Source organism: Tepidimonas charontis, assembly GCF_007556685.1.
Classification (GTDB): domain Bacteria; phylum Pseudomonadota; class Gammaproteobacteria; order Burkholderiales; family Burkholderiaceae_C; genus Tepidimonas; species Tepidimonas charontis.
Genome location: NZ_VJON01000005.1, coordinates 55,277 through 96,373 on the forward strand (window position 1 = coordinate 55,277; position 41,097 = coordinate 96,373).

The window sequence follows — 41,097 nt, forward strand, 5'->3', positions numbered from 1 at the left end:
TCCGTGGAGCAAAGAGGCACCGAGCAACCAGGCCGGCAACTGGGCGGCCACGGCCGACCGGTTCGCGCGCTACGTAGCCGATTCGACCGACGTCGCGGCAGCCGCCGAGCGGCAAGACGTGCAGCTGATGGACACGCGCTCGACCTCGATGTACCTAGGCATCTTCAAGCGTGACTATGTCTACGCCTACGGCCATATTCCCAACGCACGCAATGTACCGCTGGAGACGCTGTTCGTCACGCGCGGTGGCGTCATCCGGCTGCTGCAGCCCGACACCTACCGCGCGGTGCTGCAAGCGCAGGGCATCGATCCGGCCAAGCCGCTGATCACGTATTGCAACAGCGGCAACGACTCGTCGCTGCCCTGGTTCATCGCCTCGGAAATCCTGGGCAACCCAGCGGCGCGCAATTTCGACGGTTCGCTGCACCAGTGGACGCTGGAGAAGCGCGCCACCGTCGCGCGCGTACCCGCGGCCATGTAAAGAGGCGCACCGGACCCGGCGCTCGCGCTGACGTGTGGCGCGGCGCCGGGTGGATCGACGAACGCGGCGGCCGCGCGGGCGCCGGGGCGCCGCTGTTTTCAGTGTGACAGGATCTTGTCGAGAAAATCCTTGGTGCGCGGCTGACGCGCCTGCGGATTGCCAAAAAACTCCTCCTTCGGACAATCCTCCAGGATCCTGCCACCCACGTCCATGAAGATGACGCGGTCGCTGACCTTGCGCGCAAAGCCCATTTCGTGGGTGACGCACATCATCGTCATGCCCTCTTGCGCCAGACCCACCATCACCTCCAGCACTTCACCCACCATTTCCGGATCCAAGGCCGAAGTCGGCTCATCGAACAGCATCACGATGGGGTCCATCGACAACGCGCGTGCGATGGCCACGCGCTGCTGCTGACCGCCCGACAGCTGCCCCGGATATTTATCCTTGTGGGCCAGCAAGCCGACCCGCTCCAGGTATTTCAAGCCGTGTTTCTTGGCATCCTCGGGGTTGCGCCCCAGCACCTTCACCTGCGCCAGCGTCAGATTCTCGGTCACCGTCAGGTGCGGAAACAGCTCGAAATGCTGAAACACCATACCCACGTGACTGCGCAGCTTGGGCAGGTTGGTTTTGGGGTCATGAACCGGCTGGCCATTGACCCAGATTTCGCCCTGCTGGATCGGTTCCAGGGCATTGATGGTCTTGATCAGTGTGGACTTGCCGGAACCGGACGGGCCGCACACCACCACCACCTCACCCTTGGCGATGGTGGTGGAGCAGTCGCTGAGCACCTGCACCGGGCCGTACCACTTGGAGACGTGCTTGAGTTCGATCATCGGTCGTTCCATGACGACTTCCTCTGTAATGGGCGAAGATGACGCGCCTAGGCGCGCTTCAGCGAATGATGGCGATGCGCGCGTGCAGCCGCTTGACCAACGCCGACAGACTGAAACAAATGATGAAATAGACCACGGCGGCGGCCAGATAGGCTTCGATCGGTCGGCCGTAATTTTTGCCCGCCACCTCGAATCCCTTGAGCAGATCGTAGGCGCCGATGGCATACACCAGCGAGGTATCCTGAAACAGGATGATGGTCTGGGTCAAAAAGACCGGCAGCATGTTGCGAAACGCCTGCGGCAAAATCACATAGCGCATGTTTTGCCCATAGGTCAACCCCAGCGCGTGCCCCGCCATCACCTGCCCGCGGGGAATGGACTGAATGCCGGCGCGCACGATTTCGCTGAAGTAGGCTGCTTCGAACGCAATGAAGGTGATGATGGCCGACAGCTCCGCCCCGATCGGCCGCCCGATGACGAAAGGCACCAGCAGGAAAAACCACAGGATCACCATCACCAGCGGGATGCTGCGCATGCCGTTGACGTAGACGGTGGCCGGCAACGCCAACCACGTGCGCCCCGACAGGCGCATCAGCGCCAGCACCGTACCCAACGCCACGCCGCCCACGGTGGCCACCACCGTCAGCATCACGCTGAACTGCAGCCCCTTGAGCACGAAGCCGTTGATGACCTCCCAACTGTAGAAGGACCAGTCGAATTGCGTCAGCATCGTCAGTGCCCTCCCGCGCCGCCGGCGGCGATGAAGCCCGGCACGCGCGCGCGCCGCTCGATCCAGGCCATCAAGCGGTTGATGGCAAAGGCCGAGACGATATACAACCCCGTGACCGCCAGGTAGATCTCAATGCCGCGCGCAGTCTCCTCCTGCGCCTGCATGGCAAACATCGTCAGCTCGGCCACCGACACCGCAAACGCCACCGACGAATTCTTGAAAATGTTCATCGTCTCACTCGTCAGCGGTGGGATGATGATGCGAAACGCCATCGGCAGCAGCACATAGCGGTAGGTCTGGGCCGTGGTCAACCCCAGTGCCAGCGCGGCGTAGCGCTGCCCGCGCGGCAGCGACTGAATGCCGGACTTGACCTGCTCGGCAATGCGCGCCGAGGTGAACAGCCCCAGCGCAATGACCACCAACACGAAGCCGGGCACCGCTTTGAGCGGCGGCAACAGCGCCGGAATCACGTGGTACCAAAGAAAGATCTGCACCAACAGCGGAATGTTGCGAAACAGCTCCACCCAGGCATTGCCAAAACGCACCACCCAGGGGCTGTTGGGCAAGGTGCGCAGGGTGCCGATGACGCTGCCCACCAGCAGCGCCACCAGCAGCGCCAGCACCGACACCGACACCGTCCAGCCCCAAGCCGACAGCATCCACTCCAGGTAGGTGATATCGCCTTCGGGTCCAAAGCAGCGCGGCTGCACCTCACGCGTGATGGTGTCTTCGCAGAACACCTGCCAATCCCATTGCATCGGAATCGCTCCCGTCGAAAACAAAAGACCCCGGGTGCCCACGCCCCCGGGGTTCGGCGGTGTGAAACCCAGGCCTTACTTGGCCGCGTAGGCCTCCATCGGCCGGTCGTTCGGATTGGCGATGGCCGCTTTGAGCGCCTCGCTCATCGGCATGTTCATGCGCACGCCATTGGGCGGGGTGGGCTGCATGAACCACTTGTCGTAGATCTTGGCCAGCTCACCGGACTTCATCATCGCGATGATGCTGTCGTCCACCGCCTTCTTGAAGGCCGGGTCGTCCTTGCGGAACATGATGGCGATCGGCTCGACGCTGAGCACTTCACCGACGATCTTGAAGTCCGCCGGGTTCTTCGAACGCGCGATCAGCCCCGCCAGCAGCGAGCCGTCCATCACGAACGCATCGGCGCGGCCCGACTCCAACAGCAGGAAACTGTCCGCGTGGTCCTTGCCATACACTTCCTTGAAATCGACGCCGCCGGCGCGCTCGTGACGGCGCAGCGTCTGCACCGAGGTGGTGCCGGTGGTGGTGGCCACCGTCTTGCCGTTGAGGTCCTTGATCGAGTTGATGCCCGAGTTGGCCTTGACCGCCATGCGCACCTCTTCGATGAAGGTGGTGACGGCAAACGCCACGTCACGCTGGCGCGCCTGGTTGTTGGTGGTGGAGCCGCACTCGATATCGACGGTGCCGTTTTGCACCAACGGAATGCGGTTTTGCGAGGTCACCGGCTGATATTTGATGTCCAGCTTGGCCAGCCCGAGCTGCTTCTGGATGTCGGCCAGCACCCGCTGGCAGATCTCGACGTGGTAGCCCGTGTACTTGCCATCGCCCAGCGTGTAGGACAGCACGCCCGACGATTCGCGCACCCCCATCGTGACCGAGCCGGTGGACTTGATCTTGGCCAGGGTGTCGTTGGCCTGGGCATGGACGGCGGTGGCCGCCAGAGCCGTCAGGGCCAGAGCCAGCAGATGCTTTTTCATGCGAGCATTCCTTTCCGGATGAGAAAACGGTGACGCGAATCTTACTAGCATCCGACGTGCCAGCGGTAGCGGGTAAACCCAAGGCAGGGGCGTGCCGCGGCCCACGGCGGCTGCCCTCTCGACTCACGCCGGCAGCGCCGCGTGTAAACGCTGTACGTCGTCCCAAAAACGCTGCGCCACGGGTTTCAAGCGATCACCGCGCGCGCGGTACAGCCGAATGTCGAGCTCCCCCTGCCAACCTGGGTCCCCACTGGCCAGCACCAGGCGTCCGTCGGCCAGCGCCGGCTGCACGGCGCTGGCGGGCAAAAAGGCCACGCCGTGGCCCTCGATGGCCATGGCCTTGAGGCTTTCGGCCATGTCCGTCTCGTACACCCGCTCCAGGTGCACGGCACCCCCCCGTTGGCGCAGCACCCACTCCACCACCCGTCCCAGGTAGGCCCCTGGGGCATAGGCCAGATAGGGCACTGGCGCACGGGCGCTGCCGGGCAGCGCCATCAGCGGCCGGCCCTGCGCATCGGGGCGGCAAAAGGGGGCCAGCACCTCTCGCCCCAGCGGCAACATGTCGTAGCGCGCCGGATCGAGCTCAATCGGCTGCGAGGGGTGGTGGTATGCCAACAGCAGATCGCAGCCCCCCTCGGTCAGCCGCAGCACGGCATCGTGCACGTTGAGCGCCACCAGCCGGGTTTTGAGCGGGCCGAGCGCCGCGCGCAGGCGCGACAACCACGCCGGGACAAAGGTGAAGGCCAGCGTGTGCGGCACGGCAAACTCGATCGTATCCTTGGCCACCGCCGTGTGCTGGCGCAGCAGCGCGCGCGTGGTCTGCAAGGCTTGCAAAATCTCCAACGCCTGCGCGTACAGGGTTTTGCCGGCCTCGGTCAGGCGCGTCGGGTAGGAAGAGCGATCGACCAGATCGACGCCGGCCCAGGCTTCCAGCGACTGGATGCGGCGCGAAAACGCCGGCTGGGTGACATGGCGCAACTGCGCCGCGCGGCTGAAGCTGCGCGTCTGCGCCAGGCTGACGAAATCCTCAAGCCACTTGGTTTCCATCGTGATCTCCCGCTGCTGCAGCCACGGGCTCGGCGGCAGCGGCGGCGCTGTGCTGCAGCGCCCACAGCTGTGCGTAGCGTCCGCCGGCGGCCAGCAGCGCAGCGTGGGTGCCGCGTTCGATGACCTGGCCGTGCTCCAACACCACGATCTCATCCGCATCGACGATGGTGGAGAGGCGATGCGCGATCACCAGCGTGGTGCGGTTGCGTGCCAGCCGCCGCAGCTCGCCCTGGATGGCGCGTTCGCTGACCGAGTCCAGCGCCGACGTGGCCTCGTCCAGGATCAGGATCGGGGGGTCTTTGAGCAGCGTGCGCGCGATCGCCACCCGCTGCTTCTCGCCGCCGGAGAGTTTCAGGCCCCGCTCACCCACCACGGTCTGCCACCCCTGGGGCAGGCGCTCGATGAACGCCAGGATGTGCGCCGCGCGCGCGGCTTCGCGCACCGCATCGAAATCGGCCTCTGGCCGGCCGTAGCGAATGTTGTATTCGATGGTGTCGTTGAAGAGCACCGTATCCTGTGGCACCACCCCGATGGCGCGCCGCAGGCTGTCCAGCGTCAGCGTGCGCACATCCTGCCCATCGATCAGGATGCGCCCGGCACCGGCGCTGTCTCCGGGCCGGCCCACGTCGTAGAAGCGAAACAGCAGTCGCGCCAGCGTCGATTTGCCCGCCCCCGACGCGCCCACCACCGCCACCGTGCGCCCCGCCGGTATCGTGAAGCTGACGCCGCGCAAAATCACGCGCTCGCGCTCATAGGCGAAGTGCACATCCTCGAAGCGCACCTCGGGCGGGCCGCTCACGCGCAGTGGGCGGGCGTCGGGGGCATCGCGTACCTCCAGTGGCTGCTGCAGCAAATCGAACAACCGCGCCAGGTCGGTCAGGCTCTGGCGAATCTCGCGGTACAACACCCCCAGAAAGTTCAGTGGCATGGTCAGCTGCAGCAAAAAGGCGTTGACCATCACCAGGTCACCCAGGGTCATCGCGCCGGCCTGCACCGCCGCCACCGCATGCCACAGCAGCGCCACCAGCGCCACCGCGATGATGGCCTGCTGCCCGACGTTGAGCAGCGACAGCGACGCCTGGGTGCGCATACGCGCACGCCGCAGTCGCAGCAGGCTGTCGTCGTAGCGCTGGGCCTCCCAGCCCTCGTTGTTGAAATATTTGACCGTTTCGTAATTGAGCAGGGCGTCGATGGCGCGCCCGCTGCTGATCGACTCGGCCTCGTTCATCTGGCGCCGAATGCCGGTGCGCCACTGCGTCACCCGCACTGTGAAGGCCACGTACGCCACCAAGGCCGCTAACGTCACCGCCACATACCAGGCACCAAAGGCCGCCCCCAGCAAGGTCAGCACCAGCAGCACCTCCACCAGCGTGGGCAAGACGCTGTACAGCGAATACGACACCAACGACTGCACGGCGCGCGTGCCGCGCTCGATGTCGCGCGTCAGCACCCCCGTTTGGCGCTGCAGGTGAAAGCGCAAGCCCAACCCCATCAGGTGATCGAACGCCCGGCGCGCAATCGCCCTCGTCACCGACTCGGTCACCGGCAAAAACACCCACTCGCGCAGCTCGGTCAGCGCCGTCGCGCTCAGGCGCAGAGCGCCATAGGCCAGCACCAGCGCCACTGGCGCGGCCCACCAGGCTGCCGCTGCCGGCGCACCGGGGGTGAGCGCATCGACCAGCACCTTCAACAGCACCGGCACCCCCACCGTGGCCAGCTTGGCCGCCACCATCAGCGCCAGTGCGGCCGCCACCCGCAGCCGGTACGGCCAGACGTACGGCAGCAGGGCGCGCAGCACCGCGGCATCGGAGGTTTGCGGATGCCCCTCGCTCGCCGGCGCCGGCAAGGGCAGGCCACGCGCCAGGGTCGATCGACCACGCATGAACGACAATCTCCGCTATGGAATCGATGAAGCCAACAGACCCGATCGTACCCGCAAGCCCTGCTGCCCTGCCCACCGACAAAGAACTGGTGCTGCGCGTCATCCCGATGCCGGCCGACGTCAACGCCAACGGCGACATCTTTGGCGGCTGGGTGATGGCGCAGGTGGATCTGGCCGGATCGGTGATTCCGGCCCGCTATATGGGCGGGCGGTTCGCCACCGTCGCCGTCAATCAGTTTTTGTTCAAACAGCCGGTGAAGGTGGGCGACTTGCTGAGCTTTTACAGCACCTTGGTGCGCATCGGCCACACGTCGATCACGGTGCGGGTGGAGGTGTGGGCCGAACGCCAGCGCCCGCACTACCAATGCGTCAAGGTCACCGAGGCGACGCTGACCTATGTGGCCATCGACGAGCACGGCAAACCACGGCCGGTGCCACGCCCCGCCAGCGCATCTGCGCACCCCGCAAGCAATCAACCCACGGCTGCGCAGGACTGAGCCAAGCGGGCTTGCCTGCGACCGGCGGGCAAGGGCCGCATGACCGCCCACCCGCCGCGGACGACTGCCACAGGCTCGTGATCTCGGCAAAAAAAACCGGCCGCTGGGGCCGGTCAAGTCCATCAGGACGTCGTTGGGGTCAAGGTGCCGCACACCCACCCACGCCGGCTCATCCTTTGACCGGGCGCGACCGCCCCCCGGCGCCACGCCGAGGGGCTGCGCACCGCCTCCCTGCCTTGTTTGTTGTACGGACAACGGCCAAGCCTTGGACCCAGGTTGCCCTGGTCGATGTGACAGCTTGATCAGATTATCGAGGGAAAAAGCGCCCCCCCGACCTCCCCTGTTTGGGGGAGGCTGGCCGGACATCATCCGCGTGCCGGCGCTTGCGTGGGCAGCCGCCGCCCGGCCCAGGTCACCAATCCCAACACCGGCAGTCCCAACAACGTCGTCAACACGAAAAAGCCCGGGTAGCCCAAGGCATCCACCAGCGTGCCGGCGTAACCGCCCAAGGTCTTGGGCAGCAGCGTCATCAGCGAACTGAAAATGGCGTACTGCACCGCCGTAAAGCGCACCTGCGTCAAACTGGACAGAAAAGCCACGAAGGCGGCACTGGCAAAGCCGGCGGCCAGGTTGTCGGCTGCAACGACCGCGTACAGAAGAAAGCGCTGTGGTCCAGCCAGGGCCAAGCCGATGAAGGCCAGATTGGTCAGTGCCGACAGCAGCGCCCCCCACCACAGAGCGCGCAGCACGCCCAAGCCGCCCGCCAGCAGCCCCCCCAAAAAGCCACCCGCAATGCTGACGACGACCCCAAAGGTCTTCACCGCGGCGGCGATATCCGGCTTGGAAAACCCCACATCCTGATAAAAGACGTTGCTGATGACGCCGAGCACGATGTCGGACATCCGATACAACCCCACGATGGCCAGCAGCAGCACCGCGTCGGCCCAGCCGTGGCGCACGAAAAACGCCCGCACCGGCTCCACCCAGGTGGCGCGCACCGCCGCCGGCGGCGCCACCCCCAGGCGCACCAGCGTCAACCCCGTCAGCGCGGCGCCGGCCAGCGCCACCGCCAGCCGCGCCGCCTCCCACAGAAAAGCACCCAACGGCCCCCACGACACGGGGCCCCAGGCCACCCCCCAGCCCCAAAACAGCGCCACGAACGCCACTACCGCCGCCACAAATACCGCCAGCAGGCGCGCGTGCTGGACGGCTGGGCGCGGTGCCACGTCGGCGTCCACCGGCGGCTCGGGCACCAGCAGTGTGGTCAGCACCCCTACCCCCATGGCCAGTGCGGCGCAGGCGTAGGCCGCCGCCCAGGCGCCATACACGTACTGGCCTTTGGCCGAGCCCCAGGCCGCGGCCAGATACAGCACCCCGGCGCCCGCCACCACCATGCCCATCCGATAGCCGGCGATGTAGGCCGACGACAACACGCCCTGGCGGCGTGCGCTGGCGATTTCGATGCGGTAAGCGTCGATCACGATGTCTTGCGTGGCCGACATGAAGCCCAATAGCACCGCGAATGCAGCCATCCGCACCAAGGCCGTCCCGCCGGCGGCGGGGTCGGTGCTGGCCATACCCAGAATCGCTGCCACCACACCCAACTGCGCCAGCAGCAGCCAGGCACGCCGCCGCCCCAGGCGCGCGGTCAGCCCCGGCAGGGGCAAGCGGTCCACCAGCGGCGCCCAAACGAACTTGAAGGAATACGCCAGCGCCGCCCAACTGAAAAACGTCACCGCGCGGCGCTCCACGCCCGCCTCACCCAGCCACAGCGACAGCGACGAAAAAATCAGCAACAGCGGCAAGCCCGCCGAGAAGCCCAGCGCCGCCAACGCCAGCACGCGCCGGTCCCACAACAGCGCCCGGCTGCGCCGCGCCCAGCGCCGCAGAGGCCAGCGTCTGGCAGGCGCACGTGCCAAGTGGAGCGACGATGTGGATGACACGACGGACACAGACCCCACAGCTCAAGCGACCCACGACGCGCCGCGCGTCGCACCACGAGCGGGCAGTCGGCACCCCCCACGCCATCCCGAGACAACCCGTGACGCCGAGCCGGCGCGGCGATGCCACCCGCACAGAGCGCATCATACGTCCTGCCCTCGGCACCCGCGGGCATCACGGCACGCAGGGCACGGGCCACGGTGGCGCCCGTCGCCCTCCAACCCCGCCATGGCCTATCATCGGCCCATGTGCTGGATGTGCCTGGCCCGCTCTTGTCTGCCGCGCCGCGGCTTTCTGACCTCATTGGCCGCCGGCGGCGCCGGGCTGGCGCTGGCTCCGGCCGCCGGCCTGGCCCAGGTCGATGTGGGGCCGCCGTCGTCGATGCGCAAGCTGGTCAGCGCCGAGCAACTGGAAAGCGCCGCCGCGCAACAGTACCAGCAGCTGCTGGCGCAAGCGCGCACCAAAGGCGCGCTGGCGCCCGACGACCACCCGCAGCTGCGGCGGCTGCGCGCCACGGCGCGGCGGCTGCTGCCGCACACCCCCGCGTGGAATCCGCGCGCCAGCCGCTGGCAGTGGGAGGTCCACCTCATCGGCAGCCGGCAGATCAACGCCTTTTGTATGCCCGGCGGCAAGATCGCGTTTTTCACCGGCATTCTCGACCAGTTGGCGCTGACCGATGATGAAGCCGCGATGGTGATGGGCCACGAAATGGCGCACGCCCTGCGCGAGCACGCGCGCGAGCGTATCGCCAAGACCCAGGCCACCGGCCTCGGCCTGTCGCTGGGCGCGCAGCTGTTGGGGCTGGGCGATGTCGGACGGCTGGCCGCCGACCTGGGCACCCAGTTGCTGAGTCTGAAGTTCAGCCGCGAGGACGAAACCGAGGCCGACCTGGTGGGGCTGGAACTGGCCGCCCGCGGCGCGTACGATCCGCGCGCCAGCGTCTCGCTGTGGCGTAAGATGGCCGCCGTCACTGGCAACAATGGGCTGGAGTTTCTATCCACCCACCCCAGCGGACCCAACCGCATCCGCGACCTGGAGGCCAACATCCCCAAAGTCGAAGGCTTGTACGAGCAGGCGCGGCGCGCCGGTTGACCGCCGGTGCTGCCCCGCGCCCGACCGCGTGCGCCCCCTGCCCGGGGAGGCCGGGCGGCTGTGGCGCCTCGTTTGCAGCCCCGTCTGGGTCAGGTGCCGCCGACGAAGGGATTGCTGCGGCGCTCGCGGCCAAAGGTACTCTCGGGGCCATGGCCGGGAATGAAGACCGTATCGTCGCCCATCGGCCACAGACGCTGCGTGATGCTGGCGATGAGCTGGTCGTGATCCCCGCCGGGGAAGTCGGTGCGGCCGATGCTGCCGGCAAACAGCACGTCGCCGACGAACGCGCGCTTGGCTTGGGCGCTATGAAACACCACATGCCCCGGCGTGTGCCCTGGGCAATGGCGCACCTGCAAGGTGCACTCGCCCACCGAGACGGTATCGCCGTCATAGAGCCAGCGTGTCGGTGTAAACGCCCGCGCGGGCGGAAAACCGAACATTTGGCTTTGCTGCGGCAGGGCGTCGATCCAGAATTGGTCGCCTGGGTGCGGGCCGACGATGGGCAATCCCAGCCGCTCGGCCAGCTCGCCGGCACCGCCGGCGTGGTCGATGTGCGCGTGCGTCAGCCAGATCTGGCCCAACGCCAGCCCCAGGCGATCGCTTTCGGCCAGCACGGTGTCGATGTCGCCCCCGGGGTCGATCACCGCCGCCTGCCGCGTGGCCTCGCACCACAGCAGCGAGCAGTTCTGGGCAAACGGTGTGACCGGGATCGTCAGATAGCGCAGCATGGCCGCCATTGTAGGCAGTGCGCCGTCACACATTGGTGGCGGCGATGACCTCGGACAAATCGGTCAGACCCGCCAATACCTTTTCGATGCCATCCTGGCGCAAGGTGTGCATGCCCGCCGCCAGCGCCGCGGCGCGGATATCGCCAGCCGGCGAGCGATGCCGGATATGGTGCCGAATCGCATCGTCGCACAGCATCAACTCATAGATGCCCAGGCGACCTTTGTACCCCCGGCCCTCGCAGACTTCACAGCCGCGCTTGACATAGGCGCGCACGACGCGCCGAGCGCCGACGTCCACGCCGTAAGCCGCACGCCAGCGCTCGATCTGCCCCGCCACATCCAGCGATGCGCCCGGCTCGGCACTGGAGCTCAGGTAGTGCGTAGCCAGTGCTTCGAGCTCGTCGTCGGTGGCCGGGCGGCTTTGCACACAATGCTTGCACAGGCGACGCACCAAGCGCTGCGCCAGAATGGCCAGCAGCGAATCGGAAAAATTGAACGGATCAATGCCGATCTCCAGCAGTCGCGTGATACTCTCGGGCGCGCTGTTGGTGTGCAGTGTGGACAACACCAAGTGCCCGGTCAGCGACGCCTCCACGGCGATGCGCGCGGTCTCCTCGTCACGCATCTCGCCGATCATGATCACGTCCGGGTCGGCGCGCAAGAAGGTGCGCATCGCAGCAGCAAACGTCCAGCCGATGCGCGCATTGATCTGCACCTGGCGCAGCCCAGCCTGCGTGATCTCGATCGGGTCTTCGGCGGTCCAGATTTTGCGGTCTTCGGTGTTGATGTCAGCAATCAGGGAGTGCAGCGTGGTGGTCTTGCCGCTGCCGGTGGGCCCGCACACCAAAATCAGGCCGTAGGGCTTGAGCGCCATGCGGCGCAGATCGGCCAAGTCGCGCTCGGACAGCCCGATGCCATCCAAGGGCATCGGCTTGGAAGCCGCCAACAGCCGCAGCACCACGTCTTCCAGACCAGCGGTGGTCGGCACCGTGACCACGCGCAGCTCGGTCTTGATGCCACCGAAGCGCGCAAAGTCGATCTTGCCGTCCTGCGGCTTGCGGTGCTCCGAAATGTCCATGCCGGCCATGATCTTGATGCGCGCCACCAGGGCATAGCGAAAGCGCGCATCGATTTCCATGTAGCGCTTGAGCTCGCCGTCGATGCGCAGCCGCACGCGCACCGGCTTCGGCGGCGGCTCGGTCTCGATGTGAATATCGGAGGCCTTCTGCGCGATCGCTTCCTCGATCAGGCTGTTGATCAGGCGCACCAGGGTGTTGTCGGCCTCACTGACGACATCGGTCTGCTGCTCCGCGCCCACCTCGGCGGCCTGCTGCAAATCGGCCAGCCAATCGTGCGCCGTCAGACGCCGGCGGTTCGCCTCTGCACCGACGTGCTCGCCGTGGCGTGCGGGCTGCAGTCCAGACAGTGCCGGGGTCGTCTCGTAGGCCCGGGCCAAAGCCGCTGGCAGCGTACCCGGTGCGGCCAGCACCGGCCGCAGGCGGCGCTGCGTGAGGAATCGCAGCTCCTCCAGCAGCCGTTGGTCGAGCGGATCGGCCATCAGCACCGCCAGTTCGTCGCCGCGCAGCGCCAGCGGCACCACCGATTCGCGCTGCGCCAGCGCCTGCGGTACCAGCGCCACGGCCTCGCGGTCGAAGGCAAAGTGCGTGGGATCGACGGTGTGGTTGCCCAACCACGTGGCGATGGCTTGATGCAACTGTGTCTCCGACACCAAGCCGCGCTCGATCAACCAGTCCCCCACCTGGCGGTCCACCCCCAGGTGGCGCTGCTCGTGCTGCGTCACCAGCACCTCGCGCAGCTGCTGCTCGCTCAGAAAACCCATTTGCACCAGCGCTTCACCCAGGTGGCGTGCAGTGAGCGCACGCGTCTGGGGTCGGTCCAACAGCGCCCACAACTCGGCCGCGGTGCGCGGCTGCAGGGGCGAAGCCGGAGCCGGCGCGGCTGGGCACGGTGCGGAATCGTTGTCAGAGTCGACGCTCATGGCGTCAAGCATCGCGCGAGACCGATTGCCCCGAGCGGCACCGGGCGCTGGCCGATCGGCACCCCCTCACCGCCGGCGGTCACGTCTGGCGCGGTGTTTGCGCAGTGGCGCGCCCGTGCGCGACAATGCAGCCATGGACACACGCCCCCGTATCGCCGTCGTCACCGGCGCTGGCAGCGGCATCGGCCGCGCCTGCGCCCTGGCCCTGCTGCAAGAGGGTTGGACGGTTTGGCTGCTGGGCCGACGTGCCGACGCACTGCACGCCACCGCAGCCGCCGCCAGTCCCGCAGCGGCGACGCGTGCGCATCCGTTCGTGGCCGACGTCAGCGATCCGGCCGACGTACAACGCGCGTTTGACGCCGTGCACGCCACCCACGGCCGGCTCGATTTGCTCTTCAACAACGCCGGCGTTTTCACCCCGGCCGCGCTGCCCGACGAGGTAACGCTCGACGACTGGCAGCGCGCCGTCGCCACCAACCTCGACGGGGCTTTTTACTGTCTGCGCGCCGCCTTTGCGCTGATGCGCGCCCAAACCCCGCGTGGCGGGCGCATCATCAACAACGGCTCGATCTCGGCGCACACGCCGCGCCCGGGCTCCATCGCCTACACCGCCACCAAGCACGCCATCACCGGGCTGACCAAAGCCGCGGCGCTGGATGGGCGCGCCTTCGACATCGCCGTCGGCCAAATCGACATCGGCAACGTCGCCAGCGACATGACGGCCGCGATGGCTGCCGGCGTGCCGCAGGCCGACGGCAGCATTCGCCCCGAAGCGCGCATGGACATGGACGCCGTGGTGCAAACCTTCATGACCATGGTGCGCCTGCCGCTGCAGGCCAACGTCCTGTTCCTGACCGTCATGGCCACCCAGATGCCGTTCGTCGGCCGCGGCTAACCGGCGCGCGCGGTGCAGGGCTCCCGAGCGGCGAGCGCACATCACAGCGGCAGTGCGCTGGTGCACTTGATTTCGTCCAGGCACACGCTCGAGCGCACACCATTGACGCCGGGCAACTGGGCCAGCGTTCCCAGCAAAAAATCGGACAGCGCCTTCAGATCACGCGCCACCACCTTCAGAACGTAGTCGAAGTCGCCCGTGACGGCGTAGCACTCCTGCACTTGGGCCATGGCGCGCACCTGGTCGCGAAATTTTTCCACCTCGCGGATGTGGCCGCGCTCCATCGTCACGTGGACGAAGGCCGTTACCCCCAGCCCCAGGCGCGCGGCGTCCAAGCGCGCCTCGTAGCGGCGGATGAAGCCGCGCTCCTCCAGCCGGCGGTGGCGGCGGTTGCACTGCGCCGGGGACAGATGCACGGCTTCGGCCAAGGCCTGGTTGGTGATGCGCCCGTCCTCCTGCAAACGGGCCAGGATGCGGCGGTCCACCGCGTCGATGGAAGGGCTGGGCGTCATGGGGCTCTCCTGGGTCAGAACAGTGCGGGTTTTACCCGAAACACGCAACGATTTTTCATGATTGCGGGTTTTCCGGTCGTCGAAACGCAAGCCCATTGCGTCGACACGGACATATGCTTCCGGCTTTCAATTTCAGTGCAGGAGTCGTGACCGTGGCCGACCTCTTCGACAACCCCATGGGGCTGTGCGGATTCGAGTTCGTCGAATTTGCCGCGCCCACCCCCAACGTGCTGGAGCCGCTGTTTCAGGCGCTGGGCTTCACCCGCATCGCGCGCCACCGTTCCAAGGATGTGGAGCTATGGCGCCAGGGGCAGATCAACTTCATCATCAACCGCGAGCCCCGCAGCCTGGCCGATTACTTTGCGCAGGAGCACGGGCCCAGCGCCTGCGGGCTGGCGTTTCGCGTGCGCGACGCGCACCGCGCCTACTACCGCGCGCTGGAGCTGGGCGCGCAACCCATCGACATCCCCACTGGCCCGATGGAGCTGCGCCTGCCGGCCATCAAAGGTATCGGCGGCGCGCCGCTGTATCTGATCGACCGCTACGAAGACGGCAAGAGCATCTACGACATCGACTTCGAATTTCTGCCCGAGTTCGAAGACCCCGCGCGACGCCACCTGGTCGGGCACGGCTTCAAAATCATCGACCACCTCACGCACAACGTCTATCGCGGACGCATGGCCTACTGGGCGCAGTGGTACGAGCGCCTGTTCAACTTCCGTGAAATCCGCTACTTCGACATTCAAGGCGAATACACGGGCCTCAAGAGCCGCGCGATGACCGCCCCCGACGGCCTCATCCGCATCCCGCTCAACGAAGAGGGCGGCTCCGGCGGCAACGGCCAGATCGAAGAGTTCCTGATGCAATTCAACGGCGAAGGCATCCAGCACATCGCGCTGCTCACCGACGACCTCATCCGCAGCGTGGACGCCCTACAGCTGGCCGGCGTGCCGCTGATGACGGCCCCCAACGACATCTACTACCAAATGCTGGACGAACGCCTGCCCGGCCACGGCGAGCCGGTCGGCGAGCTGCAGGCGCGTGGCATTTTGCTCGACGGCAGCACCACGCACGGGGACAAGCGATTGCTGCTGCAGATCTTCAGCCAGCCCGTGCTGGGCCCGGTGTTTTTCGAATTCATCCAGCGCAAAAACGACGAAGGCTTCGGCGAAGGCAACTTCAAGGCCCTGTTCGAAAGCCTGGAGCGCGATCAAATCCGCCGCGGCACCCTCAAAGTCGAAGCCGCGGCCGCCTGACCCCACCCGAAGGACCCCTGCCATGACCAAACTCGAAGGCGCTGCGCTGACATCCGCCCTGGCCCAGGTGCCTGCCTGGACCTTCGACGCCAAACGCCACGCCATTCAGCGCACGTTGCGCTTTGCGGACTTCAACGCCGCCTTCGGGTTCATGACGCGCGTGGCCCTTCAGGCCGAGCGCCGCAACCACCACCCGGAATGGTTCAACGTGTACGACCGGGTGGACATCGTCTTGACCACCCACGACGCCGGCGGCCTGACCGAGCGCGACATTGCCCTTGCGCGCTGGATCGATGCCGCCGCAGCGGCCCTGGGCGCGCGCGACGCCTGAAGCGCCCCGTCCGCTGCAGCCCAGGGCATTGCCCTGCCGAGGAGACCATCATGGACACCACCGCCACCGCCCTGCACGGCTGGGCGGCCGGTGAGGCTGGCCGCCCAGCCAGCCCCGACTGGACCATCCCACAAAACTGGGCCGCCTACACCCCGCAGGAACACGCCACCTGGGCCACGCTCTACCGCCGCCAGATGGCCTTGCTGCCCGGGCGCGCCTGCGACGCCTTCGTCGACGGCATGCGCCGCCTGCCCATCGAGCCCGACCGCATCCCGGACTTCGAGCGCCTGTCCGAGGTGCTGATGCGCCACACCGGCTGGCAGGTGGTCGCCGTGCCGGGGCTGGTGCCGGACGACGTCTTTTTCGAGCACCTGGCCCACCGGCGCTTTCCCGCCGGGCAGTTCATCCGCCGCGCCGACCAGTTGGACTATCTCCAGGAGCCCGACGTCTTCCACGACGTGTTTGGCCATGTGCCGATGCTGATGCACCCGGTCATGGCCGACTTCATCCAGGCCTACGGGCACGGCGGCCTGCGGGCGCAGCGCCTAGGGGCGCTGGAGATGCTGGCGCGCGTGTACTGGTACACGGTGGAGTTTGGCCTGGTGCGCGAGGCCGGCGCGCTGCGCATCTACGGCGCAGGCATCGTGTCCTCCGCATCCGAAAGCCGCTTTTGCCTGGAATCCCCCTCACCCCACCGCCTGGGCTTCGATCTGGCGCGGGTGATGCGCACCCGCTACCGCATCGACGACTTTCAGCAAACCTACTTCGTGCTCGACCGGCTGGAGGACCTGCTGCGCCTGGCCGAGATCGACTTCGCGCCGCTGTACGAACAGGTGGGCCGGCTGGACACCCTGCCGGCCGACGCGGTGCTGCCCACCGACGCGGTGATCAGCCGGGGGGATGGCAGATACCACCAGCAGCGGGTTTGACACTTACGTCTTTCTGGCACGCGCCCCCCCCCGCGAGGCGCGTATTTCCAGCGCACATGCAAAAAAGCCGCCAGAAAATTCTGGCGGCTGGATGCTCTGACGGGGTCAGCGGCCTGACGGCCGCACGAATCAGAACGTGTGCTTCAGGCCGATGCCAAAGCGGCTGTCCGGCGCACCGGCGCGGCCGTTGACGGCAGCGGCGTTGGCGTCAAAGAAGCCGGCGTACGCCGTGGTCCGCTTGGACAGAGCGTAGGCAGCCGCCACGCTCCAGCCACGCTCGGCCTTGCCGCCGTCTTTCTTGCTCTGCGCGTAGCCAACCGACACGACCAGGTTGGTCGCGACCGGCACGTCGGCGCCGACCGACCACTCATCCACATCCTCGTTCTTGACGCGGCCGTAGGTGCCCAGCAGCTTGGCCACGCCCAGGTCGTAGGACGCGCCGATGCGGGTGTACTTCTCGTTGTTCGGCTCGTCATCCTGATAACCCAGCGCGACGAACAGCGGGCCACCTTCGTACTTGACGTGGAAGGCCGAGACACGGCTGTTGGCCTTACCTTCGCGCAGGTTGGTGCTGACCGCACCGCTGAAACCGCCAAACGACGGCGTGGCATAGTAAATGCCGTTGTTGGGGTTATAGGTGTAGCCGTACTGGCTTTGGAAAATCAACCACACCGGACTCAAAACGATGGCGTTGAACGCCGCGTCGGTGGCGCCACTGATGTCGTCGTACGCCGTCCAGATCTTGCCCAGCTTGATCTCGCCGAAGCCACCCGACAGGCTCAGGTAGGTTTGACGGTCAAAGCCAGGGCCGGCAGCGCCGTTGTCGAGGGCAATCGCTTGCTCGTACAGGAAGCCGGCCTTCAGACCGCCACCCAGATCTTCCTCGCCCTTGATGCCCCAATGGCTGAAGGAAACACCGTCGCTCTTCAGCTTGGTGGGTTGGCCCTTGTCTTTGTGAATCACCATGTCAGCCACGCCATACAGCGTTACCGACGATTGGGCCATGGCAGCCCCCGAGGCGGCCAGGACGGCCAGCGCAATCAGCGTCTTTTTCATGAGGTTCACCTTTCGACGGGTTGAGGGTGTTCGCCGCTTTCCGCGAGGACTGCGGCACACGAGCCAATGGTAGTGGCATTTTCTTGACGATCAGGGTTTTCCCCCATTTTGGGCACCCCAATCGTTGCAGATGCGCAACACGCCCGGTCCTCAGACACCCCACCTCACGCCCCGCTCCAACAAAAAACCCGCTGCCGAAGCAGCGGGTTTCTCAGCCGTCAGACGACCGTCGATCAGAAGTTGTGGCGGATGCCCAGACCGAAGCCGCCAACATCCTTGCGGGCCGTGGCCGCTTTAAAGGCGCCATCCTTCTTCTTGCCGTCACGCAGGTAAGCGGCGTAAGCGAAGGTGCGCTTGGACAGCGGGTACTTGGCTTCCAACACGAAGTCGGTGTCCTTGGCCTTCGTGTCGCGGACGAAGTCAGCCGTCAGCGTGACCGTACCGACGGTGGTGCTGCCACCGATCGCAAAGCCCTTCGCAGCACCCGCTGGATCGATCCACGCACCGGCCAGCTTGAAGCCGCCGAAGTCGTAGCTCGCACCCAGGTGCTTGTTGTTGCCCGTGCGGCCGGCGTTGTTGTTGTAGTTGAAGGCCACAGACAGCGGGCCTTGCGCGTAGCGCAGCGACAGGTCGTTGCTGGCCTTGGTGCCATTATCACCCTTCAAGCGGTGACCGAACTGGGCCACGAAGCCGCTCATGTTGGGCGACGTGTACATGATCATGTCGCTGGTGCGGACGCCAGCCAGCACGGCGCCAAACTGGCTCGACACGGCCGAGTAGTTGGCCGCGCCGGTCAGTTCCCAAGCCGCGGCGGTGTGGAACGCCGGGTTCAGACGACGACCCAGGCTCAGCTCGCCGAAGCCGCCAGACAGCGTCATGTAAGCAGCGCGGTCGAAGTAATTTCCATTTTTAGGATTAGGAGGATTATTAGGAACAGTGCTTTCTTTGACCGCACCGTCGTCCAGCCACACCTGCGCCTCAAAGTTGAAACCGGCCTTCAGGCCGCCACCCAGATCTTCCGTGCCACGAATGCCCCAACGGGAACCGGTGTTGTTCATCGTGCCTGAGCTGTCCAGCTTCAGCTTGGTACCCGTGGCATTGGTGTCAGTGATGCCGATGTCTGCAACACCGTACAGGGTGACGGACGATTGGGCCATGGCCGCACCGGTGGCCGCAACGGCGGCCAGGGCGATCAACGTCTTTTTCATTCGATCTCTCCAAGAGTTGTCCAGAGTGGGAAACGGGGGCCGGGGTCTGCCCGACCGGCCTCCGCGTGGAGGCTAGACCGTATTTCACCAGATACGGAGCGGGTTTCGGCTAGGGTTGCCCCCAATGCCGACCAAACTGTCGCTTTCGCGCAACAAGCAGGCCTCACAACCCCATTTCGTAGCGGACGGTCAAGGGCGCGTGGTCGCTGAAGCGCTGCGCCTTGTACACCGACGCGCTGCGCGCCACCGCCGCCAGCGCCGGGGTGGCGAGCTGGTAGTCGATGCGCCAGCCCACATTTTTGGCCCACGCCTGGCCGCGCTGGCTCCACCAAGTGTACCCGTCCCCCTCGGCGTCCGGGTACAGGCGGCGGTACACGTCCACCCACGCGCCGCCTCCGAGCAGTTGGGTCATCCAGGCGCGCTCCTCGGGCAAAAAGCCGCTGTTCCTCTGGTTGCTGCGCCAGTTTTTCAGATCTTTTTCGGTGTGGGCGATGTTGATGTCGCCGCAGACCAGGCATTCACGCTCGGCCGCCAGGCGCGCCAGCTGTGGCGTGATCTCATCCAAAAAACGAAACTTGGCCTGCTGGCGCTCGTCGCTCGACGATCCACTGGGGAAATAGACACTGACGACGCTCAAGCGCCGCGCGGGGGTGTCGAAGCGCAGCTCCAGGTAGCGACCCTCGGCGTCGAACTCGGGCACGCCGATGCCGATGACGACGTCGCTGGGTTCGTACCGGCTATAGATTCCAACGCCCGAGTAGCCTTTCTTGACGGCGCAGTGAAAATACCCTCGCAGACCCGCCAGGGTGTCGAAACGGCCGGCCATGTCGGGGGGCTGGGCCTTGAGCTCCTGCACGCACAGCAGGTCCGGCGCCGTGGCGGCGACCCAGTCCTCCAGCCCCTTGCTGGCGGCAGAGCGGATTCCGTTGAGGTTGAGGGTGGTGACGGTCAGCATGGGCGCGATGGCGTGCAACGAGGGCCGGTCTGAATTTTTGTGTGCGAGGCGGTTTTCTGAATCAGCCTTTGTGCCGCTCAGCGCGGCGTGAGGATGAAGCGGTCTCCGTACAGTATCGCAAACTGGTTCATTGCCGATTTCCACTCCCTGCTCGAGCGCTTCCAGTCGGCGGTGATATTGCGCAGGGCCAGCCAGATCAGCTTGGTGGCGGCCTCGTCGCTCGGGAAATGCCCGCGGCTCTTGATGATCTTGCGCAGCCGCGAATGCACGCTCTCGATGGCGTTGGTGGTGTAGATGATCCGCCGCACCTCGGGCGGAAAGGCGAAGAACGGGATCACCCGGCCCCAGGCCCGCCGCCAGGCCGCCACGACGGTCGGGAAGTGCTGGCCCCAAGGGCCTGCCTCGAACGCGTCCAGCTCAGCTTCCGCAGCCTCCGCGCTGGGCGCGGTGTAGACGGGCTTGATGGCCGCCGCCAGCGCCTTGCGGTCCTTCCAGCTCGCGTAATCGAGACTGTTGCGGATCAGGTGCACGATGCAGGTCTGCAGCGTCGTGGCCGGAAACACCGCCTCCAGTGCCTCCGGCAGGCCCTTCAGGCCGTCGGCCACGCCGATCAGGATGTCCTGCGTGCCGTCGGGCAGCACGCCCAAGGCCAGGTACACCGCCTTGTTGCGCACCACGCCGTCCTCGCGGATCTTCACCCGCAGGGGGTCGAAGAACACCACCGGGTACATCGGCTCCAGCGGCCGCGCCTGCCAAGCGCCCACCTCGGCCATCACCGCGTCGGTGACGGCGCTGATGAACTCCGGTGACACCTCGATGGCGTACATCTCGGCCAGATGGCCCTGAATCTCGCGCACCGACATGCCGCGGGCATACATCGAGATGATCCGGTCGTCGAAGCCGGCGAAACGCCGCTCGTGCTTCGGGATCAGCTGCGGTTCGAAGCTGCCGGCCCGGTCGCGGGGCACCTCGATCCGCAGCGGCCCGTCGTCGGTCAGCACGGTCTTGCCGCTGCGGCCGTTGCGATGGTTCCCGCGGCCGCCCTCGGGGCTGGCCAGGTGCATGCCGAGCTCGGCGCCCAGGGCACGCTCGATCACAACCTTCTTCAACTTCTGGAACACGGCCTCGACGCCGGCAGCGTCCATCGGGCCGGGGATCAGCTTCTCAAGAAGCTCGTCGGGGAGGATGGCGTCCGGCTTCGCGACAGCGGGGTTCTTCTTGCGTGGTGTGGGGGCTCCTGGAAGTCGTCATGGTAGGCCCCCCACACAAAAATCCTGACACCCTCGCCACCGCAGGAGCACGCTGTAGCCCCGCTGCACACGGACTCACTGGATTGCGGCGTCATCGTTGGGCCAATGCCTCGACAGATCCCTGCTGTCGTGAAGTAGGCGCAGCACCTCGATGACTCGCCCCGGAGCAACTCGGAACATGACGAAGTGACGGCCCTTTCTGCCCTGCCGCGCCACATGCAGGGTGCGAATGCCGGGCCCGATGTCGTCCCTCGCTTTGGCCCCCCAGGATGTCGGGTCCCTCGTGCAAGGCCTCGATGGCTTGTGTCACGGTCTCGATGTAGAACGCGGCCTGCGGGGAACCGAAGTGCTCCGTCGTCCACGCTGCAATGTCGAGCAGATCGGCCTCAGCAATGGCGGCCAGGCGAACGCGCCACGGCTCGCTCATGCTTGGACGAGCGTTTGGGCTGTCAAAGCCTTCAGGTGAGCGCGCAAGGATTCCCGGGTATCGAACGTCTTGTAGCGACCCGCCTCGACATCGGCGATGCCCGCCTTGGCGGCGGTGCGCAGCGCTTCGAGGCGGCTGGCGTCCTCGGCCTCGCGTTGTTCGACGAGACGCAAGCCCTCGCGCAGCACTTCGCTGGCATTCTGGTAGCGGCCGCAGGCGACCAAATGCTCTACCAGCGCGGCCTGGTGATCGGTAAGGACAACATTGCGCGTCGGCAAGGCGATCTTCATACAGGAAAGATTGGCATAGTATGCCAATACCCTGCTTGGAGCGCAATCTGGAGTCTTGTCCAACGAGGTATGAGTAACCGTCTTCCGAGTCAAGCGCCGTGAAGCGCGTTATCCCAAGGTTTGTTGGTTCTGACCATGGCATTGAGCACGGTCAGCAGCTTGCGCATGCAAGCGACCAAGGCGACTTTGGGGCATTTGCCGGCGGCGATCAGGCGTTCGTAGAAGGCCTTGATGACGGGGTTGCGGCGGCTGGCGGTCAGTGCGGCCATGTACAGCACACGGCGCACGTCGAAGCGGCCGCCCTGGATGCGTCGCCGGCCACGGCTTGCGCCGGAGTCGTTGGCCATCGGTGCGATGCCCACCAGCGCAGCGATCTCGCGCCGGTTGAGCCGGCCGAGTTCGGGCAACTCGGCGATCAGCGTGGCGCTGGCCACCGGGCCGATGCCGCTGGCCGATTGCAGCAATCGGTCGAGCTCGGCGAAGTGCGTGCGCACGTGGCCGACCATCCGGACCTCGATGTCGTCGAGCTGGGCCTGGATGGCTGCGATGATGGCCTCGATGCTCGGATGCAGCGCCTTGGGCGTGATCTGCAGCCGCTGCCGCTCGGCCAGCAGCATCGCCAGCAGCTGCCGCCGACGTGTGACCAGCGCGGCCAGCCACTGCTGTTGTGGGTCGGCCAACGGGCACAGGAAGCGGGCGAGGTCTTCGCGGCGCAGCAGCACCGCGGCGAACTCGGCCAGCACCCGCGCGTCTGCCGCGTCGGTCTTGGCCAGACGGCCCATCGACTTGGCGAAGTCGCGCGCCTGGCGCGGGTTGACCACCGCCGCGGGCAGGCCGGCCGCTTGCAGCGCGCAGGCCAACTCTGTCTCGTAGCCGCCGGTGGCCTCCATCACCACCAGCGCCACGTCCAGCGGCTTCAGGGCCGCTATCAACGCCGAGTGGCCCTCGGCCTGGTTGTCGAACCGCTGGGCATCGAACTGGGCGACTTCAGGACACCGGGTGGCCACGGCGTGGCACACGCAGATCGGCCCGCAGCCCCGCGTGGTGTGGCGGAACCCGGAAACGAAAGCGAAGCTTCGCCCAAAGCAAAACGCCCAACCGATGAGGGTTGGGCGTTGAATGGTGGTGGCCTGGGGCGGAATCGAACCACCGACACGCGGATTTTCAGTCCGCTGCTCTACCAACTGAGCTACCGGGCCAACAGGCATGCATTATAACCAGATATTGGCCGCCCGTCGCGGGCGGCGCAGGAACCCAGGCAGGGCCGGGTACACGCCGCTGATGACGTCTGACGCCGCCGACACCCGCGGGCGTGAAGCGCGCGTACCGCAAGCCGCGTGTGCCCTGCGCGCCCTAGGCCGCATTGCGCTTCAGGCGCGACAGATCAACGCCGAGCTGCTTGAGCTTACGGTACAGGTGGGTGCGCTCCAGCCCGCTTTTTTCCGCCACCCGCGTCATCGAGCCCTGCTCCTTGGCCAGGTGGAACTCGAAGTAGGCTTTCTCGAAGGCATCGCGCGCCTCGCGCAAGGGGGCATCGAGGTCGAGCACGTGCCAGCCGGCTGCACCCGCCACCGCCGCGACATGGCCGACGTGCGCGCCCGCACCGTCTGGACTGCCCGAAGCCGCGGCAGCAGCTCCGTTGACTGCCACCAGCCGCGGCACGGTGCCCTGGGCCTGGTTCGAGCCGGGTTCGCCAGCCGTCGCCTGGCTGGCTGCGGCGTTGGACCCTGCCGGGTTGTTGGCCACGGTGCGCAACGTGCCGCGCGCCAGCCCTTTGTCCACCGCCTGCAGCAGTTTTTGCAGCGTGATGGGCTTTTCCAGAAACGCCATGGCACCGATGCGGGTGGCCTCGACTGCGGTGTCGATGGTGGCGTGGCCGCTCATCATGATGACCGGCATGGTCAGCAAGCCATTGGCGGCCCACTCTTTGAGCAGGGTGACACCGTCCATGTCGGGCATCCAGATGTCGAGCAGCACCAAGTCGGGCGCAGCGCGCAGCCGTGCGGCGCGCGCCTGCGCGGCGTTTTCGGCCAGTTCGACGCTGTGTCCTTCGTCATCGAGGATTTCGAACAGCAGCTCGCGAATGCCCAGCTCGTCATCGACGACCAGTATGTTTGCCATCGTGTCCTCTCACCCGTTTGCGGGGACCCCCTGCAAGGTTTGTTGCGTATTTGCAACTCGTAATGATAGCGAGACTTGCGCGCCGTTGATCTGGTCGCCCTCGCGCCGGTTGGCGAGCTCGATGCGGCCAGCGTGCTCGTCGATGATTTTTTTGACCACGGCCAGCCCCAGGCCCGTGCCTTTGGCTTTGGTGGTGACGTAGGGCTCGAAGGCACGTTGCAGGATGGCCTCGGCAAAGCCGGGGCCGTCGTCGAGCACCTGCACGCGCACCCAGGGACTGCCGGCACGGTGGCGGGTTTGCAGCGTCACCTTACCGCCACCGTCGGCAGGCGTGGCGTCTTGCGCGTTTTGCACCAGGTTGTGGATGACTTGGCGTATTTGGTGGGCGTCGGCCAGCACGGGCGGGCAGTCGGGCTGCAGGTCCAGCACCAGCGGCACGGGCGCGGCTTCGTACAGAGCGGCCACTTCGCGCAGCAGCACGTTGAGGTCGAGCGGGGCGAGTCGCGCCGGCGGCAGGCGGGCGTAGTCGCGAAATTCGTTGACCAGACGCTTCATCGCCTCGACCTGCTCGACGATGGTGCGCACGGCCTTGTGCAGCATCGCCAAGTCGGCGCCTTGCAGGCGCGGCTGCAGCTTCATGGCCAGCCGCTCGGCCGAGAGTTGAATGGGGGTGAGCGGATTTTTGATCTCGTGCGCCAAGCGCCGCGCCACCTCACCCCAGGCCTGCGCGCGCTGCGCCGAAATGAGATCGCTGACGTCGTCCAGCACCAGCAGGCGGTCGCCACCGGGCAACCCAGCGCCGCGCACCACCAGGGTGCGCATGTGCGCGCCATCGGGGCCACCCGCCGACGCCCCCGGCAGGCGCCATTCGTAGGGCTGTTGCCAATGCGCGCCTTCTTCGGCCTCCCCCGAATCGGCGCCAAAGCGGGCAAATTGCTCCTGCACCCAGGCCGCAAAGGCGCGCAAGCCGTCGATGTCGGCCAGCACTTGGCCCACATGGTCGATCAAGGGCACGCGCAGCATGCGCGCCGCACCGGGGTTGGCACTGCGCAGCCGCCCGTCGGGTGTGAGCACGATGACCCCTGCCGTCAGGTTGTCCAGCAAGGTTTGCAAGCTGGCCCGCGCGGCATCGACCTGCTGCATCGAGGCCTGCACCGCTTGACGCGCATCAGCCAATTCTTGTGTCATCTGTGCGAAGGTGCGCGTCAGGCCAGCGAGTTCGTCGCGTGCCGGCAGCGCCATTTTGGGCCCCAGGTCGCCACGCGCCACGTCGCGCATACCCTCGGCCAGCAACAGCAGCGGCCGCGCCAGTTGGTTGCCCAGCAGCACCGCCAACAACACGGCGCCAAAGACGGCCAAAAACAGCGCCAGCGTCAGTGTGCCCACATACATCTGGCGCAAGGCGTCGCGCACCAACGCGCGCTCCTGGTATTCGCGGTTGGCCACCTGCACCGCCAGCGCGTTGACCACGAGGGCGGTGGGCAGCGGCGCCGTCACCTGGACGTAACGCACTTCGTCGGCGCCGAAGCCGGCGCCCAGGGCAGGCACCAGCGCCAGCGCCTGCACGCGCGGCAGTGCCGCAGTCGGCAGCGCGCCGACCTCGCGCGGATCGCGCAGGGTTTCGAGCTCCTCCAGGCCTTCGATCCACGTGACGACCCGCTCGCTGCGCGCACGCTGCAACAAGGTGGGTGCCGGACGCTGCGGCGCCAAGCGAAAGCGCGACGCCCCCACACTGACCACGGCCCGCCCCTGTGCACTCCACAGCACCACGTCGGTGGCACCCATTTGCTCGCGCCAGTTCTCCAGCTGCACCGCAGCGGCGCCGTCGCCGGCGCTGGCCAGGGTGCTGGCCAGCGCGCGCGTCTTGGCCGCCCAGTCGGCGCTGACGGTATCCAGCGCCGTGCGCCCCAGCTCCAGGCCGGCGCGCAGCGCCGTCTCCACACGGGCGTCGAACCAGGTTTCGATGGCGCGGTTGACGAATTGCACCGAAACGCCATAGATGAGCACCCCCGGCACCACCCCGACCAGGCCAAAAATCGCCGCCAATTTGAACAACAGCACACTGCCGAAACGCCGGCGGCGCAGGCGGATGGCCAAAAGAACGGCCAACCACACCAACACCGCGGCCAGCACCACGGCCACCGCGGCGTTGAGCACGATCAGGCGCGTGTAGGTGACAGGCTCCAGCGCCCGGTGATCGGTGGACAGAGCCAGCAAATAAAACAGCACCAGCCCAACGGCCAGGATGAACACCAGGCCCAACGCCAAAAACCAGCGCAGGTTGCGCGCCCGAATGGCGTCACGCGCGCGCGCATCGCTCATGGATCGCGCTCCCCGGGTTCGATGCTCATCTGGGCTGGCGTGTCTGCACTGGGCACACGCAACACGATACGCCACGCGGGCAGGTCATCCGCAGCACCGTGACCGGGCAGCCACTGTAGCGGGCGCGGCAGACGTCCGGTGTCGATGCGATATTCGACGCTGACGCGCTCGTCGCCGCGCAGGCCGACGGCGCTGGCCACCCGCCAACGCTGCACCGAGCGGGCCAGTGCCAAGGCTTCTTCCAGTGTATCCAACGCGCGGTGCAGCGTCGCCTGGCCATCATTCACTGCCGAGCCGTCGTGCACGCTCAGCCGCCAGCGACCGGTCAACGGTTGAAAGACCACGCGCACCGTGCGGCTGGCCTGCCCCAGCAAGCGGTCGGTCCAGTACCAGCGGGGGCGCCACACTTCGACGTGCCAGACGAAATGCAGCGGCACACCGCGCTGCAGCGCGTCAGCCAAAGGCGGCGGCAGGCGCAGCGGCACGCGCGCGCTCAGGTACAGGCCGTCGGCGTCGCGCTCGAGCCGCCATTGCGCCGCGCCGTCGGTTGCGGTGGCCTGGGCGGCGGCCGTGCGCCACGTCAGCCCGCTGCCCAGCGCCAGCGGCGCGCCCAGCAGCGCGCCAACGGCGGCGCGCCGTTGCCGCCACATCGGTTCAGGCTTTGCGCAACCGCGCGTAGAAAAATCCGTCCATGCCACGCCGCGCATTGTCACCGATGGCGCCCGGCCGCGTACCGGTTGTCGTTGCGTCCGTATCATCGGCGCTGGCGGGCGCCGCTCGCCCCCCGGGTGCATCCGCCGCCAGCCCTTCCGGCAGCAGGTGCCCGGGAGCCGGCAGACGCTGCGTGTCGGGCCGTTGCTGGCAAAACGTCTCGATCACCGCCTGGCCCTCGGCGCGAAAGACCGAGCAGGTGGCGTACAGCAGGCAGCCGCCCGGACGCAGCAGCGGCCACAGCGCTTGCAGCAGGCGCTGCTGCTGTGCGGCCAGCGCCGCCACGTCGCTGTCACGGCGCAGCCAGCGCACATCCGGGTGCCGCCGCACGATGCCCGAGGCCGTGCACGGTGCGTCGAGGACGATGGCGTCGAAGGGGCGGCGGTCCCACCACGCCGCAGGATCGGCCGCGTCCGCCGTCAGCACCTGGGCACGGCTACCCGCCGCGGGCAAGCGCAGCCGCTGCAAGGTCTCGCGGATGCGCTCGCTGCGCGCCGCGTCCACGTCCAGCGCCCACAACGCGATGTCGGCGCGCTCGAGCAGATGCGCCGTCTTGCCGCCCGGGGCGGCGCAGGCGTCCAGCACACGCGCCCCGGGGGGCAAACCGGTCTGCAGCAGCAAGGGGGCGGCGAGCTGGGCGGCCCCGTCTTGCACCGAAACGGCACCGTCGGCCCAGCCGGGCAGTTGCGCCACCGGCACCGCTTGGGCCAGCACCAGCCCATCCTCACCGAGCGGCTCGCACGCCCAGCCCAGCGCCGCCAAGCGCGCCTGGTACGCATCACGCGTCCCTTGGCGCCGATTGACGCGCAGCACCATCGGCGCGGGGCGATCGTCGGCCTCCAGCACCGCCTGCCAGTGGCGGGGGTGGTCGCGCTGCAGGCGCTGCACCCACCAGGCGGGGTGGTTCCAGCGCGCCTCGACGTCTTCTTGCACGCGCGCCAGCAACGCGGTGCGCTCGCGCAAAAAGCGCCGCAGGCAGGCGTTGACGAAGCCGCTGAGCGCGCCGGCGCGCAGCGCGGGCAAGGCCCGCACCGACTGGTCAACGACGGCATAGGGCGGATAGCCCGCTCCTTCGATCAACAGCGCCAGCGCCGCTTCCAGCAACGCGGCCACGCGCGCCGCAGGCGGCCGGTGCGTCAGGCACGCCAGCAACGCGCGCGTCTGGCCGGCACGGCGCATGGCCAAAAAAGTCAGCGCCTGCACCCCAGGGCGCAGGCGCTGCGGCACGGTGGGCAGTACCTCGGCCAGCGAGCGACCCTGGCGCACCGCCGCCACGGCGCGCGCCACCTCGGGCAGCTGCTCAGCCAGCGCGATCGGGCTCGGCATGGACGGCGCAGCCACCCGGTGTCGCCGCAGCGGTCAGCACCGCTCAGCCCTCGTCGCCTTCGGTGCTGGCCAGCGACATCGCGTCGGCCTCGGCGATGGCGCGGCGCTCCTCCTCGTCCATGCGCTCCTTGGCGCGGCGCGCCTCGTGGAACGCCATGCCGGTGCCGGCCGGGATCAGGCGTCCGACGATGACGTTTTCCTTGAGGCCACGCAGCTCGTCGCGCTTGCCCATGATGGCCGCTTCGGTGAGCACGCGCGTGGTCTCTTGGAACGAGGCCGCCGAGATGAAGGAGTCGGTGGACAGCGACGCCTTGGTGATACCCAGCAACAGGTTGCGGAACGTCGCCGGCGTCTTGCCAGCGGCGCGCAGGGCATCGTTGGTGTTGAGGATTTCGGAGCGCTCGACCTGCTCGCCCGCGATGTAGTGGCTGTCGCCGGGGTTTTCGACCTCGACGCGGCGCAACATCTGGCGCACGATCACTTCGATGTGCTTGTCGTTGATCTTGACCCCTTGCAGGCGGTACACGTCCTGCACTTCGTCAACGATGTAGCGCGCCAACTCCTCGATACCCAGCAGGCGCAGGATGTCCTGCGGATCGGCCGGACCATCGACGATGAGTTCGCCCTTGTTGACCACCTGGCCCTCGTGCACCAGGATGCTCTTTTCCTTCGGTACCAGCTCCTCCCAGACCTTGCCGTCCGGGTCGGTGATTTGCAGCCGCACTTTGCCCTTGGTTTCCTTGCCGAAGGACACCGTGCCGGTGATTTCGGCCAGGATGCCCTTGTCTTTGGGCGAGCGCGCCTCGAACAGCTCGGCCACGCGCGGCAGACCGCCGGTGATGTCGCGCGTCTTCTGCCCTTCGACCGGGATGCGCGCCAGCACCTCGCCGGGGTGGATCGCCTGGCCGTCGCGCACCTGGATCAACGCGCCGACGGGGAAGGTCACGGTCACCGCGTGGTCGGTGCCCGGGATCTTGACTTCCTTGCCCTCGGCGTCGATGAGCTTGACCTGTGGCCGCACCACCTTGGTGGCGCCGCGACGCTTCGGGTCGATGACGACCAGCGTGGACAAGCCGGTGACCTCGTCCACCTGCTTGGCCACCGTCAGGCCTTCTTCGACGTTTTCGAACTTCACCACGCCGGCGAATTCGGTGATGATCGGGCGCGTCAGCGGATCCCAGTTGGCCAGCACCGTGCCGGCGCTGACGCGCTGGTCGGCCTTGACCAGCAGCGTGGCGCCGTAGGGCACCTTGTGGCGCTCGCGCTCGCGGCCATTGTCGTCGTGGATGACGATCTCGCCCGAGCGCGCGATGACCACCTGTTCGCCCTTGGCGTTGGTGACGTAGCGCATCGTGCTGTTGAAGCCGATGATGCCGTTGGATTTGGCCTCGACGCTGGAGGCCACCGCCGCGCGCGAAGCCGCCCCCCCGATGTGGAAGGTGCGCATGGTCAGCTGCGTGCCGGGCTCACCGATCGACTGCGCGGCGATCACCCCGATGGCCTCGCCGACGTTGACCAGACCGCCACGGCCCAGGTCGCGCCCGTAGCAGCGCGCGCACACGCCGTAGCGCGTCTCGCAGGTCAGCACGGTGCGCACGCGCACCTCGTCGATGCCGGCCTGCTCGATCAGATCGACCGCGTCTTCGTCGAGCATTTGGCCGACCGGCACCAGTACGCGCTGGGTCTCGGGATCGATCACGTCCTCGGCCGCGGTGCGGCCCAGGATGCGCTCACGCAGGCTCTCGATCACCTCGCCGCCTTCGACGATGGCGCGCATCAGCGTGCCGTTGCTGGTGCCGCAGTCTTCTTCGGTGACCACCAGGTCCTGCGTCACGTCCACCAGACGGCGCGTGAGATAACCGGAGTTGGCGGTCTTGAGCGCCGTATCCGCCAGCCCCTTGCGTGCGCCGTGCGTCGAGATGAAGTACTGCAACACGTTCAACCCCTCACGGAAATTGGCCGTGATGGGCGTCTCGATGATCGAGCCGTCGGGCTTGGCCATGAGGCCGCGCATGCCGGCGAGCTGGCGGATCTGGGCGGCGGAGCCGCGCGCGCCGGAGTCGGCCATCATGTAGATCGAGTTGAACGATTCTTGCTCGACCTCGTTGCCGTGGCGGTCGATCACCTTCTCCTTCTTCAGGTGCTCCATCATCACCTTGGAGATCTCGTCGCCCGCCTTGCCCCAGATATCGACCACCTTGTTGTAGCGCTCGCCCGCGGTCACCAGACCCGAGGCGTACTGCTGCGCGATTTCCTTGACCTCGGCTTCGGCACGCTCGATGATGGCTGGCTTTTCGGCCGGCACCAGCATATCGTCGATACAGATCGAAATGCCGGCTTGCGTGGCCAGACGGAAGCCGTTTTGCATCAGCTGGTCGGCAAAGACCACGGTGTCCTTGAGGCCACAGCGCCTGAAGGACGCATTGATGAGCTTGGAGATTTCCTTCTTCTTCAGCGGCTTGTCGATCAGCTCGAACGGCAGCCCCTTGGGCAGGATGCGCGACAGCAGCGCACGCCCAACGGTGGTGTCGCGCAGCTTGGTCACCGGCTCCAACGCGCCCGTTTCCTTGTTCTTCAGCCACTCGGTCAGGCGCACGCTCACGCGGCTGGTGAGCTCGACGACACCGGCGGCCAGCGCGCGCTCGACCTCATCGACGTCGGCAAAGACCATGCCCTCGCCCTTGCCGTTGATGCGCTCGCGCGTGGCGTAGTACAGGCCCAGCACCACGTCCTGCGACGGCACGATGGAGGGCTCGCCGTTGGCCGGGAACAGCACGTTGTTGGACGACAGCATCAGCACGCGCGCTTCCATCTGCGCCTCGATGGACAGCGGCACGTGCACGGCCATCTGGTCGCCGTCGAAGTCGGCGTTGAACGCCGCACACACCAACGGATGCAGCTGGATCGCCTTGCCCTCGATGAGCACCGGCTCGAAGGCCTGGATGCCCAGTCGGTGCAGCGTGGGCGCGCGGTTGAGCAGCACCGGGTGTTCCTTGATGACATCTTCCAGGATGTCCCACACCACCGGCGTGCCGGCTTCCACTTCCTTCTTCGCCGCCTTGATGGTGGTGGCGATCCCCATCTGCTCCAGACGAGCGAAGATGAAGGGCTTGAACAATTCGAGCGCCATCAGCTTGGGCAGACCGCACTGGTGCAGCTTCAGGGTCGGGCCCACCACGATCACCGAGCGGCCCGAGTAGTCGACGCGCTTGCCCAGCAGGTTCTGACGGAAGCGCCCGCTCTTGCCCTTGATCATGTCGGCCAGCGACTTCAGCGCACGCTTGTTGGCGCCGGTCATCGCCTTGCCGCGGCGGCCGTTGTCCAGCAGGCTGTCCACGGCTTCCTGCAGCATGCGCATCTCGTTGCGCGCGATGATCTCGGGCGCCTTGAGCTCCAACAAGCGCTTCAAGCGGTTGTTGCGGTTGATGACGCGCCGGTACAGGTCGTTGAGATCAGACGTGGCGAAGCGCCCGCCGTCCAGCGGCACCAGCGGACGCAGGTCCGGCGGCAGAACCGGCAGCACCTCCAGGATCATCCACTCCGGCTTGATGCCGCTCTTCTTGAACGCCTCCAGCACCTTCAGGCGCTTGGCGTTTTTCTTCACCTTCGCTTCCGAGCCGGTGAGGTCGTTGCGCAGGCGCTCGATCTCGGCGTCCAGGTCGATGCTTTGCAGCAGCTCCTTGATGCCCTCGGCCCCCATCTTGGCGACGAACTCATCGCCGTACTCGCGCCGCTTGGCGTCGTAGTCGTCCTCGGACATGATGCTGAACTTCTTCAGCGGCGTCATGCCCGGGTCCACCACCACGTAGGCTTCGAAGTACAGCACGCGCTCGATGTCGCGCAACGTCATGTCCAGCACCAGCCCCAGGCGGCTGGGCAGCGACTTCAGGAACCAGATGTGCGCGCACGGCGCGGCCAGCTCGATGTGGCCCATGCGCTCGCGCCGCACCTTGGTCTGCGTCACCTCCACACCGCACTTCTCGCAGATGACGCCGCGGTGCTTCAAGCGCTTGTACTTGCCGCACAGGCACTCGTAGTCCTTGATGGGACCGAAGATCTTGGCGCAGAACAGACCATCGCGCTCGGGCTTGAAGGTACGGTAGTTGATGGTCTCGGGCTTCTTGACCTCGCCAAACGACCACGACCGGATCTTCTCCGGCGAGGCCAGGCCGATCTTGATGGCGTCGAAGTGCTCGTCGGGCGTGAACTGCTTGAACAGGTCGAGCAAGGATTTCATGGCTTCGTCCTCGATTTAGCGCTTCAGTTGCGTTCCAGCTCGATGTCGATACCGAGCGAGCGGATTTCCTTGACCAGCACGTTGAACGACTCCGGCATACCGGCGTCGATGGCGTGCTCGCCCTTGACGATGCTCTCGTACACCTTGGTGCGGCCCTGCACGTCGTCGGACTTGACGGTGAGCATCTCCTGCAGCACATAGGAGGCTCCGTAGGCCTCCAGCGCCCACACTTCCATCTCGCCGAAGCGCTGGCCGCCGAACTGCGCCTTGCCGCCCAGCGGCTGCTGCGTCACCAGCGAGTACGGGCCGGTGGAGCGCGCGTGCATCTTGTCGTCCACCAGGTGGTGCAGCTTCAGGTAGTGCATGTAGCCCACCGTGGTCTTGCGCTCCAGCGGATCGCCGGTGCGCCCGTCGTAGAGCTGCGCCTGGGTGCGGCTTTCGGTCAGGCCCTTGGCCTTGGCCACCTCGTCCGGGTAGGCGAGTTTGAGCATGGCGCGAATCTGCTCCTCGCTGGCGCCGTCGAACACGGGCGAAGCAAAGGGCACGCCCTTGGTCAATTCGCGCGCCATCGCCACGATTTCCTCATCCGACAGCTCGTCCAGGTTTTCCTTGCGGCCGGTGGAGTTGTAGATCTTGTCCAGGAAGGCGCGGATCTCGGCCACCGCCGCCTGGCGCTCAAGCAGCTCGCCGATGCGCTCGCCCAGCCCCTTGGCCGCCCAGCCCAGGTGCACCTCCAGCACCTGGCCGATGTTCATGCGCGAGGGCACGCCCAGCGGGTTGAGCACGATGTCCACCGGCGTGCCGTCGGCCATGTAGGGCATGTCTTCCACCGGCACGATCTTCGACACCACCCCCTTGTTGCCGTGGCGGCCGGCCATCTTGTCGCCGGGCTGCAGGCGGCGCTTGACGGCCAGGTAAACCTTGACCATCTTCAGCACCCCTGCGGGCAGCTCGTCGCCCTGGGTGAGCTTGCGGCGCTTCTCTTCAAAGGCCTGGTCGAAGCCGTGGCGCGTGGCCTCCAGCGCGTTCTTGATCGACTCCATCTGCGCGGCCACGTCGTCGTCGGCCACGCGGATGTCGAACCAGTGGTGTTTGTCGACCTCGGCCAGGTATTCGCGCGTGATCACCGCGCCCTTGGCCAGCCTCTTCGGGCCGCCGTTGGCCTTTTTGCCCACCAGCAGTTTTTCCAGCCGGTCATAGGCGTCGGCCTCGACGATGCGCAGCTGGTCGTTCAGGTCCAGCCGGTAGCGCTTGAGTTCGTCGTCGATGATCTGCTGCGCCCGCTTGTCGCGCTGGATGCCCTCGCGGGTGAACACCTGCACGTCGATCACCGTGCCTTGGCTGCCCTGCTCCACGCGCAGCGAAGTGTCCTTGACGTCGCTGGCCTTCTCGCCGAAGATCGCGCGCAGCAGCTTTTCCTCCGGCGTCAGCGTGGTCTCGCCCTTGGGCGTGACCTTGCCCACCAGCACGTCGCCTGGCTGCACCTCGGCGCCCACATAGATGATGCCGGACTCGTCCAGCCGGTTGAGCTGCTGCTCCGACAGGTTCGGAATGTCGCGCGTGATTTCCTCCGGACCCAGCTTGGTGTCGCGCGCCATCACCACCAGCTCCTCGATGTGGATGCTGGTGTAGCGCTCCTCGGCCACCACCTTCTCGGAAATCAGGATCGAGTCCTCGAAGTTGTAGCCGTTCCACGGCATGAAGGCGATCAGCATGTTCTGGCCGATCGAGATCTCGCCCAGGTCGGTGGAGGCACCATCGGCGATCACCGCGCCTTTATGGATGCGCTCGCCCTTCTTGACGATCGGGCGCTGGTGGATGTTGGTGTTCTGGTTGGAGCGCTGGTACTTGATCAGGTTGTAGATGTCCACGCCCACTTCGCCGGCCACCGCCTCGTCGTCGTTGACACGGATCACGATGCGGTTGGCGTCCACGTAGTCCACCACGCCGCCGCGCTTGGCCACCACCACGGTGCCGGAGTCGATCGCGGCCACGCGCTCGATGCCGGTGCCCACCAGCGGTTTTTCCGGCCGCAGCACCGGCACCGCCTGGCGCGACATGTTGGCGCCCATCAGCGCGCGGTTGGCGTCGTCGTGCTCCAGGAACGGCACCAGCGACGCCGCCACCGAGACGATCTGCGCGGGCGACACATCCATGTACTGCACGCGGTCGGGCGTGGTCAGCACCGACTCGCCCTTCTCGCGCGCCGACACCAGCTCGCCGACCAGCCGGCCTTCCTCGTCCAGCTCGGCGTTGGCCTGCGCAATGATGTACTTGCTTTCCTCGATGGCCGACAGGTAGTCGATCTGGTTGGTCACCTTGCCGTCCACCACACGGCGGTACGGCGTCTCGATGAAGCCGTACTCGTTCAGGCGGGCGTACAGCGCCAGCGAGTTGATCAGGCCGATGTTGGGGCCTTCGGGCGTCTCGATCGGGCACACGCGCCCGTAGTGCGTGACGTGCACGTCGCGCACCTCGAAGCCAGCGCGCTCGCGCGTCAAGCCGCCCGGGCCCAGCGCCGAGACGCGGCGCTTGTGCGTGATTTCGGCCAGCGGGTTGGTCTGGTCCATGAACTGGCTGAGCTGGCTGGCGCCGAAAAACTCCTTCAGTGCCGCCGAAATCGGCTTGGAGTTGATCAGGTCGTGCGGCATCAGCGGCTCTTGCTCGGCCTGGCCCAGGCGCTCCTTGACCGCCTTTTCGATGCGCGCCAGGCCGGTGCGGAACTGGTTTTCGGCCAGTTCACCCACGCAGCGCACGCGCCGGTTGCCCAGGTGGTCGATGTCGTCCACCTCGCCCTTGCCGTTGCGCAGATCCACCAGGATCTTGACCACGGCCATGATGTCCTCGTTGGTCAGCACCATCGGGCCATCGGGCGAGTCGCGCCCGACGCGGGCGTTGAACTTCATGCGCCCCACGCGCGACAGGTCGTAGGTTTCCGGGTTGTAGAACAAGCGATGGAACAGCGCCTGCACCGCGTCCTCGGTGGGCGGCTCGCCCGGGCGCATCATGCGGTAGATCGCCACGCGGGCGGCGAACTCGTCGATGGTGTCGTCGATGCGCAGCGTCTGGCTGATGTAGGGCCCCTGATCGAGCTCGTTGGTGTAGATGCAGGGCAGCTCCTGCACGCCAGCGGCGCGCAGCTTCTTCAGCAGCGTCTCGGTCAGCTCATCGTTGGCCTTGGCGATGATCTCGCCGGTGTCCGGGTCGATGATGTTCTTCGCCACCACGCGCCCGATCAGATAATCCTCTGGCACGCTGATGTGGGTGGTGCCGGCCTGCTCGAGCTCGCGCACATGGCGCGCCGTGATGCGTTTGTCCTTGGCCACCACCACCTTGCCGCTGGGGTCGGTGATGTCGAAGCGCGCCACTTCGCCCTTGAGCCGCTCCGGCACGAACGCCATCAGCGCGCCACTGTCCATCAGGCGGAAGTGATCGTTGACGTAGAAGTTGGCCAGGATCGCCTCGGGCGTCAGGCCGATGGCCTTGAGCAGAATGGTCACCGGCATCTTGCGGCGACGGTCGACGCGGAAGTACAGCAGGTCCTTCGGGTCGAACTCGAAGTCCAGCCACGAGCCGCGGTAGGGAATGATGCGCGCCGAAAACAGCAGCTTGCCCGAGCTGTGCGTCTTGCCCTTGTCGTGCTCGAAAAACACCCCGGGCGAGCGGTGCAGCTGCGACACGATCACCCGCTCGGTGCCGTTGATGATGAAGGAGCCCTTGTCGGTCATCAGGGGCACTTCGCCCATATAGACCTCCTGCTCCTTGACCTCCTTGACCACCTTGGACTGCGGCGTGGAGGCTTCGCGGTCGTAGATGATGAGCTGCACGCGCGCGCGCACCGCCGAGGCGTAGGTCAGACCGCGCGTCTGGCACTCCCGCACGTCGAACACCGGCTTGCCCAGCGTGTACTCGACGAACTTCATCTCGACGAAGCCGTTGTGCGACACGATCGGGAAGGCGGACTCGAACGCCGCCTGCAAGCCGACCGATTTGCGCTGCCGCGGCGGCACGTCGGCTTGCAGGAACGCGGTGTAGGCGTCCTTTTGCATCTGCAGCAGGTAGGGGATTTCCAACACGCTGTCGCGGCTGCCAAAGCTCTTGCGGATGCGCTTGCGTTCGGTGTAGGAATACTGGGCCATGAGATCTCCGGACATGAGGTCTGCGGCGACTGGGTGGCGCGCATCGGCGGCGCGCCGCGCTGGCTATCTTGGCGACCGGCCCCCACCGGTCTGTCGGCTGACGGCCCACGCCTTGCACGCGGGCCCGTACCAAGCGGTCTTGCTGCAGTCGGAATCAGAAGACACGGCAAAGCGGTCGTACCCAACCGTTTTGCCGTGCGCTCTGCAAGCGGCAAAGGCTGGAGGCCTCGATGCGGCGCTCCAGCCCTTGCGCACGGGGCCGATTACTTGAGCTCGGCCTTGGCGCCGGCTTCTTCCAGCTTCTTCTTGGCGGCTTCGGCGTCGGCCTTGGGCATCGCCTCCTTGACGGTCTTGGGCGCGCCATCGACCAGATCCTTGGCTTCCTTCAGGCCCAGGCCAGTGATTTCGCGCACCGCCTTGATGACCGACACCTTGTTCGCACCGGCCTCCTTGAGGATGAGGTCGAACTCGGTCTTTTCCTCGGCGGCGGGGGCCGCGGCGGCGCCGGCCGCAGCGGGAGCGGCCATCGCCGCGGCGCTGACGCCGAACTTCTCTTCGATCGCCTTGACCAGATCGTTGAGCTCCATCACCGTCATGGTGTCCAGAGCGGCCAGGAATGCGTCTTTATCGAATGCCATGATGTTTTCCTAAAAACGGGACGAATCGGATACGGAAAGCGGCTCAAGCGGGCTGCGCCTCGCCCTTTTTCTCGGCCAGGGCTGCGACGACCCGCGCCAAGCGCGACATTGGCGACTGCATGAGCCCCAACAATTGCGACAACAGCACTTCCTTGGACGGAATGCTGGCCAGCGATTTGACGCCATCGACATCCAGCGCCTTGCCGGCATAGACACCGCCGCGCAAGACCATCTTGTCGTTGGTCTTGGCGAATTCGGCCACCACCTTGGCGGCGGCCACGGCGTCTTCCGAGAAGCCGTAGATGAGCGGACCGGTCATCTGCCCGGCGGCGACCTCGAACGGCGTGCCGGCGACCGCGCGCCGCACCAGGGTGTTTTTCAGCACGGCGACTGACACCCCAGCCTTGCGGGCTTCGACACGCAGCTTCGTCAGGTCCGCCACCGTGATGCCCCGATACTCGGCCATCACCAGCGTCTGCGCTTTGGCGGCAAGGGCCGCCACCTCGTCGATGACGGCTTGCTTCTCACTGCGGTTCAGACTCAAGGTTGACTCCTTAAAAACACGGCGCCAGCGGACACCGTGCAGCGGTTGCAGCGATCAACCGTTTCTGGAAACCGCCCCGGGAACGCATCCCGGCATTCGATTCCATCCGCGGCGGGATCGCCATCTGCGCTGGCTGCCGCCCCGTGGAGCGACATTTAGGCGGGCACACCCGCACCAGCGGTCTTGGATGGCTCTGCCACAGCGGCATCACCGCCGCGACAGACCCACCAGCCGAGGCGACGCCAGCACGCCGGCGCCACCTCGAATACTCCGTTCTCAGGACGCGCTGCCGATCGACTGCGGATCGACCCGCACGCCCACCCCCATGGTGGACGACACCGCGACCTTGCGCAGGTACTGCCCCTTGGAGGCCGCCGGCTTGGCCTTGTTCAGGGCCTCGATCAGCGCCACCAGGTTGCCCTGCAACTTTTCAGCGTCGAACGAGCGGCGCCCGATCGTGGTGTGCACGATACCGGCCTTGTCGACGCGGAACTGCACTTGACCAGCCTTGGCGTTGCGCACCGCCGCCGCCACGTCCGGCGTCACGGTGCCGACCTTCGGGTTCGGCATCAGGCCGCGCGGACCCAGGATCTGACCGAGCGCACCGACCACCCGCATCGCATCCGGCGCCGCGATCACGACGTCGAAGTCGATATTGCCTGCCTTGACCTGCGCCGCCAGATCGTCGAAACCGACGATATCGGCGCCGGCCGCCTTGGCTTCTTCGGCCTTCGCGCCCTGGGCGAACACGGCCACGCGCTTGGTCTTGCCGGTGCCATTGGGCAGCACCACCGCCCCGCGCACCACCTGGTCCGACTTGCGCGGATCGACGCCGAGCTGCACCGCCACGTCGATCGATTCATCGAACTTGGCGGTGGCGCACTCCTTGACGATGGCCAGCGCCTCGGGTAGCGGATACAGCTTGGTCGGATCGACCTTGCCCTGCAGGGCTTTTTGCTTTTTGGTCAGCTTCGCCATCTCACACCCCCTCCACGATGACGCCCATCGAGCGCGCCGAGCCGGCGATGGTGCGCACCGCCGCATCCAAGTCGGCCGCGGTCATGTCCTTCATCTTGGTCTTGGCGATTTCTTCGAGCTGGGCACGCGTGATCTTGCCGACCTTCTGCGCGTGCGGCTTCGACGAACCCTTGTCGAGCTTGATCGCCTTCTTGATCAGCGTGGTCGCCGGCGGGGTCTTGATGATGAAGGTGAAGCTCTTGTCGGCGTAGGCGGTGATCACCACCGGCAGCGGCAGCCCAGGCTCCATACCCTGGGTCTGCGCGTTGAACGCCTTGCAGAACTCCATGATGTTCAGACCGCGCTGACCCAGCGCCGGACCGATGGGGGGAGAGGGATTGGCCTTACCCGCTGGCACTTGCAGCTTGATAAAGCCGACGATTTTCTTGGCCATTGTGCGTTTCTCCTGCGAGTTCCGACGGCCACCCCCGGCGGGCGGCCTCCTCGCACCTAAGACCTGGATCTTCGCGTCACGCGTGACCGCCGCTGCCACCAGGCCGACACCGGCAGCGGAAAAGCTCGCACCTGCCGGCGCGAGCCGAAGAACCTTAGATTATAGCGAACTTTCAGCGCTTGCGCTGACGGCGCGCAAACGGACCCAGGCCGGCGCGGCCCAGCCGGCTCACACCTTCTCGACTTGGTTGAAGTCGAGCTCGACCGGCGTCGCCCGCCCGAAAATGGTGACCGATACGCGCAACTTGCTCTTTTCGTAGTTCACCTCTTCGACGGCGCCGTTGAAGTCGGCAAACGGCCCCTCCTTGACACGCACCATCTCGCCGATTTCGAACTCGACCTTGTGGCGCGGCTTGTCGGCGCCTTCTTGCATCTGGCCGATGATCTTCTGCACTTCCTCTTCGGAAATGGGGGTCGGACGGTTGCGCGCGCCACCGACGAAACCCGTGACCTTGCTGGTGTTCTTCACCAAGTGCCAGGTGTCGTCGTCCATCACCATCTCGACGAGCACGTAGCCGGGGAAGAATTTGCGCTCGGTGGTGCGTTTGACGCCGTTTTTGATCTCGACCACTTCTTCGGTCGGCACCAGGATGCGGCCGAACTTGTGCTGCATGCCCGCGCGTTGCACCCGCTCCAGGATGTTGCGCTCGGCGGCCTTCTCCATGCCCGAATAGGCGTGCACCACGTACCAGCGCATACCCTCGGCCGGTGCCGCACTGGCGCTCTTCGACGCCGAATTCGTCTCTGTCATCTCCGTCACCTCCAACCCAGAATGAGGCCGTACAGCACCCACTCGAGCAATTTGTCGGTCAGCCACAGGAACAGCGCCATCACCACCACGAAGGCGAATACGTAGGCCGTCATCTGGCCCGCTTCCTTGCGCGTTGGCCAGACGACCTTTTTGACCTCTTTGACGGCGTCGCGACCGAAGGCGATCAGCCGCTGCCCGGGCGAGGCGGTCAAGCCCAGCGCCACCGCCGCACCGAAGGCCACCAACAGCACCAGCCACTGCACCCACGCACCTTGCGCGGACAGCAGGTAAAAGCCGACGAAGCCGGCCAGCACCAGCGCCGCGGCGGCGGTCAGTTTGGCCTTGTCGGCGCCACCGCCGACGGTTTCGACATCCGTTGTGGCCATCGTCCCCACACCTCTACACACGTCAAGGGCGCATCCTGCGCCACGCTCCAGAAACACAAGCCCGCTACGGTCCGAAGACACGGGCGGGCTTGAAACATCAGGGCCGGCGATGTCTTGGCATTCACCAGCTGGCAGGGGCAGAGGGAATCGAACCCCCAACCTTCGGTTTTGGAGACCGACGCTCTGCCAATTGAGCTATACCCCTGCAGCGGCCGGCCGGCATCGCCGACCGGCCCGAACCCTCACGTCACTCGATGATCTTGGCCACGACGCCGGCGCCGACCGTGCGGCCGCCTTCGCGGATCGCAAAGCGCAGGCCTTCTTCCATCGCAATCGGCGCAATCAGCTTGACGGTGATGGTGACGTTGTCTCCC

36 protein-coding genes and 2 tRNA genes (1 of these 38 running past the window's edge) are annotated in these 41,097 nt (G+C 66.5%); 7 read left to right on the forward strand and 31 right to left on the reverse strand.

What is annotated here, in order from left to right:
- Nucleotides 1-481, forward strand: partial view of a sulfurtransferase gene (locus tag Tchar_RS02730; RefSeq protein ID WP_161595432.1) — the end only. It extends 515 nt beyond the left edge of the window; 481 of the gene's 996 nt are visible here — the last part of the coding sequence; its start codon lies off the left edge, out of view; the stop codon is at nt 479-481.
- 98 nt (nt 482-579) lie between these two features.
- Here Tchar_RS02730 and Tchar_RS02735 read toward each other — a convergent pair whose 3' ends face one another.
- The 6 genes from Tchar_RS02735 to Tchar_RS02760 all read right to left on the reverse strand — a co-directional run bounded on the left by Tchar_RS02735 (nt 580) and on the right by Tchar_RS02760 (nt 6,712).
- Nucleotides 580-1,317, reverse strand: a complete 738-nt coding sequence (locus tag Tchar_RS02735; RefSeq protein WP_144327598.1) for an amino acid ABC transporter ATP-binding protein — start codon at nt 1,315-1,317, stop codon at nt 580-582.
- 58 nt (nt 1,318-1,375) lie between these two features.
- Nucleotides 1,376-2,047 carry an amino acid ABC transporter permease gene (locus Tchar_RS02740; protein ID WP_144327562.1) on the reverse strand — a complete coding sequence of 224 codons (672 nt, stop codon included), beginning with the start codon at nt 2,045-2,047 and terminating at the stop codon, nt 1,376-1,378.
- A gap of 2 nt (nt 2,048-2,049) precedes the next feature.
- Nucleotides 2,050-2,805 carry an amino acid ABC transporter permease gene (locus tag Tchar_RS02745; RefSeq protein ID WP_144327563.1) on the reverse strand — a complete coding sequence of 252 codons (756 nt, stop codon included), beginning with the start codon at nt 2,803-2,805 and terminating at the stop codon, nt 2,050-2,052.
- Between the two features lie 75 nt (nt 2,806-2,880).
- Nucleotides 2,881-3,783 (reverse strand): amino acid ABC transporter substrate-binding protein, encoded by a 903-nt coding sequence (locus Tchar_RS02750; protein ID WP_144327564.1) that lies wholly within the window; start codon nt 3,781-3,783, stop codon nt 2,881-2,883.
- A 123-nt stretch (nt 3,784-3,906) separates the two neighbouring features.
- On the reverse strand, nt 3,907-4,830 hold the full coding sequence (locus Tchar_RS02755; protein ID WP_144327565.1) for a LysR substrate-binding domain-containing protein: 924 nt from the start codon (nt 4,828-4,830) through the stop codon (nt 3,907-3,909).
- Nucleotides 4,811-6,712 carry an ABCB family ABC transporter ATP-binding protein/permease gene (locus Tchar_RS02760; RefSeq protein ID WP_144327566.1) on the reverse strand — a complete coding sequence of 634 codons (1,902 nt, stop codon included), beginning with the start codon at nt 6,710-6,712 and terminating at the stop codon, nt 4,811-4,813. The genes Tchar_RS02755 and Tchar_RS02760 overlap by 20 nt, the downstream gene beginning before the upstream one ends.
- Nucleotides 6,713-6,729: 17 nt before the next feature.
- On the opposite strand from Tchar_RS02760, the gene Tchar_RS02765 reads away from it, so the two are divergent.
- Nucleotides 6,730-7,209, forward strand: a complete 480-nt coding sequence (locus Tchar_RS02765) for an acyl-CoA thioesterase (RefSeq protein WP_236640142.1) — start codon at nt 6,730-6,732, stop codon at nt 7,207-7,209.
- Nucleotides 7,210-7,574: 365 nt separating this feature from the next.
- Here the strand turns inward: Tchar_RS02765 and Tchar_RS02770 are convergent, their stop codons facing one another.
- Nucleotides 7,575-9,128: an AmpG family muropeptide MFS transporter gene (locus tag Tchar_RS02770; protein WP_201739280.1), complete on the reverse strand. Its 1,554-nt coding sequence runs from the start codon at nt 9,126-9,128 to the stop codon at nt 7,575-7,577.
- Between the two features lie 268 nt (nt 9,129-9,396).
- Between Tchar_RS02770 and Tchar_RS02775 the strand changes: the two genes are divergently transcribed.
- Nucleotides 9,397-10,242 (forward strand): M48 family metallopeptidase, encoded by an 846-nt coding sequence (locus tag Tchar_RS02775; protein ID WP_144327568.1) that lies wholly within the window; start codon nt 9,397-9,399, stop codon nt 10,240-10,242.
- Nucleotides 10,243-10,331: 89 nt separating this feature from the next.
- Here Tchar_RS02775 and Tchar_RS02780 read toward each other — a convergent pair whose 3' ends face one another.
- Together Tchar_RS02780 and Tchar_RS02785 are read right to left on the reverse strand one after the other, a co-directional pair.
- Nucleotides 10,332-10,970, reverse strand: coding sequence for an MBL fold metallo-hydrolase (locus tag Tchar_RS02780; RefSeq protein WP_144327569.1), 639 nt, complete (start codon nt 10,968-10,970; stop codon nt 10,332-10,334).
- Between the two features lie 25 nt (nt 10,971-10,995).
- Nucleotides 10,996-12,969, reverse strand: coding sequence for a GspE/PulE family protein (locus Tchar_RS02785; protein WP_144327570.1), 1,974 nt, complete (start codon nt 12,967-12,969; stop codon nt 10,996-10,998).
- Nucleotides 12,970-13,102: 133 nt separating this feature from the next.
- Between Tchar_RS02785 and Tchar_RS02790 the strand changes: the two genes are divergently transcribed.
- Complete coding sequence (locus Tchar_RS02790; protein ID WP_144327571.1) at nt 13,103-13,864, forward strand: SDR family oxidoreductase; 762 nt, start codon at nt 13,103-13,105, stop codon at nt 13,862-13,864.
- A 41-nt stretch (nt 13,865-13,905) separates the two neighbouring features.
- Here Tchar_RS02790 and Tchar_RS02795 read toward each other — a convergent pair whose 3' ends face one another.
- A complete protein-coding gene (locus tag Tchar_RS02795; protein WP_144327572.1) occupies nt 13,906-14,376 on the reverse strand; it encodes an Lrp/AsnC family transcriptional regulator in 471 nt (156 codons plus the stop codon).
- Between the two features lie 152 nt (nt 14,377-14,528).
- On the opposite strand from Tchar_RS02795, the gene hppD reads away from it, so the two are divergent.
- The 3 genes from hppD to phhA are packed head-to-tail and all read left to right on the forward strand — an operon-like array spanning nt 14,529 to nt 16,892.
- Nucleotides 14,529-15,632, forward strand: coding sequence for a 4-hydroxyphenylpyruvate dioxygenase (gene hppD / locus Tchar_RS02800; RefSeq protein WP_144327573.1), 1,104 nt, complete (start codon nt 14,529-14,531; stop codon nt 15,630-15,632).
- Nucleotides 15,633-15,654: 22 nt separating this feature from the next.
- The gene (locus tag Tchar_RS02805; RefSeq protein WP_144327574.1) at nt 15,655-15,963 is read left to right on the forward strand and encodes a 4a-hydroxytetrahydrobiopterin dehydratase; all 309 of its coding nucleotides are present in this window, start codon (nt 15,655-15,657) and stop codon (nt 15,961-15,963) included.
- 50 nt (nt 15,964-16,013) lie between these two features.
- Nucleotides 16,014-16,892 (forward strand): phenylalanine 4-monooxygenase, encoded by an 879-nt coding sequence (gene phhA, locus Tchar_RS02810; protein ID WP_144327575.1) that lies wholly within the window; start codon nt 16,014-16,016, stop codon nt 16,890-16,892.
- Between the two features lie 129 nt (nt 16,893-17,021).
- On the opposite strand, the gene Tchar_RS02815 is transcribed toward phhA, so the two are convergent.
- The 21 genes from Tchar_RS02815 to Tchar_RS02920 form a co-directional block, all read right to left on the reverse strand.
- Nucleotides 17,022-17,948: a porin gene (locus Tchar_RS02815; protein ID WP_144327576.1), complete on the reverse strand. Its 927-nt coding sequence runs from the start codon at nt 17,946-17,948 to the stop codon at nt 17,022-17,024.
- A 233-nt stretch (nt 17,949-18,181) separates the two neighbouring features.
- On the reverse strand, nt 18,182-19,156 hold the full coding sequence (locus Tchar_RS02820; RefSeq protein WP_144327577.1) for a porin: 975 nt from the start codon (nt 19,154-19,156) through the stop codon (nt 18,182-18,184).
- A gap of 163 nt (nt 19,157-19,319) precedes the next feature.
- Nucleotides 19,320-20,111 (reverse strand): exodeoxyribonuclease III, encoded by a 792-nt coding sequence (locus Tchar_RS02825; protein ID WP_144327578.1) that lies wholly within the window; start codon nt 20,109-20,111, stop codon nt 19,320-19,322.
- 77 nt (nt 20,112-20,188) lie between these two features.
- On the reverse strand, nt 20,189-21,298 hold the full coding sequence (locus Tchar_RS02830) for an IS256 family transposase (protein ID WP_144327579.1): 1,110 nt from the start codon (nt 21,296-21,298) through the stop codon (nt 20,189-20,191).
- Between the two features lie 486 nt (nt 21,299-21,784).
- Nucleotides 21,785-22,078, reverse strand: coding sequence for a type II toxin-antitoxin system ParD family antitoxin (locus Tchar_RS02840; RefSeq protein WP_201739282.1), 294 nt, complete (start codon nt 22,076-22,078; stop codon nt 21,785-21,787).
- Nucleotides 22,079-22,167: 89 nt separating this feature from the next.
- The gene (locus tag Tchar_RS02845; protein ID WP_161595433.1) at nt 22,168-23,085 is read right to left on the reverse strand and encodes an IS110 family RNA-guided transposase; all 918 of its coding nucleotides are present in this window, start codon (nt 23,083-23,085) and stop codon (nt 22,168-22,170) included.
- A gap of 116 nt (nt 23,086-23,201) precedes the next feature.
- A tRNA-Phe gene (locus Tchar_RS02850) sits at nt 23,202-23,277 on the reverse strand.
- A 154-nt stretch (nt 23,278-23,431) separates the two neighbouring features.
- The gene (locus Tchar_RS02855; protein ID WP_144327580.1) at nt 23,432-24,199 is read right to left on the reverse strand and encodes a response regulator; all 768 of its coding nucleotides are present in this window, start codon (nt 24,197-24,199) and stop codon (nt 23,432-23,434) included.
- Between the two features lie 9 nt (nt 24,200-24,208).
- The gene (locus Tchar_RS02860) at nt 24,209-26,521 is read right to left on the reverse strand and encodes a sensor histidine kinase (RefSeq protein ID WP_144327581.1); all 2,313 of its coding nucleotides are present in this window, start codon (nt 26,519-26,521) and stop codon (nt 24,209-24,211) included.
- Nucleotides 26,518-27,171, reverse strand: a complete 654-nt coding sequence (locus Tchar_RS02865; RefSeq protein ID WP_161595434.1) for a DUF4390 domain-containing protein — start codon at nt 27,169-27,171, stop codon at nt 26,518-26,520. The genes Tchar_RS02860 and Tchar_RS02865 overlap by 4 nt, the downstream gene beginning before the upstream one ends.
- 4 nt (nt 27,172-27,175) lie before the next feature.
- Nucleotides 27,176-28,558, reverse strand: a complete 1,383-nt coding sequence (rsmB, locus tag Tchar_RS02870) for a 16S rRNA (cytosine(967)-C(5))-methyltransferase RsmB (RefSeq protein WP_144327583.1) — start codon at nt 28,556-28,558, stop codon at nt 27,176-27,178.
- A 43-nt stretch (nt 28,559-28,601) separates the two neighbouring features.
- Entirely contained in the window at nt 28,602-32,795 is a 4,194-nt protein-coding gene (rpoC, locus tag Tchar_RS02875; RefSeq protein WP_144327584.1) for a DNA-directed RNA polymerase subunit beta', read from the reverse strand.
- Nucleotides 32,796-32,818: 23 nt separating this feature from the next.
- On the reverse strand, nt 32,819-36,934 hold the full coding sequence (rpoB, locus tag Tchar_RS02880; RefSeq protein WP_144327602.1) for a DNA-directed RNA polymerase subunit beta: 4,116 nt from the start codon (nt 36,932-36,934) through the stop codon (nt 32,819-32,821).
- A gap of 263 nt (nt 36,935-37,197) precedes the next feature.
- Nucleotides 37,198-37,572 carry a 50S ribosomal protein L7/L12 gene (rplL, locus tag Tchar_RS02885; RefSeq protein ID WP_144327585.1) on the reverse strand — a complete coding sequence of 125 codons (375 nt, stop codon included), beginning with the start codon at nt 37,570-37,572 and terminating at the stop codon, nt 37,198-37,200.
- A 43-nt stretch (nt 37,573-37,615) separates the two neighbouring features.
- Entirely contained in the window at nt 37,616-38,116 is a 501-nt protein-coding gene (gene rplJ, locus Tchar_RS02890; protein WP_144327586.1) for a 50S ribosomal protein L10, read from the reverse strand.
- A 276-nt stretch (nt 38,117-38,392) separates the two neighbouring features.
- Entirely contained in the window at nt 38,393-39,094 is a 702-nt protein-coding gene (gene rplA / locus Tchar_RS02895) for a 50S ribosomal protein L1 (protein ID WP_144327587.1), read from the reverse strand.
- 1 nt (nt 39,095) lies between these two features.
- Nucleotides 39,096-39,527 (reverse strand): 50S ribosomal protein L11, encoded by a 432-nt coding sequence (gene rplK, locus Tchar_RS02900; protein WP_043702144.1) that lies wholly within the window; start codon nt 39,525-39,527, stop codon nt 39,096-39,098.
- 228 nt (nt 39,528-39,755) lie between these two features.
- A complete protein-coding gene (nusG, locus tag Tchar_RS02905) occupies nt 39,756-40,337 on the reverse strand; it encodes a transcription termination/antitermination protein NusG (RefSeq protein ID WP_144327588.1) in 582 nt (193 codons plus the stop codon).
- 5 nt (nt 40,338-40,342) lie between these two features.
- Nucleotides 40,343-40,723, reverse strand: a complete 381-nt coding sequence (gene secE / locus Tchar_RS02910) for a preprotein translocase subunit SecE (protein ID WP_144327589.1) — start codon at nt 40,721-40,723, stop codon at nt 40,343-40,345.
- Between the two features lie 129 nt (nt 40,724-40,852).
- Nucleotides 40,853-40,928: transfer RNA gene (locus Tchar_RS02915), tRNA-Trp, on the reverse strand.
- A gap of 42 nt (nt 40,929-40,970) precedes the next feature.
- Nucleotides 40,971-41,097: EF-Tu C-terminal domain-related protein (locus Tchar_RS02920; protein ID WP_456243326.1), on the reverse strand; the 127-nt coding region annotated here is incomplete at its 5' end.

Excerpts from the sequence above, each read along its gene's own strand:
- Tchar_RS02735 (WP_144327598.1), bottom strand. The coding sequence starts at position 1,317 with ATGATCGAACTCAAGCACGTCTCCAAGTGGTACGGCCCGGTGCAGGTG.
- Tchar_RS02740 (WP_144327562.1), bottom strand. The coding sequence starts at position 2,047 with ATGCTGACGCAATTCGACTGGTCCTTCTACAGTTGGGAGGTCATCAAC.
- Tchar_RS02745 (WP_144327563.1), bottom strand. The coding sequence starts at position 2,805 with ATGCAATGGGATTGGCAGGTGTTCTGCGAAGACACCATCACGCGTGAG.
- Tchar_RS02750 (WP_144327564.1), bottom strand. The coding sequence starts at position 3,783 with ATGAAAAAGCATCTGCTGGCTCTGGCCCTGACGGCTCTGGCGGCCACC.
- Tchar_RS02755 (WP_144327565.1), bottom strand. The coding sequence starts at position 4,830 with ATGGAAACCAAGTGGCTTGAGGATTTCGTCAGCCTGGCGCAGACGCGC.
- Tchar_RS02760 (WP_144327566.1), bottom strand. The coding sequence starts at position 6,712 with ATGCGTGGTCGATCGACCCTGGCGCGTGGCCTGCCCTTGCCGGCGCCG.
- Tchar_RS02765 (WP_236640142.1), top strand. The coding sequence starts at position 6,730 with ATGGAATCGATGAAGCCAACAGACCCGATCGTACCCGCAAGCCCTGCT.
- Tchar_RS02775 (WP_144327568.1), top strand. The coding sequence starts at position 9,397 with ATGTGCTGGATGTGCCTGGCCCGCTCTTGTCTGCCGCGCCGCGGCTTT.
- Tchar_RS02780 (WP_144327569.1), bottom strand. The coding sequence starts at position 10,970 with ATGCTGCGCTATCTGACGATCCCGGTCACACCGTTTGCCCAGAACTGC.
- Tchar_RS02785 (WP_144327570.1), bottom strand. The coding sequence starts at position 12,969 with ATGAGCGTCGACTCTGACAACGATTCCGCACCGTGCCCAGCCGCGCCG.
- Tchar_RS02790 (WP_144327571.1), top strand. The coding sequence starts at position 13,103 with ATGGACACACGCCCCCGTATCGCCGTCGTCACCGGCGCTGGCAGCGGC.
- Tchar_RS02795 (WP_144327572.1), bottom strand. The coding sequence starts at position 14,376 with ATGACGCCCAGCCCTTCCATCGACGCGGTGGACCGCCGCATCCTGGCC.
- Tchar_RS02805 (WP_144327574.1), top strand. The coding sequence starts at position 15,655 with ATGACCAAACTCGAAGGCGCTGCGCTGACATCCGCCCTGGCCCAGGTG.
- phhA (WP_144327575.1), top strand. The coding sequence starts at position 16,014 with ATGGACACCACCGCCACCGCCCTGCACGGCTGGGCGGCCGGTGAGGCT.
- Tchar_RS02815 (WP_144327576.1), bottom strand. The coding sequence starts at position 17,948 with ATGAAAAAGACGCTGATTGCGCTGGCCGTCCTGGCCGCCTCGGGGGCT.
- Tchar_RS02820 (WP_144327577.1), bottom strand. The coding sequence starts at position 19,156 with ATGAAAAAGACGTTGATCGCCCTGGCCGCCGTTGCGGCCACCGGTGCG.
- Tchar_RS02825 (WP_144327578.1), bottom strand. The coding sequence starts at position 20,111 with ATGCTGACCGTCACCACCCTCAACCTCAACGGAATCCGCTCTGCCGCC.
- Tchar_RS02840 (WP_201739282.1), bottom strand. The coding sequence starts at position 22,078 with ATGAAGATCGCCTTGCCGACGCGCAATGTTGTCCTTACCGATCACCAG.
- Tchar_RS02855 (WP_144327580.1), bottom strand. The coding sequence starts at position 24,199 with ATGGCAAACATACTGGTCGTCGATGACGAGCTGGGCATTCGCGAGCTG.
- Tchar_RS02860 (WP_144327581.1), bottom strand. The coding sequence starts at position 26,521 with ATGAGCGATGCGCGCGCGCGTGACGCCATTCGGGCGCGCAACCTGCGC.
- Tchar_RS02865 (WP_161595434.1), bottom strand. The coding sequence starts at position 27,171 with ATGTGGCGGCAACGGCGCGCCGCCGTTGGCGCGCTGCTGGGCGCGCCG.
- rsmB (WP_144327583.1), bottom strand. The coding sequence starts at position 28,558 with ATGCCGAGCCCGATCGCGCTGGCTGAGCAGCTGCCCGAGGTGGCGCGC.
- rpoC (WP_144327584.1), bottom strand. The coding sequence starts at position 32,795 with ATGAAATCCTTGCTCGACCTGTTCAAGCAGTTCACGCCCGACGAGCAC.
- rpoB (WP_144327602.1), bottom strand. The coding sequence starts at position 36,934 with ATGGCCCAGTATTCCTACACCGAACGCAAGCGCATCCGCAAGAGCTTT.
- rplL (WP_144327585.1), bottom strand. The coding sequence starts at position 37,572 with ATGGCATTCGATAAAGACGCATTCCTGGCCGCTCTGGACACCATGACG.
- rplA (WP_144327587.1), bottom strand. The coding sequence starts at position 39,094 with ATGGCGAAGCTGACCAAAAAGCAAAAAGCCCTGCAGGGCAAGGTCGAT.
- rplK (WP_043702144.1), bottom strand. The coding sequence starts at position 39,527 with ATGGCCAAGAAAATCGTCGGCTTTATCAAGCTGCAAGTGCCAGCGGGT.
- nusG (WP_144327588.1), bottom strand. The coding sequence starts at position 40,337 with ATGACAGAGACGAATTCGGCGTCGAAGAGCGCCAGTGCGGCACCGGCC.
- secE (WP_144327589.1), bottom strand. The coding sequence starts at position 40,723 with ATGGCCACAACGGATGTCGAAACCGTCGGCGGTGGCGCCGACAAGGCC.